This is a genomic window from Anthropogastromicrobium aceti, from assembly GCF_020687335.1.
In the GTDB taxonomy this organism is placed as follows: Bacteria; Bacillota; Clostridia; order Lachnospirales; family Lachnospiraceae; genus Anthropogastromicrobium; species Anthropogastromicrobium aceti.
Genome location: NZ_JAJEQN010000026.1, coordinates 1 through 55201 on the forward strand (window position 1 = coordinate 1; position 55201 = coordinate 55201).

At 42.0% G+C, this 55201-nt stretch carries 49 protein-coding genes; 44 read left to right on the top strand and 5 right to left on the bottom strand.

What is annotated here, in order from left to right; translation table 11 throughout:
• The first annotated feature begins 125 nt into the window (after positions 1 to 125).
• On the top strand, positions 126 to 917 hold the full coding sequence (locus LKD48_RS10395; protein ID WP_308731990.1) for a histidinol-phosphatase: 792 nt from the start codon (positions 126 to 128) through the stop codon (positions 915 to 917).
• A 90-nt stretch (positions 918 to 1007) separates the two neighbouring features.
• Here the strand turns inward: LKD48_RS10395 and LKD48_RS10400 are convergent, their stop codons facing one another.
• The gene (locus tag LKD48_RS10400; RefSeq protein WP_308731991.1) at positions 1008 to 2345 is read right to left on the bottom strand and encodes a C1 family peptidase; all 1338 of its coding nucleotides are present in this window, start codon (positions 2343 to 2345) and stop codon (positions 1008 to 1010) included.
• A 200-nt stretch (positions 2346 to 2545) separates the two neighbouring features.
• Here LKD48_RS10400 and LKD48_RS10405 point away from each other — a divergent pair, with 200 nt between their 5' ends.
• The 7 genes from LKD48_RS10405 to LKD48_RS10435 all read left to right on the top strand — a co-directional run bounded on the left by LKD48_RS10405 (position 2546) and on the right by LKD48_RS10435 (position 8213).
• On the top strand, positions 2546 to 3736 hold the full coding sequence (locus tag LKD48_RS10405) for an ABC transporter substrate-binding protein (protein ID WP_308731992.1): 1191 nt from the start codon (positions 2546 to 2548) through the stop codon (positions 3734 to 3736).
• Positions 3714 to 4745 carry a FecCD family ABC transporter permease gene (locus LKD48_RS10410; RefSeq protein ID WP_308731994.1) on the top strand — a complete coding sequence of 344 codons (1032 nt, stop codon included), beginning with the start codon at positions 3714 to 3716 and terminating at the stop codon, positions 4743 to 4745. Before LKD48_RS10405 ends, LKD48_RS10410 begins: the two co-directional genes overlap by 23 nt.
• Entirely contained in the window at positions 4742 to 5539 is a 798-nt protein-coding gene (locus tag LKD48_RS10415) for an ABC transporter ATP-binding protein (protein ID WP_118612391.1), read from the top strand. Before LKD48_RS10410 ends, LKD48_RS10415 begins: the two co-directional genes overlap by 4 nt.
• Complete coding sequence (locus tag LKD48_RS10420; protein WP_118612392.1) at positions 5509 to 6264, top strand: hypothetical protein; 756 nt, start codon at positions 5509 to 5511, stop codon at positions 6262 to 6264. Before LKD48_RS10415 ends, LKD48_RS10420 begins: the two co-directional genes overlap by 31 nt.
• A complete protein-coding gene (locus LKD48_RS10425; protein ID WP_227100444.1) occupies positions 6257 to 6583 on the top strand; it encodes a hypothetical protein in 327 nt (108 codons plus the stop codon). The genes LKD48_RS10420 and LKD48_RS10425 overlap by 8 nt, the downstream gene beginning before the upstream one ends.
• Positions 6584 to 6689: 106 nt before the next feature.
• Entirely contained in the window at positions 6690 to 7739 is a 1050-nt protein-coding gene (locus tag LKD48_RS10430; RefSeq protein ID WP_308731995.1) for a D-alanine--D-alanine ligase family protein, read from the top strand.
• A gap of 48 nt (positions 7740 to 7787) precedes the next feature.
• Positions 7788 to 8213: a YwiB family protein gene (locus tag LKD48_RS10435; protein ID WP_227100442.1), complete on the top strand. Its 426-nt coding sequence runs from the start codon at positions 7788 to 7790 to the stop codon at positions 8211 to 8213.
• A 62-nt stretch (positions 8214 to 8275) separates the two neighbouring features.
• Here LKD48_RS10435 and LKD48_RS10440 read toward each other — a convergent pair whose 3' ends face one another.
• On the bottom strand, positions 8276 to 8773 hold the full coding sequence (locus LKD48_RS10440; protein ID WP_308731996.1) for a hypothetical protein: 498 nt from the start codon (positions 8771 to 8773) through the stop codon (positions 8276 to 8278).
• Between the two features lie 182 nt (positions 8774 to 8955).
• On the opposite strand from LKD48_RS10440, the gene LKD48_RS10445 reads away from it, so the two are divergent.
• Both LKD48_RS10445 and LKD48_RS10450 read left to right on the top strand, forming a co-directional pair.
• Positions 8956 to 9873, top strand: coding sequence for a SpoIID/LytB domain-containing protein (locus LKD48_RS10445; protein WP_308731997.1), 918 nt, complete (start codon positions 8956 to 8958; stop codon positions 9871 to 9873).
• Between the two features lie 136 nt (positions 9874 to 10009).
• Positions 10010 to 10846: a M23 family metallopeptidase gene (locus LKD48_RS10450; RefSeq protein ID WP_262536545.1), complete on the top strand. Its 837-nt coding sequence runs from the start codon at positions 10010 to 10012 to the stop codon at positions 10844 to 10846.
• A gap of 174 nt (positions 10847 to 11020) precedes the next feature.
• On the opposite strand, the gene LKD48_RS10455 is transcribed toward LKD48_RS10450, so the two are convergent.
• On the bottom strand, positions 11021 to 11473 hold the full coding sequence (locus tag LKD48_RS10455) for a CYTH domain-containing protein (protein ID WP_308731998.1): 453 nt from the start codon (positions 11471 to 11473) through the stop codon (positions 11021 to 11023).
• A gap of 159 nt (positions 11474 to 11632) precedes the next feature.
• Between LKD48_RS10455 and LKD48_RS10460 the strand changes: the two genes are divergently transcribed.
• The 11 genes from LKD48_RS10460 (at position 11633) to yajC (ending at position 24251) form a co-directional block, all read left to right on the top strand.
• The gene (locus LKD48_RS10460) at positions 11633 to 12175 is read left to right on the top strand and encodes a DJ-1 family glyoxalase III (RefSeq protein ID WP_066558532.1); all 543 of its coding nucleotides are present in this window, start codon (positions 11633 to 11635) and stop codon (positions 12173 to 12175) included.
• A gap of 129 nt (positions 12176 to 12304) precedes the next feature.
• Entirely contained in the window at positions 12305 to 13585 is a 1281-nt protein-coding gene (gene tig / locus LKD48_RS10465; RefSeq protein WP_227100437.1) for a trigger factor, read from the top strand.
• A gap of 66 nt (positions 13586 to 13651) precedes the next feature.
• On the top strand, positions 13652 to 14233 hold the full coding sequence (gene clpP, locus LKD48_RS10470) for an ATP-dependent Clp endopeptidase proteolytic subunit ClpP (protein WP_227100436.1): 582 nt from the start codon (positions 13652 to 13654) through the stop codon (positions 14231 to 14233).
• Between the two features lie 19 nt (positions 14234 to 14252).
• Entirely contained in the window at positions 14253 to 15557 is a 1305-nt protein-coding gene (clpX, locus tag LKD48_RS10475) for an ATP-dependent Clp protease ATP-binding subunit ClpX (protein WP_066558511.1), read from the top strand.
• Positions 15558 to 15596: 39 nt separating this feature from the next.
• Positions 15597 to 17990 (top strand): endopeptidase La, encoded by a 2394-nt coding sequence (gene lon / locus LKD48_RS10480; RefSeq protein ID WP_262536547.1) that lies wholly within the window; start codon positions 15597 to 15599, stop codon positions 17988 to 17990.
• Positions 17987 to 18643: a ribosome biogenesis GTP-binding protein YihA/YsxC gene (gene yihA, locus LKD48_RS10485; protein ID WP_118612401.1), complete on the top strand. Its 657-nt coding sequence runs from the start codon at positions 17987 to 17989 to the stop codon at positions 18641 to 18643. Before lon ends, yihA begins: the two co-directional genes overlap by 4 nt.
• Positions 18644 to 18721: 78 nt before the next feature.
• Positions 18722 to 18865: a six-cysteine ranthipeptide SCIFF gene (scfA, locus tag LKD48_RS10490; RefSeq protein ID WP_066558499.1), complete on the top strand. Its 144-nt coding sequence runs from the start codon at positions 18722 to 18724 to the stop codon at positions 18863 to 18865.
• Positions 18866 to 18968: 103 nt separating this feature from the next.
• On the top strand, positions 18969 to 20378 hold the full coding sequence (gene scfB, locus LKD48_RS10495) for a thioether cross-link-forming SCIFF peptide maturase (protein ID WP_066558497.1): 1410 nt from the start codon (positions 18969 to 18971) through the stop codon (positions 20376 to 20378).
• An 81-nt stretch (positions 20379 to 20459) separates the two neighbouring features.
• Positions 20460 to 22631: a protein translocase subunit SecD gene (secD, locus tag LKD48_RS10500; RefSeq protein WP_308731999.1), complete on the top strand. Its 2172-nt coding sequence runs from the start codon at positions 20460 to 20462 to the stop codon at positions 22629 to 22631.
• 11 nt (positions 22632 to 22642) lie between these two features.
• Entirely contained in the window at positions 22643 to 23782 is a 1140-nt protein-coding gene (gene tgt / locus LKD48_RS10505; protein WP_308732000.1) for a tRNA guanosine(34) transglycosylase Tgt, read from the top strand.
• Between the two features lie 205 nt (positions 23783 to 23987).
• Positions 23988 to 24251, top strand: coding sequence for a preprotein translocase subunit YajC (gene yajC / locus LKD48_RS10510; protein ID WP_066558570.1), 264 nt, complete (start codon positions 23988 to 23990; stop codon positions 24249 to 24251).
• A 56-nt stretch (positions 24252 to 24307) separates the two neighbouring features.
• On the opposite strand, the gene LKD48_RS10515 is transcribed toward yajC, so the two are convergent.
• Positions 24308 to 24958, bottom strand: coding sequence for a DUF1836 domain-containing protein (locus LKD48_RS10515; RefSeq protein WP_308732001.1), 651 nt, complete (start codon positions 24956 to 24958; stop codon positions 24308 to 24310).
• 246 nt (positions 24959 to 25204) lie between these two features.
• On the opposite strand from LKD48_RS10515, the gene LKD48_RS10520 reads away from it, so the two are divergent.
• The 20 genes from LKD48_RS10520 to LKD48_RS10615 all read left to right on the top strand — a co-directional run bounded on the left by LKD48_RS10520 (position 25205) and on the right by LKD48_RS10615 (position 50098).
• Positions 25205 to 25888: a PspA/IM30 family protein gene (locus tag LKD48_RS10520; protein WP_262536561.1), complete on the top strand. Its 684-nt coding sequence runs from the start codon at positions 25205 to 25207 to the stop codon at positions 25886 to 25888.
• A gap of 27 nt (positions 25889 to 25915) precedes the next feature.
• Positions 25916 to 26893, top strand: coding sequence for an SPFH domain-containing protein (locus LKD48_RS10525; RefSeq protein WP_308732002.1), 978 nt, complete (start codon positions 25916 to 25918; stop codon positions 26891 to 26893).
• A 74-nt stretch (positions 26894 to 26967) separates the two neighbouring features.
• Positions 26968 to 29265, top strand: coding sequence for a DNA helicase PcrA (gene pcrA, locus LKD48_RS10530; RefSeq protein ID WP_308732003.1), 2298 nt, complete (start codon positions 26968 to 26970; stop codon positions 29263 to 29265).
• A 101-nt stretch (positions 29266 to 29366) separates the two neighbouring features.
• Positions 29367 to 29699, top strand: a complete 333-nt coding sequence (locus tag LKD48_RS10535) for a hypothetical protein (RefSeq protein WP_308732004.1) — start codon at positions 29367 to 29369, stop codon at positions 29697 to 29699.
• Positions 29700 to 29782: 83 nt separating this feature from the next.
• Positions 29783 to 31147, top strand: a complete 1365-nt coding sequence (rlmD, locus tag LKD48_RS10540) for a 23S rRNA (uracil(1939)-C(5))-methyltransferase RlmD (protein WP_227100393.1) — start codon at positions 29783 to 29785, stop codon at positions 31145 to 31147.
• Between the two features lie 93 nt (positions 31148 to 31240).
• Positions 31241 to 32023: a uridine phosphorylase gene (gene udp, locus LKD48_RS10545; protein ID WP_308732005.1), complete on the top strand. Its 783-nt coding sequence runs from the start codon at positions 31241 to 31243 to the stop codon at positions 32021 to 32023.
• Positions 32016 to 32651 carry a uridine kinase gene (gene udk / locus LKD48_RS10550; protein ID WP_066558481.1) on the top strand — a complete coding sequence of 212 codons (636 nt, stop codon included), beginning with the start codon at positions 32016 to 32018 and terminating at the stop codon, positions 32649 to 32651. Before udp ends, udk begins: the two co-directional genes overlap by 8 nt.
• Positions 32652 to 32798: 147 nt before the next feature.
• Positions 32799 to 34403: a BMP family lipoprotein gene (locus tag LKD48_RS16445; protein ID WP_331466839.1), complete on the top strand. Its 1605-nt coding sequence runs from the start codon at positions 32799 to 32801 to the stop codon at positions 34401 to 34403.
• A gap of 193 nt (positions 34404 to 34596) precedes the next feature.
• Entirely contained in the window at positions 34597 to 35643 is a 1047-nt protein-coding gene (locus LKD48_RS10560) for a transporter substrate-binding domain-containing protein (protein ID WP_334303538.1), read from the top strand.
• Between the two features lie 11 nt (positions 35644 to 35654).
• Positions 35655 to 36365: an amino acid ABC transporter permease gene (locus LKD48_RS10565; RefSeq protein WP_066558479.1), complete on the top strand. Its 711-nt coding sequence runs from the start codon at positions 35655 to 35657 to the stop codon at positions 36363 to 36365.
• Complete coding sequence (locus LKD48_RS10570; protein WP_066558478.1) at positions 36349 to 37110, top strand: amino acid ABC transporter ATP-binding protein; 762 nt, start codon at positions 36349 to 36351, stop codon at positions 37108 to 37110. Before LKD48_RS10565 ends, LKD48_RS10570 begins: the two co-directional genes overlap by 17 nt.
• A gap of 213 nt (positions 37111 to 37323) precedes the next feature.
• Positions 37324 to 38868 carry a YjjI family glycine radical enzyme gene (locus tag LKD48_RS10575; RefSeq protein ID WP_066558477.1) on the top strand — a complete coding sequence of 515 codons (1545 nt, stop codon included), beginning with the start codon at positions 37324 to 37326 and terminating at the stop codon, positions 38866 to 38868.
• Entirely contained in the window at positions 38868 to 39710 is an 843-nt protein-coding gene (locus tag LKD48_RS10580; RefSeq protein WP_066558473.1) for a YjjW family glycine radical enzyme activase, read from the top strand. Before LKD48_RS10575 ends, LKD48_RS10580 begins: the two co-directional genes overlap by 1 nt.
• Positions 39711 to 39776: 66 nt before the next feature.
• On the top strand, positions 39777 to 41324 hold the full coding sequence (locus tag LKD48_RS10585) for an ABC transporter ATP-binding protein (protein WP_308732006.1): 1548 nt from the start codon (positions 39777 to 39779) through the stop codon (positions 41322 to 41324).
• The gene (locus LKD48_RS10590; protein ID WP_308732007.1) at positions 41314 to 42378 is read left to right on the top strand and encodes an ABC transporter permease; all 1065 of its coding nucleotides are present in this window, start codon (positions 41314 to 41316) and stop codon (positions 42376 to 42378) included. The genes LKD48_RS10585 and LKD48_RS10590 overlap by 11 nt, the downstream gene beginning before the upstream one ends.
• Before the next feature lies 1 nt (position 42379).
• Complete coding sequence (locus LKD48_RS10595) at positions 42380 to 43321, top strand: ABC transporter permease (RefSeq protein ID WP_308732008.1); 942 nt, start codon at positions 42380 to 42382, stop codon at positions 43319 to 43321.
• 13 nt (positions 43322 to 43334) lie between these two features.
• The gene (locus LKD48_RS10600; RefSeq protein ID WP_066558467.1) at positions 43335 to 43760 is read left to right on the top strand and encodes a cytidine deaminase; all 426 of its coding nucleotides are present in this window, start codon (positions 43335 to 43337) and stop codon (positions 43758 to 43760) included.
• Positions 43761 to 43943: 183 nt separating this feature from the next.
• Positions 43944 to 45431 carry a hypothetical protein gene (locus LKD48_RS10605; protein WP_308732009.1) on the top strand — a complete coding sequence of 496 codons (1488 nt, stop codon included), beginning with the start codon at positions 43944 to 43946 and terminating at the stop codon, positions 45429 to 45431.
• A gap of 231 nt (positions 45432 to 45662) precedes the next feature.
• Positions 45663 to 47669, top strand: coding sequence for a fructose-1,6-bisphosphatase (locus LKD48_RS10610; protein ID WP_308732016.1), 2007 nt, complete (start codon positions 45663 to 45665; stop codon positions 47667 to 47669).
• Between the two features lie 122 nt (positions 47670 to 47791).
• Positions 47792 to 50098, top strand: coding sequence for an alpha amylase C-terminal domain-containing protein (locus tag LKD48_RS10615; protein WP_227100387.1), 2307 nt, complete (start codon positions 47792 to 47794; stop codon positions 50096 to 50098).
• A 62-nt stretch (positions 50099 to 50160) separates the two neighbouring features.
• Here the strand turns inward: LKD48_RS10615 and LKD48_RS10620 are convergent, their stop codons facing one another.
• Positions 50161 to 51102, bottom strand: a complete 942-nt coding sequence (locus LKD48_RS10620) for a helix-turn-helix domain-containing protein (RefSeq protein WP_308732010.1) — start codon at positions 51100 to 51102, stop codon at positions 50161 to 50163.
• A gap of 251 nt (positions 51103 to 51353) precedes the next feature.
• Here LKD48_RS10620 and LKD48_RS10625 point away from each other — a divergent pair, with 251 nt between their 5' ends.
• The 3 genes from LKD48_RS10625 to LKD48_RS10635 all read left to right on the top strand — a co-directional run bounded on the left by LKD48_RS10625 (position 51354) and on the right by LKD48_RS10635 (position 55054).
• A complete protein-coding gene (locus LKD48_RS10625) occupies positions 51354 to 52301 on the top strand; it encodes an ABC transporter permease (protein WP_308732011.1) in 948 nt (315 codons plus the stop codon).
• 15 nt (positions 52302 to 52316) lie between these two features.
• Positions 52317 to 53234, top strand: coding sequence for a carbohydrate ABC transporter permease (locus LKD48_RS10630; protein WP_308732012.1), 918 nt, complete (start codon positions 52317 to 52319; stop codon positions 53232 to 53234).
• A 161-nt stretch (positions 53235 to 53395) separates the two neighbouring features.
• A complete protein-coding gene (locus LKD48_RS10635; protein ID WP_308732013.1) occupies positions 53396 to 55054 on the top strand; it encodes an extracellular solute-binding protein in 1659 nt (552 codons plus the stop codon).
• The last annotated feature ends 147 nt before the right edge of the window (positions 55055 to 55201 follow it).

Below are 55201 nucleotides of genomic sequence, written 5' to 3' on the forward strand. Positions count from 1 at the left end.
AGTACTTTATGAAATGTCAAGTTAACTGAACCGCCGTGTACCGAACGGTATGCACGGTGGTGTGAGAGGTCGGCGGCGAAAGCCGCCTCCTACTCGATCATATGAAAACAGAGGAGATAAATTTCATGGAAAATAAAATTTTGACAACAAATTTTCATACACATACAACTCGCTGTAATCATGCAGTTGGTGAGGATCGCCAGTATGTAGAGGCGGCAATAAAGGGTGGTCTTAAGGTGCTTGGCTTTTCAGACCATTCACCATATTTCTTTTCAGGTGATTATTACTCTACATTCCGTATGAAAAGAGAGCAGGTGCCAGGATATGTAGATTCTATTTTGGCGCTGAAGAAGGAATATAAGGATGATATTGAGATCAAGCTTGGATTCGAGACAGAGTATTATCCGAAGTATTTCGACAAGCTGTTGGAATTTTACAGCCAGTATCCTATTGATTATATCATTATGGGGCAGCATTTTGTCTTAAACGAGGAAGAGCATATATATAGTGGTGAGCTGCATCATGAGGAAGATATGATGATGCGCTATGTGGATCAGGTGATTGAAGGTCTTGAGACAGGCTGCTTTACTTATCTGGCGCATCCTGATCTGCTTAATTTTGGCGGTTCAAAGGAAAACTATGAAAAGGCAGCAGATAAGCTGTGTGCTTATGCAGCAAAGAATAAGGTGCCGCTTGAAATTAACATGCTTGGTATGAGAGAGCATCGCCATTATCCTAATTTTGAATTTTTTAAGATTGCAGCCAGACATAACTGCGATATTATTTTAGGATGTGATGCGCATGAACCAAAGGGTGTGTGTGATCTTGAATCGGCAAAGACTGCGCTTGAGTGGTGCCGCGAGCTTGGTTTAAATAGGATTGAGTATCCTGAGCTAAAGAAGCCATGCAGAAAGTAGAATGATCAAAATAAAAAGAGCCTGTCAGTGAATTGCGCAAAATAGTACGTAATCCACTGATCAGGCTTTTATTTGTTGCCAAATGAAAGATTACAGTGCAAGTGATCCCATTGGATCCCATGGCTCAAGCATGATTGGCTCCGAATCATACTCTGCGATGTAAGAATCAGGCAGGTATTTTTTATTGACAACGATCTGGTACATGTACTCGTCAAACCATTCGTCGCTCATGACATAATAGCCCTTTTTGCCAGGTGCATCGCCCCAGCTATTTTCTACGCGCCAGCGGTTTGGCTTGCCTTCTTCATCAAGGTTCACACCCTGAAATACCATTGCATGTGTCATTAAGCTTTCGCCATACTCGAGGCGCTCTGCCTTATTCATGCCAAATGTAACACCAAGAAGCTTGTCAGTCTGATATGTATTAGTATCAAGAAGTCCCTCATCGCGGGAAGAATCCTTACCGACATCACAGCCAAACCATACAGGAGAACCGTCCTTCATCTGTGCGATTGCTGCTTTTTTGAGCTCCTCAATCGGCAGATTTAAGTAGCGAACCGGGCAGCCTTCCTTTACATTTCCAAGGAATTTTACGCTGTAGCTTCTGTGATAGGGCTTATCGGCAGTAGGAGCATTGATTAAGCTGACATAATCATCAAGATTTAAGCCAACATATTTTTCAAAGAATGCAGTTCCGGTAAGATTAGTGTCACGTATAAATTTATCATCCTTATCAGTAACCTCAAGATCAAAAGTCTTTGGAGGTTCGCCAAGGCAGATGCATAAAACGCGATAAATTTCTTCCATCATAGCTTCCTTCTTTTGGCGAAGCTCGTCTAAAGTGGAACCATCGGCGTAAGCCTTGCGCAGACGGCATGCATCCTCACGAAGCTTTCTTGTCAGGGCAGATGTCATTTCACGTGTAGCAGATGAGGAAACTGTTTCAGGCATAGCTTCCTTTGGAACAACACCATATTTGCGGACAAGATTGCACAGCATATCCCACTGTCCGCCATCACCAAGCGGAGCAGACAAAAGGAAGGAGATAAGACGTCCCTGTGTTGGTTCATCGAGTGTCTCAAGAATGCTTTCAAGGAAATAGTTAGATTTTTCCAGCTTGTCGTAGAAAAGCGTATAGTTTTGAGATAGTTCAAAAGTCTTTAAATTTAAATTTTTCATTACCTCAAAGCGAAACGTGTTAAGTGCTGCAAACATCCAGCAGCGGCCGCTTTGTTTCTGGTTTGTAATTTCACCCTGCTCAAGAGAAATAGAGTAGGAGTGACGGCTTTCACGCTGTGCCATTGGATTTTTAGATGATGCCAGTAATCCAGCAGAGGTAACAGCATTCATAGCAATGCGATTAACTGGATTCGACGAAAATGCAGTGGAAAATTCAGCAAGAACTTCGTTTGTAATATCATGATTCATAATAAAACCCTTCTTTCTGCGTAATGTATACTGCTGTGTTTTGATTGTAGCACCGTCCACGACATTTGTAAAGTGGGGCAAAAAAGAGTAATTTTTTTAACAACATAATTGCATTTTTTTATGATGCACTTTATAATGAAGAGCAAGAAACTATAATAAATATGAATATGCAAGTTTTTTGATTTGGAGGAGAGAAATTGATGAGGAAAACAAAAAGAAATTTGACGGCAGCAGTGTTAGTATTTGCAGCTACACTTTCTGCAACACCTGTGTTTGCAGCGAAGGAAAAAGAGGAGAGTACTTCTAAAGCAAACACAGAGAGCATTTCGAAAGAGGTATCAGCGAAAGACAATGGCGAGCGCACAATCATTGATCATGCAGGCAATGAGGTTACACTTCCAGAGGAAATAAACAGAATTGTTGTTACTGATACGCTTCCGTTGCCATCTGTATTGTCACTATATTTAGACAGCGCAGAAAAGCTTGTTGGAATCAGTCCAGTCAGCATGAGTGCCGCAAAGGCAGGTCTTCTTGGTGAGCTGTACCCAGAAATCCTTGATGCAGATACTTCATTTTTTGAAAATAATGAGCTTAATATTGAGAGCTTATTAACATTAGAGCCAGATCTTGTTTTTTATAATGCGCAGAATAAGGAGCTTGGCGAATCTCTTGCATCAGCAGGTTTGACAGCAGTTGCAGTTTCTGTTACCAAGTGGGATTACAATGCATCAGATACATTTGATGCATGGATGGATCTTTTAGCAGACATTTTCCCGGAGGAAAAAGAAAAAGCAGAAGCTGCCAAGGAATATGGTGAAAAAGTAGAAGAAGAAATTCAGGATAAGACAGATGAGCTTAAAGATGAAGAAAAAAAGAATGTATTTTTCTTATTTAACTATAGTGATACTGCACTTGTGACATCTGGAAAAAATTTCTGGGGACAGTATTGGTGTGATGCAATAAATGCAGTAAATGTAGGCGAGGAAATTGAGGCAGAGCGCTCAAATGCCTCTGTCAATATGGAGCAGGTCTACAGTTGGGATCCTAAAATCATCTTCATCAGCAATTTCACAAAGGCAATGCCGGAAGATCTTTACAATAATACAATCGGTGATAATGACTGGAGCAGTGTTAGTGCTGTAAAAAATGAGCAGGTTTACAAGATGCCGCTTGGTGCCTACAGAAGCTTTACACCAGGTGCAGATACTCCTATGACGCTTATGTGGCTTGCAAAGACAGTTTATCCTGATCTGTTTGAGGACGTTGATATGACTGAGGAAGTCGAGAATTATTATAAGGAAGTGTATAACATTGAGTTGACTGATGATCAGGTCGCACAAATGTATACACCGTCAGCAGATGCGGCAAATGGATATGGAAGCAGCAAATAAAAAAAGAAAATGGAATACAAGGCGCAGTATTGCGGCAGGGGTGATAACCCTTGTCGCATGTGCTGTTTCTTTGGGAATGGGGCGTTATGCAATTGCACCATATGATGTGCTTCGTGCCATTTGTGATTTGTTTACTGGTTCTGATACAGTGAGCGATACTATGCGTCATGTGGTTTGCTTCGTGCGTGTACCACGTATATTTGGTGCTCTTTTGTGCGGAGCAGGTCTTGCGGCAGCAGGAGCAGGGTTTCAGGCAGTATTTGCCAATCCACTTGCTACCCCTGATACGCTTGGCGTTGGAAATGCAGCATCATTTGGTGCGGTGGCAGCCATTTTAATGGGAGCTGGGAGGACAGGAATACAAAGCAGTGCACTTTTTTGCGGACTATTTTCCGTATGTCTTGTTTATTTATTTGCAGGAACTGGCGGTGAGAACAGAACACTTCGTCTTGTGCTTTCTGGTATGATTATTGGTTCATTTTTCTCATCAATGGTATCATTTGCAAAGTATGTGGCAGATCCACAGGATGAGCTTCCGTCAATTACATATTGGCTTTTGGGCAGCTTGAAAAATATGAGCTGGCCATTACTTTTATCTGGTGCAGGCTGGATTTTAGCAGGAATTGTGATTCTTCTGCTTTTCAGGTGGAAGCTGGATGCATTGATGCTAAGCGAGGAAGAGGTGAAAAGCTTTGGAATATCAGTGCACGGTTTTCGCTTTATGATGGTGGCAGCTTCATCAGCAATCACAGCAGCAGTCGTCTCTATGTGCGGACAGATTGGCTGGATTGGTCTTTTGATTCCACATTTTTGCCGAATGATTTATGGCGGAAGCAACAAAGACGTAATTCCGTCTTCGATAGTATATGGTGCATTGTTTTTACTTATTACGGACACGGCATCGCGCTGTATTACAGCATCAGAAATTCCGGCAGCGATCCTTACAAGTTTGATTGGAGCGCCATTTTTTTTAATTCTGCTTGCTAAAAATGGAGGGCTTCGCGGATGAAGTTAGAGGTAAAAGACGCTTCAATTGGCTACAAAAAACAAGTGTTGTCATCAAATATAAATATGGCGAGTGAGCCGGGAATGGTTACAGCGATTCTCGGACAAAATGGCTGCGGTAAAACAACATTTGTAAAGAGTCTGATGAAGCTTATACCATGGTGCGGCGGAGGCGCATTTTTAGATGGTGTTGATATGAGAAATATTAAAGACAGACAGCTGTGGAGAAAAATGGCATATGTGCCTCAAAAATCGACAAGTGTGCCATATTCTGTGTTAGATATGGTGCTTATTGGCCGCAATCCATACAAATCACTTTTTGCGCAGCCAGATAGTAATGATAGAAAAATGGCAGAGGCAGCATTAGAGCGTGTTGGAATGCTTGAATTTTCTGAATACTCGTATGATAAACTTAGTGCAGGACAGCAGCAGCTTGTAAAGCTTGCACGAGCACTTGTCGCATCGCCATCACTTTTAATTATGGATGAGCCTGAGAGTGGACTTGATTTACGTCACACAGCACAGCTGATAAAGCTGATAAAGGAATTATGCAAGACAGACAATAAACAGGTTTTATTTATCACGCACAGACCAGAGCATGCACTTATGATAGCAGATAAGACACTTTTATTTTTGCCAGATAATGAGCTTTTACATACTTCTTTTGTTTTGTGGGGAGATACGAAAAATATATTGTGTCAGGAAAATTTAGAACAAGCTTATGGGATATCGTTTGCTATTGGAGAATACGGTAGAAAGGAGAACATATGCCAAGAAAAAAGACAGCCGTATTTGTGACTGTGATCACAGCACTTCTTGTTGTAATGGTGCTGTCAGTTGCAATGAGCGTGCATCACTATGAGAAAACTGTTTTAATTACGCTGGATGCTGCAGGTGAACAGGCAGCAGAAAATGAGACTGGATTAGCAGAGATTCGACGACAGCTAGAGGCTGATAAGGCAGATGCTTCAACAGGAACCATGTTTTGGAATGGTTCTGTTTGTGTTACAAAGTACCGCGCGTGGGGTGGCAGGACAACAACATATTATGTATGCCCTTATTTAAGTGCAGTATCGACAGAAACAATAGGTGATACACCAAAGGAGTGGACAGTTTCGCTTTCATTTGCCATGTGTGCAACACAGGGAGAGGAACTTGTTAATTTTAATAAAAAATTTGCTGTGCGAGATATCGAATTAAATTGCCGTGCAGGAAAGGATGCAGCAATCTTGTCAGCGGCATATAATGATATGGATATGACAGATATTAATGGAGATCTTCTTTCGTATACATTCCGTGACAAGGAAGAACTGACAACTGATACAAGTGTTTATGCAAAGCTGATGATGGTATCAAAAAAATCGCTGAATCAAATTGAGGCGGAAGCTAAGGAAGGAACAGATGAGAAAGATAGTGTTATGGTAAACTGGGCATTTCGTCTTGAGGAAGATGGCCGCCTAGTCAATAATTTTGATGGCGTTCAGGTGGAAATTCCGTACACAATGGAGGAAACAAATGATTGATCATGGAACATTACTGTCCATTCCGTTTCTGAAAAAGAGCCGTTTTACCGGGTCAGACAGAGGAATGCGCTACAGCATTTATAAAATAGAAGAAGAGAATGAAACATTTCTCGAGGCAGCCGCCTGTCCAGGACCATTTTCCGTAGATTTTACAAAGCCAGAGCTGTTTACAAAAAAGCGTTTTTCATTTGATGATGAAGGTCGTGCAGCCGCAGTTGACTGGCTCAATGAGCTCTACGAAGAAAAGCGCGAGTTCTTTGAGGATGTTTATAATCATCCGGATAAATATTATAAAGAGCATCATAAAACGGACGAATAAAAGGTTTGTATGGCAAGACACTTGCATATTTATCAAAATGTGGTATGATAGCAAAGGCAAACATTGCAGCTTTTGTTGTTAAGAATTGCAAAGAAAGGGAAAAATTATGAGCAAGCAGAATCTGGCGGTTATTTTTGGAGGACAGTCCTCTGAGCATGAGATTTCATGTATGTCCGCATCTAATATTATTCAGTGCATTGATGCACAGCGTTACAATATCGTTTTAGTAGGAATTACAAAGGAAGGTCATTGGGTAGAGGCCGCTGATCTTAATGCAGTTCAGGATGGATCCTGGAGACAGTCAAAGACAAGTATTGTATTGTCACCAGATGCAACTAGAAAAGGCCTTTACCGTATGAGCGAGGACGAAAAGGCACAGTTTGTTCATCTTGATGTGATTTTCCCGGTATTGCATGGTTTATACGGAGAGGACGGAACTGTTCAGGGCTTATTTAAGCTTGCAGGTATTCCGTTTGTTGGATGTGGTCTCTTTGCATCAGCTGCTGGTATGGATAAGCTTTACACAAAGATTATAGTCGATACCCTTGGCATACGTCAGGCAAAGTATGTTCCTGTTTACAAGGAAGAGCTACTTAAAATGGATGAGGTAGTTGCAAGAGTAGAGAGTGCACTGGAATACCCTGTATTTGTAAAGCCATCAAGAGCAGGATCTTCTAAGGGTGTAAATAAGGCAGCAAACAGAGAGCAGCTTAAGAATGCATTGGTTGAAGCAGCAGATAATGACAGAAAAATTCTGGTAGAAGAGACTATTATCGGCCGTGAGGTTGAGTGTGCAGTTCTCGGAAATCTTGATGTAAAGGCATCTGGTGTTGGTGAGATTCTTTCAGCAGATGAGTTCTACGATTTTGATGCAAAGTATTACAATTCTGAGTCCAAGACATTGGTTGATCCGCCGATGCCAGAAAATATGCGTGAGCAGATTCGTGAGGATGCTGTAAAAATCTTTATGGCACTTGATGGAAGAGGACTTTCAAGAGTTGATTTCTTCTTAACTGAGAGCGGTGTTGTGTTTAACGAAATCAATACCCTTCCTGGATTTACAGCAATTAGTATGTATCCGATGCTTTGGGAAGCACAGGGCATCCCGAAGAAAGAACTTGTTCAGAAGCTGATTGATCTTGCATTCGAGCGCTGATTATAGTTGTGCAGGCAGGGGCTATATATAGAAAGGCAAGTGAAAAACATGACAAAGGACGTACTTGTAACGGTGCGCGGACTTCAGATGACACCGGACGGAGACGATACTATCGAAGTGACAACGACTGGAAAGTATTATGAAAAGGATGGAAAACGCTATCTTTTCTATGATGAGATTGGCGATGATACCAACCTAATTGTAAAAAATTCGATCCAGATTACAGAAGAACATGTATCTGTCAGCAAAAAAGGGGTGATCAATGCGCAGATGAATTTCGAGAAGGAAAACAAGCTTGTCAGTGTATATGAGACGCCTTATGGACAGATGGAGATGGGAATTTACACCACGGGGATCTGTCTGGATGAACAGGATGATTTTTTGGAACTGAAGCTTGAATACTTGTTGGAGATAAACAATCAGCATGTCAGCGATAGTGAAATTTTGCTTCAGATTCGCCCACAGCAAAACTGATCAGAAGATAGTAAAATAAAAAGCCATGTATCAATGCGATACACGGCTTTTTGTTTGCTGCTTTATTTATTTTTCTTTCCCTTAGACTCTGTTTTCTCAGCAGTTGTATTCTTTGCGCTCTTATCTTTTTTGAAGCGTGCAAAGAAACCTTTCTTCTTCGGCGGTGCCGGGATTGCTCCGCCGCGTACACTCTTAATTTCGGTGATGTAAATACCGCTGACAACGGCCTTGACTTCTTTCTTTACCGGAAGGATTTCATACACCTTCGGGTCGGCAATAAGAGTCATGATTCTAGGACCAACCTTTGCTTTTACAAAAGGCATCTTCATGCGGCGCATGTACTTTGGAGTCTGCTGCAAAACCATATCCGGAAGATTTGCATCCTTAAGTTTCATTTTCTTTTTGTCGATAATCAACATGGATAGCGTTTGTTTCATCGCATCCATCTGCTCTTGAGAAGCGGCCTGTTTTCTCTGCATTTTGGAGCCTACAAAGTAAAGCACAACCAAAAGCACAAGAATTACGGCAAGAATAATTAGCAAAATTTGCCACCAAGTCATTTGGCTTCCTCCTATCTGTCGTTCTGCCTTCTGCAGAACATTATCAGAAATATTATAACATCTTAACAAATAGGTTGCAACACAAATTTATCTTGAATTTGTCTTGAAATAAGTCATATTGAAAGAAAACGCAGAATAAAATAGATGGGGAAATAGATTTGCTTAGGAAAGGCGGTGCTATAATGAAGGGAAAGATCGTGACATTAGTATTATTATTTTTGGCATCGCTTTTGTTTCCGTATACTATGACGATTCTTTGTTTTGATACTGGTCTTATGTCTTATCAACCAGAAGATTTGTATAGCGTGGTTTTTGAAAATGAAAAAACAGTTTCAGCAGAACAGTATCTTGTTGGCATTTTAGCGCAGGAGATAGATCCTTCAATGGAGCAGGAAACATTGAAGGCACAGGCTATTTTAGCAAGAACGTGGCTGTATCGTGCTATGGGAACAAAAACTTCTGTCTCAGAGAGTGAGCTTGCCATCCATGCGATGACGCTTTCACAGATGAAAGCTGTATGGGGCGATGATGAATATCTATATTATGAAAAATTATATGCGGCAGTGATTGAAACTGCCGGGCAGTGCCTTTATTATGGTGATGGGCTTGCAGCACCGCTTTTTCATAAGATCAGCGCCGGGATGACGCGCTATGACCAGACAGGAGATTGTCCGTATCTTGTTGGTGTCGATTGTGTGTATGATGCTGAATCACCGGGATATCAGACGGTAAAACAATTTACAAAAGAAGAATTTGCAGGTAAGCTTAATCAGATTGATGATACGAGACAGCTTTCGGCACCGGTGAATGCAGCGGATGTGGCGCTGACACTTGATGCACAGGGTTATGTTATGAATTTACAGGTGTCAGAGATTAGTTTTTCAGCAGAGGAAGCAGCGTTGGCACTAGGTATTCCGTCACTTTGGTTTCGACTTGAAGATTACGCAGATACGATTAGGGTAATCGCAAAGGGTATTGGACATGGATATGGAATGAGTCAGTATGGAGCAGACAGGTATGCAGGGGAGGGACGAGATTATAAATGGATTTTACAGCATTATTTTCAGGGATGTGAGGTAAAGGACAGTTTCGGCAGATAAAAGCTTTAAATATTTCTTTGTTTCTTCGTATAACCGCACAAATATTGGCAAGAATAGGACTAAAGGGAGCAGGAGAAAGTTCCTGATCGCCTAATATACATTGTGCAGTTGTAATCGCACAGAAATGGAGATCATTATGAGAAAGTGGTATGCGTTTTTATCGGGGAAGAAGATGCTTGGCATTGGACTTGGCGCAGTCGTAGCACTTACTGCACTTTTGGCAGTCAATTTTTATCGTGAGCAAAATGACAGGTATGTGACAACAAATGGGAGTGAAGCGCTGACACAAGCAGAACAGGCTAATAAAACACAATCAGATGGGATGCCGTCTGAGGCAAATCAGGTGGCAGAGGAGATGAACCATGAGCTTCCAGTTGGAAGTGAAGTTGGCGAGCAGCAGCTCGCAGAGCAGTCAGGGGAAAGTGAGGAGCTTGCCGCAAATGATGCGTCTGGACAGAATGCAAATCAGGACAGTATCCAGAATACAGAACAGGCAGCATCAGATGAAGTGGCAGAGGTTGCAGGTCAGACAAGCCTTGTATCCATGAATTTAAATTTTGACTCATCAAAAAAGCTTCAGTGGCCAGTTGCAGGAAGAGAGCTTATCAAGTCTTTCTCAATGGATGGACTTGTATATTATCCAACATTAGAGGAATATAAGGTGTGCCCGGCAATTATGGTACAGGCAAAACCAGGTGATGCCGTTTTAGCGCCGGCAGATGGCGTTATCTCAAAAATCGCAGCAAATGAGGAGATTGGAACATATCTTTGCGTAACGCTTGGCGATGAATATCAGGCGATTATCGGAAATATGGACAATGTTTCAGTGGCAGAAGGTGATTATGTATTAAAGGGAACTGTGCTTGGCGGACTGGCAGAGCCGACTAAATATTATGTCACAGAAGGACCTAATTTATATTTTGAACTGCAAAAAAATGGAGAGCCGGTTGATCCACTTGATTATCTTGAGTGACAGAACTTTGATACCAGATTGCAGGCAAGCTTGTACCGATTTTGGCTTTATGCCATTTTGCCCCAGGTATCTTCAAAAATAAATCATGAAAAAACGCGCAGGACCTAAATTCTGCGCGTTAAAATTATGGCAGCAATATAAAGCCGCATCTCGATGTTAGATTGTTTCATGTAATTATGGCCGAATGCCCTTTGACATGTTGCTGTTGTGGTAGCGCGGATCAAGAGTTACATCCTCGCCAAACCACTTTGGAGGAATAAAGCTTCTGGCAGCAGATTCATCAGGAAACTCAACCTCAACGAGCAGTATACCGTTTAAAGCACCGTCAAAAATATCTAGTTCGGCAGTCAGATCGTTACCAATCGGGATGCGGTAGCGTGTCTTTGAAATTACAGTGCCGTCAGCTTTTACAATAAGATGCTCATAGGCTTCTTTTGTAAGCGGCAGGTTATATTCCTCACGAACCATCATGCCAGCGCCTTTGTATGTCATATAATAAGAATCACCGTCTCTTCGCACGCGCACGACAGGGGCAGTACACAGATATCCCTGTTCGATGCGTGTGTGTGGATATGATTCCAAATTGTCAGGAAGCTTAACTGGGACAAATTTACGTTCAATTTCCATAATAAATACCAGACCTTTCAATTGTTTATTGAAGTTCACGAGAAAAGTTTGCGAACCGTGAACGCCTATAATGATTTTCAGAAATCAGTATATCCCATGTTGACATATTCATCAAGATTTTTTATACTGAGGTCAAAAAAAGAAAGGCAGGAAAAAAATATGGTTTACGCATTTATGGCAGATGGCTGTGAAGAGGTTGAGGCATTAGCAGTGATTGATCTTCTTAGAAGAGCAGGAGAAGAGGTAGAGCTTGTTTCTATACATAATAAAGATATGACACAGGGCTCTCATGGAATTGGAATTAAAAATGATGTCATGCTAAAAGATATTTTTGTTGATGCAGCAGATACTTTATTTTTGCCGGGCGGCGGTGTTGGAACTAAGAACTTAAAAGCGTGCGAAGAGCTTTCTAAGCTGCTTGTTTCACACAATGCAAAGGGCGGACGTATTGCAGCAATCTGTGCAGCACCGAGTGCACTTGGCATTTTAGGCATTTTGGAAGGAAAGAATGCAACATGTTATCCAGGCTTTGAAGACCAGTTAAAGGGAGCTAAGTTTAAGGCCGTTCCAGTTGTTACCGATGGAAATATTACAACAAGCCGCGGCATGGGTACATCTATATTGCTCGGACTTGAGTTAGTAAAGCTGCTAAAAGATGAGGAAACATCAAAGAAGCTCGCAGAAGCAATTATGATGCCGTAATTATCGCTTGCAATTTTGAGGCTTGTGTTGTATAATCGTATATTGCAGACATATGACTAAAATAGATAGTAGTTAGATGTGGCAAGCGTCATATGATAAGGACGAAAGTTTTTTTAGGAGGAACCAGTAATGAGTGTACAGGTAGAAAATCTGGAAAAGAGCATGGCAAAGTTGACAATTGAAGTCAGCGCTGAGCAGTTTGAGGCAGCCATGCAGAAAGCATATATCAAGAACAAGGGCAGAATTCAGCTGCCTGGTTTCCGCAAGGGCAAGGCACCTCGTGCTATGATCGAAAAGATGTACGGCGCAGGTATCTTCTATGAGGACGCGGCAAATGAGATTATTCCGGAAGCTTACGAAGAGGCAGCAAAGGAGAGTGGTTTAGTAATCACTTCTCAGCCAGAGATCGACGTAACACAGATCGAGAAGGGCAAGTCCTTCATCTTTACTGCAACTGTAGCAGTTAAGCCGGAAGTAACTCTTGGCGAGTATAAGGGTCTTGAGTATGAGGCACAGCCGGTAGAAGTTACCGATGAAGAGGTTGAGGAAGAACTGAAGAAGGTTCAGAATCAGCAGGCAAGAACTGTAACTGTAGAGGATCGTCCGGTAGCTGACGGTGACATCGTTACCATCGACTATGAGGGATTTGTTGACGGAACTGCATTTGCAGGCGGCAAGGGTACAGATTATGATCTGACCATCGGTTCTCACAGCTTCATCGATACTTTCGAGGAGCAGTTAGTTGGCAAGAATGCTGGCGAGGAGACTGAGGTTAACGTTACCTTCCCAGAGCAGTATCATGAGGCTAGCCTGGCAGGAAAGCCGGCTACATTTAAGGTAACTGTTAAGGCAATCAAGGCTAAGGAACTGCCAGAGCTTGATGATGAGTTCGCAAGCGAGGTTTCCGATTTTGAGACTCTTGATGAGTACAAGGCTGATTTAAAGGCTAAGGCTTTAGAGCGCAAGGAGAAGGAAGCTAAGACTGCAAAGCAGAACGCTTTAGTAGACAAGGCTGTTGAGAATGCATCCATGGAGATCGCAGACGCTATGATCACTTCTCAGGCACGCAACATGGCAAATGATTTCGCACAGAGACTGCAGATGCAGGGCATGACTGTTGATCAGTATCTTCAGTACACTGGTCTGACAAGAGAGGCTCTTGTTGATCAGATGAAGCCGCAGGCTGAGACTCGTATTAAGAATCGTCTTGTTCTTGAGGCAATTGCTAAGGCTGAGAACATCGAAGTTTCTGACGAAGAGGTTGAGGCTGAGATGCAGAAGATGGCAGACGCATACAAGATGGAACTTGACAAGGTTAAGGAGTATCTTGGTGAGGCTGGCAAGGATAGCTTAAAGGATGATCTGGCTGTACAGAAGGCAGTTGATCTGATCGTAGACAGCGCAAAATAATTTGTAACTATAAACAGAGGCAGCGGCAGAAAGCCGCTGTCTTTTGGAAAGGATATGGTGACATATATGGCATTAGTACCTTATGTGGTGGAGCAGACAAACCGCGGAGAGCGTTCTTATGACATTTATTCCCGTCTTCTCAAAGAGAGAATTATTTTCTTGGGCGAGGAAGTGAATAATGTAACAGCAAACCTGATCGTGGCACAGCTGCTGTTTTTGGAGTCTGAAGATCCAAACAAGGATATCAGCTTTTACATCAACAGCCCGGGTGGTTCCATCAGCGATGGTATGGCAATTTACGATACGATGAAGTACATCAAGTGTGATGTATCTACAATCTGCATCGGTATGGCAGCCAGCATGGGCGCATTCCTTTTATCAGGAGGAACCAAAGGCAAGCGTTATGCGCTTCCAAATGCGGAGATCATGATTCATCAGCCGTCTGGTGGTTCCCAGGGTCAGGCAACTGATATGAAGATCGTTGCTGAACATATTCTGAAAACAAAGGCACGCATGAACAGACTTATGGCAGAGCATACAGGCCAGCCAGTTGAGAAGGTTGAGGCAGATACCGAGAGAGATAACTGGATGACAGCTGAAGAAGCAAAAGCATATGGCTTGATTGATGAGATTATCACGAATCATTGATGATTAAAGGGGATTGACTATGGCAACAAGATCAGAGGATTTACGCTGCTCTTTCTGTGGAAAGTCGCAGAGACAGGTGCGCAAGCTGATTGCGGGATTAAACGGAAGTTACATCTGCGATGAGTGTACTGAGATTTGCTACGAAATTCTTCAGGAAGAAGAAAATGGCGAGGAAGAAGCAGGCGGATATAATCCAGGAGACATTAACCTGTTAAAACCAAAGCAGATCATGGAGCATCTCAACCAATACGTAATTGGACAGGATGAGGCAAAAAAAGCACTGGCAGTAGCTGTGTACAACCATTATAAGCGCATTACCCACATTGAAGAGAGCAGTGACGTTGAGATTCAAAAGAGTAATATTCTCATGCTTGGTCCGACTGGTTCAGGAAAGACTTACATGGCACAGTCGTTGGCGAAGTTACTCAATGTTCCGTTTGCAATTGCAGATGCAACTTCTCTGACAGAGGCCGGTTATGTGGGTGAAGATGTTGAAAACATCCTGTTAAAGCTGATTCAGGCAGCCGATTATAACATCGAGCGTGCAGAATACGGTATCATTTATATTGACGAGATTGATAAGATCACGAAGAAGTCTGAGAATGTATCTATTACCAGAGACGTTTCCGGTGAAGGTGTTCAGCAGGCATTATTAAAGATTTTAGAGGGAACCGTAGCAAGCGTTCCGCCGCAGGGTGGAAGAAAGCATCCGCATCAGGAGCTTTTACAGATTGATACCACCAACATTTTATTTATCTGCGGAGGTGCATTTGACGGTCTTGAAAAGATTGTAGAGAGCCGTCTTGGAAGTGGATCAATTGGATTTGGCGCTGAGATTATTGGAAAGGATGAGCGCAGCATCAGTGAATTGTTTGCGCAGGTGCTTCCAGAAGATTTGGTAAAGTTTGGACTTATACCAGAGTTTATCGGACGTCTTCCTGTTATGGTATCGCTTGAGCAGCTTGACGAGGCAGCTCTTGTAAAGATTCTTACAGAGCCGAAGAATGCGATTACAAAGCAGTACACGAAGCTGTTTGATATTGACGGTGTAAAGCTCACCTTTACAGAAGATGCAGTCAAAGCAGTTGCGAAGAAGGCACAGGAAAGAAAGACCGGTGCAAGAGGCTTACGAGCAATTCTAGAGTCCGTCATGATGGATACCATGTACGAGCTGCCTTCTGATGATACAGTAGGAGAATGTATCATTACTGAGCAGACAGTAGAGGGAACAGAAAAGCCGCAGATCGTGCGCCGCGATATTGAGGTTGTAAAGCGGGAAGAAAGAGCCCGCAGATTCCTGAATAAATCCGGGGAGACTGCATGACAGTCTCCCCCCTTTCTATTTTTATAAGGGAGAAAAACAGTGCAAAATACATTAATTACAATCGCTCTGCGTGGAATCACCGTATTGCCGCGTATGAGGATTTATCTGGATATGAACAGGCCGATGTCGATTGCAGCGGCGACCAATGCACAGAAGACAAATCAGAATGTATTTCTGGTTGCACAGAAGGATCCGAGTGTGGAAAATCCGGGGCAGGAGCAGCTAGAGCAATTTGGTGTTATTGCGCAGGTAAAACAAATTATTAAGGGGCCCGAAGACAGCTTCCGTGTGCTGGTCACAGGTCTGCAGTCGGCAAAGCTAGAATCAATTGAGGAATATGTGCCAAATTTGATTGCAAGGGTGACTGTTTTTGAGTCAGAAAAAAGCGATGAACAAGAAATACTGGCAGATGATTTAGACAAAGAGGATCAGGAAAAAGAAATTGAGGAAGAGGCTAAAATTCGTGTACTCAAGGATCTGATTGAACAATACTGCCGTGTTCAGCCAAAGGCCAGCAGGGAACTGGCCAATTTGCTGCTGCAGCACATGGATATCGGAGGTTTTTGTGCACTTATCGCATGCAATTTGCCTATGAAGCAGCAGGAACGTCAGAAATATTTGGCCGCATATCCGGATGAGGAAAAACGCTACGAATTTATTTTGGAGTGGCTAAGCAACGAAACGCTTGTAGAGCGATTTCGCGCAGAATACCAGAGCAAGGTGAAAAATGCGCTTGATAAGCAGCAGCGTGACTATATTTTGCGTGAACAAATGCGCCTTATTCGAAAGGAACTTGGTGAGGGAGCAGAATCTGCGGCAGATCGCTACGAAAAACAGCTAAAAGAGCTTAAAGCACCAGAAGAAGTAAAAAAACAGCTTGAAAAAGAAATTAAGCGTCTGCGCAGCAATCCGATGGATGGTCCAGAAAGCAAGGTTAGTCAGAATTATATTGAGACATTGCTTGAGATGCCATGGGAGGAGCGCACCAAAGAGCATATCTCGATACGTGCAGCAAGAGAGGAACTTGATAAGGATCATTATGGTCTTGAAAAGGTAAAGGAGCAGGTGTTAGAATTTCTTGCTGTCAGACAGCTGCAAATGAATGCGCAGGAAGCTGATAAAGAGCAGGAAAAAACACAGCCGCGAAAAGGCGGTCGTATTCTTTGCCTTGTAGGACCGCCTGGAACTGGAAAAACATCAATTGCCCGCTCCATTGCTTCTGCATTAAATCGTAAGTATGTGCGCATCAGCCTTGGCGGTGTGCATGATGAGGCTGAGATTCGCGGTCATAGACGAACATACGTCGCAGCGATGCCGGGGCGTATTGCGCAGGCCATCAAAAAGGCAGGTGTTATAAATCCTCTAATGCTTCTTGATGAGCTTGATAAAATGGGAAGCGACAGTTTGCATGGAGATGTATCATCTGCTATGTTAGAGGTACTTGACCCAGAACAGAACGCAACATTTACAGATCACTATCTTGAGGTACCGCTTGATCTTTCCGATGTATTATTTGTCGCAACAGCAAATAATTTACAGACAGTTCCGCAGCCATTACTTGATCGTATGGAGATCATAGAGGTCAGCAGCTATACTGAAAAAGAAAAATATCAGATTGCCAGTCGTTTTCTGCTTCCAAAGCAGATTGAAGAGGCAGCGCTGCCAGAAGGTCTATTAAGAGTGGATCAGAGTGCACTTGAAAAGGTGATAAGCGGATATACAAAAGAGGCGGGTGTTCGTGGACTTGAAAGACAGCTTGCTATTATTTGCCGCAAGGCTGCTCTAAAATATCTTGAGGAAAACTGCGAACAAATTGAAGTCACACCAGACAATTTATCAGATTATTTAGGCAGAGAGCGCTTCCGCAAAGAAGAAATAGCAGCAAAGGGCGAGCCAGGAATTGTCAGAGGTTTGGCATGGACAAGTGTAGGTGGTGTAACTCTTGAAGTTGAAGTAAATGTAACACCGGGTAAGGGTCAGATGAAGCTGACAGGAAAGCTTGGTGATGTCATGAAGGAGTCAGCGCAGGCAGCACTTAGCTGTGTACAGAGTGTGGCAGGTGAGTATGGTATTGAAAGTGATTGGTTTGAAACACATGATATACATATTCATATTCCAGAGGGTGCAGTGCCAAAGGATGGTCCGAGTGCCGGAATTACGATGGCAACGGCAATTCTTTCTGCAGTAACAAATCGTGCAGTGCGGCCGGATGTAGCAATGACTGGTGAGATTACGCTTCGTGGTCGTGTACTTGCGATTGGTGGCTTAAAGGAAAAACTTCTCGCGGCGAAGGCAGCAGGTGCAACGCTTGTATTTGTGCCAGCTGATAACCGTGCAGATTATGAGGAGTTGACAGATGAAGTAACAACAGGGCTGTGTGTGCGCTTTGTAACGCATATGCGCGAAGTTATAAAGGAGGTTTTTGAGGCATGATTATCAAATCAGTCAATCTGGAGACAGTCTGCGGTATAACGAGCAAGCTTCCAGAAAATGAATTTTCAGAATTTGCATTTGCGGGAAAATCAAATGTAGGAAAGTCTTCTTTGATTAACGGTCTGATCAGCCGTAAGGCATATGCGCGTACATCAGCAGAGCCGGGAAAGACACAGACGATTAATTATTATAAGGTCGAGTATCGCGAGAAGTCTCAAAAAGAGATAGAAGCACAAGGCCTTGACGCTTCCTATGCGCAGGAAAAAAGTGTTTATTTTGTTGACCTGCCAGGATACGGCTTTGCAAAGGTTTCAATGGAAACAAAGGAAAAGTGGGGAAAAATGATAGAGAGCTATCTGCACACCTCAAAGCCGTTAAAGGGAGTATTTTTGCTCGTAGATATTCGTCACAAGCCGTCCGCAAACGACTGCCAGATGTTTGACTGGATGGTTAACTCAGGCTTTTCACCAGTTGTCATTGCAACAAAGCTCGATAAGATTAAGAGAAGTCAGCTTTCAGCAAGAGTAAAAGAGATACGAAGTACACTTGGAATGAAATCAAGTGAGGTATTAATCCCGTTTTCTGCTGAGACTAAGCAGGGACGCGAGGAGATCTGGGCGTATATAGATAGTAAGAATAAGGAAGAAGAATAGTTTTTACTTGCAGTTTCTCCACATTTATGTTATACTTCACTGTGAATTATCAGATATTCGAGATAGGAGGATGAAGATATGAAGGAAACTAAGACCTTAACAAGCAAGACTTTGCAGAACACCATGGCAAAGGGTGGCTGTGGCGAGTGCCAGACTTCTTGCCAGTCCGCATGTAAGACTTCCTGTACAGTAGGAAATCAGAGCTGCGAAAACAACAAGTAATTTTTCTGGACTTGGTTGATGGAAAGCCGGGGAGGAAACTCCTCGGTTTTCCATTGTATGCATTTTTATGAAGAAGGATAAAGATAAGAAAGGTTGAATAGTAGTGATACATCAATATAAGAGCCATGGCTACAACATTGTTATGGACGTAAACTCCAGCGCTGTACATGTAGTAGATGACGTGGTATATGATATGATTCCTGTATATGAGAAGCAGGAAGATAAGGAAGCCATTTTTGCTTCTCTTGACAGTTACCCAAGAGAAGAGCTTGAGGCGGCCTACGAAGAGATCACCCGTTTAAAGAATGAGGGAATGCTGTATACAGAAGATATTTATCAGAAGTATATGACAGACTTCAAAAAGAGAAAAACGGTAGTGAAGGCACTTTGCCTGCATATTGCCCATGATTGTAATCTTGCCTGCAAGTATTGTTTTGCTGAGGAAGGTGAGTATCACGGACGTCGTGCACTTATGAGCCTTGAGGTCGGCAAGAAGGCACTCGACTTTTTAGTTGCAAACTCTGGAAACCGCAGAAATCTTGAGGTCGATTTCTTTGGTGGTGAGCCTCTTATGAACTGGGATGTCGTAAAAGAGCTTGTAAAATATGGAAGATCTCTTGAAAAAGAGCATAATAAGCTGTTTCGTTTTACACTGACCACAAATGGTGTGCTTTTAAACGATGAAGTAATGGAATTTTGTAATAAAGAGATGAGCAATGTAGTGCTTAGTCTTGATGGAAGAAAAGAAGTAAATGATAAAATGCGTCCTTTTAGAAACGGAAAGGGAAGCTATGATTTAATCGTTCCAAAATTCCAGAAGTTTGCAGAAAGCCGCAATCAGACAAATTATTATGTCAGAGGGACATTTACAAGAAATAATCTTGATTTTTCAAAGGATGTGCTTCATTATGCTGATCTTGGTTTTAAGCAGATGTCTATGGAGCCGGTTGTTGCATCACCAGAGGATGATTATGCAATCCGCGAAGAAGATCTGCCGCGTATCCTTGAAGAATATGATAAGCTTGCTGATGCTTATTTGGAATATCGTAAAGCTGGAAAGGGATTTAATTTCTTCCACTTTAATATTGATTTGACACAGAGTCCATGCGTGGCAAAGCGTTTGTCAGGCTGTGGTTCTGGAACAGAATATCTGGCTGTCACCCCGTGGGGTGATTTCTATCCGTGCCATCAGTTTGTTGGACAGGAAGAGTTTTTACTTGGAAATGTTTATGATGGTATTGTAAAGCAGGATATATGCGATGAATTTAAACAGTGCAATGTATATGCAAAGCCAGCCTGTCAGAATTGCTTCGCGAAGTATTATTGCAGCGGCGGCTGTAATGCAAATGCATACAACTTCACAGGTTCTATCACAGGTTCCTATGATGTTGGATGTAAGATGCAGCAGAAGCGTATCGAGTGTGCCATCATGATTAAGGCAGCGCTTGCTGACATGGAAGAAGAGACAGGGGCATCTGCTGATGTTGCCGGTGAAATCTCCCACGTGTGTTAACATGAATTAGTACGGATCTTAGATCTGTATGAAAAAGGAGACTATCTTAGACAGCCTCCGAATAGAGAAGGAGATAGAAAGATGAGCAAGAAAAAAGGGATTATCCGTCTGGTTGTGCTTTTGGCAGTCATCGCATTTGTCGTATACACAGCCGTCAGCGGCCTTGGAAGTGATCGTTCAGGAAGTTTAAACGACATCAGCCTTGGTCTTGACCTTAGAGGCGGTGTCAGCATCACCTATGAGGCAGTAGGCGATGTAAACAGCCAGGATATGTCCGACACGAAGGCAAAGCTTGAAAAACGTGTGCAGGATTATTCAACTGAAGCACAGGTTTATTTTGAGGGATCTGACCGTATTACGGTAGACATTCCAGGTGCAACAGATGCAAATGCAGTTTTGCAGGAGCTTGGAAAACCAGGTACCTTGATTTTCTGTACGGATTCAAGTGATCCAGAGGGAACCAAGGTCATGGACGGAAATCAGATTAAGGACGCACAGGCCGGTGCAAGAAGCAATGCAACAACAAATGCAAGAGAGTATGTTGTAAATCTGACGCTGACATCTGATGGTGTCGAGGCATTCTCAAAGGCAACAGAGGAGTTAGCACCTACAAAGGGCAGAATTTACATTATGTATAACGGCGAAGTGTTAAGTGCCCCGACTGTAAATGAGCATATTGCGTCTGATACATGCTCCATTACTGGTATGGGTGATCTTGAGGCAGCACAGACACTTGCTTCCAATATTCGTATCGGAGCACTGCCTGTTCAATTGCAGGAGATGCGTTCTCAGGTAGTTGGTGCAAAATTAGGACAGGATGCAGTTCGTACAAGCCTTATGGCAGGTGTGATCGGTCTGATCTTAGTATTTGCTTTCATGATTATCTACTATCGTATTCCAGGTTTGGCAGCATCTATCGCGCTTGTTATGTATACTGCGTTTGTAATTGTTCTGTTAAGTGCGTTTAACGAGGAAATTACACTGACACTTCCAGGTATTGCCGGTATTATTCTTGGTATTGGTATGGCTGTAGATGCAAACTGTATTATTTTCGCACGTATCCGTGAGGAGATCGGAGCTGGAAAGAGTGTTCGTACAGCAATTGATGCAGGATTTGCTAAGGCATTTTCCGCAATCATCGATGGAAATGTTACTACATTGATCGCAGCAGGTGTTTTGTATTTTATCGGTTCTGGTACAGTAAAGGGCTTTGCTCAGACATTGGCTCTTGGTATCGTTGTATCCATGTTTACAGCACTTGTAATTACAAAGAATATCTTGAAGAGCTTCTATGCAGTTGGTCTGCAGGATGAAAAGCTGTATGGAAAGACTGTTTACACAAAAACATTTAACTTTATTGGAAAAAGAAAGCTGTTCTACAGCGCATCAGGTATTGTTATTGCAATCGGTATTGTTGCGATGGTAGTCAGTGGTGTAAATGGTCATATCTTCAACTACAGTCTTGATTTTATTGGCGGTGCTTCCACTAGCGTAACCTTTAATGAGAATTACAGTGTTGAGAAGCTCGAAAGTGATGTACAGCCAGTTGTAAGCGAGGTAACAGGTGACAATGATATCCAGATGACACCTGTTACAGGAAGCAACGAGGTTATTATTAAGACAAGAACACTTACTGTAGATGAAAGAGATGCACTTTACAGTAAGCTGTCAGAGACCTTTGGAGTAGATGAGAGTACCATTCAGACTGAAAATATCAGTGCTGCAGTCAGCGGTGAGATGAAGCGTTCTGCAATTTTGTCTGTCATTATTGCAGCAATCTTTATGTTAATTTACGTATGGATTCGTTTCAAGGAGTTTAGCTTTGGTGCAAGCTCTGTTCTTCCGCTTCTTCACGATGTCTTTGTTTTACTGGCATTTTATGCAGTGCTTCGCTGGACTGTAGGAAATACGTTTATTGCTTGTATGCTGACTCTCGTTGGATATTCTATCAATGCGACAATCGTTGTATTTGACCGTATCCGTGAGAATTTGCACACTAACAAGAATTTGGCAGAAGTTGTCAATGTTTCTGTTACACAGACATTGTCACGAAGCATCAATACCTCTTTGACAACTCTTATCATGGTAGTAGTTCTTTATATTCTTGGTGTAACATCCATCAAGGAGTTTGCACTGCCACTTATCGTAGGTGTTGTCTGCGGATGCTATTCTTCTGTATGCATCGCAGGCTGCCTGTGGTATGATTTAAAGAACGCTCTTGACAAACGTAAGGCAAAGAAGACTTCTAAATAAGGTAAGTAATAATGGAATATGAAATTTTAAAAACAGAGGGACGGGCAAAAAGAGCCCGTGTCTCTACCGTTCATGGAGAAATTCAGACACCTGTATTTATGAATGTTGGTACAGTTGCCGCAATTAAAGGTGCTGTATCAACAATGGATTTAAAGGAAATCCATACACAGGTAGAGCTGTCCAATACGTATCATCTTCATGTAAGAACGGGAGATAAGCTGATCAAGCAGTTTGGCGGTCTGCATAAATTTATGAATTGGGACCGCCCGATTCTAACAGATTCCGGCGGTTTTCAGGTATTTTCTCTTGCCGGAATGAGAAAGATTAAGGAAGAAGGAGTTTACTTCCAGTCTCATATCGATGGCCATCGTATTTTTATGGGGCCAGAGGAGAGTATGCAGATTCAGTCTAATCTTGGTTCTACTATTGCAATGGCATTTGATGAGTGTCCGTCTTCTGTGGCAGACCGCAGCTATATCATAAACAGCGTAGAGCGTACCACAAGATGGCTTGCACGCTGTAAGACAGAGATGGCACGTTTAAATTCACTTGAGGATACAATAAATCCGCATCAGCTGTTGTTTGGAATTAACCAAGGCGGTGTTTATGAGGATATCCGTATTGAGCATGCAAAACGCATAAGCGAGATGGATCTTGATGGTTATGCAGTCGGCGGACTTGCAGTTGGAGAAAGCCATGAGGAAATGTATCGCATTTTAGATGCAGTGGTACCATATTTGCCAAAGAATAAGCCAACTTATTTAATGGGTGTTGGAACTCCGGCAAATATACTTGAGGGTGTTGACCGCGGAATTGATTTCTTCGACTGTGTATATCCAAGCAGAAACGGCCGTCATGGTCATGTTTATACAAAGCATGGCAAGCTTAATCTGTTTAATGCCCGCTATGAGCTTGATTCAAGACCAATCGAGGAAGGCTGTCAGTGTCCGGCATGCCGTGCTTATAGCAGAGCGTATATTCGTCATCTGCTAAAAGCAAAGGAAATGCTTGGCATGCGTCTGTGCGTTCTTCACAATCTGTATTTTTATAATAATTTAATGACTGAAATTCGTGAAAGCATTGACAACGGATGCTTTGCGGAGTATAAAAAGAATATGCTCGAATCTATGGCTGCCGGTCCACAGGACTAAGTCATATTCACCTCGGGGCATTGCCTTAGAATTTTAGATTCGAATACGAAATTACAAGCTGCATATGCAGCGGAAATGAGAGGAAACTATGAAGAAGAAGTTAGCAGCTGCAGCGGCAGTTATGACCGCACTGTTTTCTATGACAGGATGTGCGACAACAGCAGACGGTGCCGCAACTGGCGCAAATGGAGCAACCAGCCTGATTATGATCGTTGGCTATATGGTAATCATCATCGGTGTTATGTATTTTGTTGCAATTCGTCCTCAGAAGAAGGAGCAGAAGAAGCAGTCTCAGATGTTATCTGCACTTGAAGTTGGTGATATCGTTTTGACAACTTCCGGTTTTTACGGAACTGTTATCGACATTACAGATGATACAGTAATCGTAGAGTTTGGAAACAATAAAAACTGCCGTATCCCGATGCAGAAGAGTGCAATCGTAGAGGCTGAAAAGCCAGACGCTGAATAATCAAGATATAATAAAAGAGCTACTGACATACTAGAATGTATGCCGGTAGCTCTTTTTTATTTGCGCTTTCGTTCTTCACGTTTTTCTTTTTCAGCAGCTTTTGCTCGTTCATCAGAGGCATCCTGACGTCTTTTTAATTCATCAATGACACCTGTTACAACCTGTTTTTTCATGTATATATCATAAATCGTCATGCACAGAAACGTAAATAGCTGCAGGTAAGAATCTTGCTCATCATCATCGCAGGAAAAAGTTTCCTTTGAAGTCTCAAATTTATGGCGAAGATCGTCTGCAAGCGGTTTGATGCCATTATCTGCGTATGAAAAAATCTTACTATAAATTTCTGCAAAATTAGGAGAACTGTTTTCATCCCAGAAATGCTGTGTCAATGGCTTTAGCATAGTTTCAATATCGCTGATTGACAGAAAACTTTTCATATAGTAAATAAGAATCAACTGTAGGATATGATTTTCTGTGTATTTTTTTCTGACCGGAGAAGGAAGCAGGTTGTTTTTGGCGTAATTATTGATCATAGTTTTTGTTAAAACCTTATCCTCATCATAGCGCCTTGTAGCACCAAGGTGTGTATCCATAAAGGTTGTCACCTGATCCATGTAAAGGTCAATGTTCGGAATCTGATTAGCGTGTATATAGTCAAAAGAGCTGATTTTATCAAGCAGCTGTGAAAAAAGCTCATCGTTAGTCATTTAAAGCCTCCTAAATATTGTGTAGCAATGTTGACGTTCACGGGACGCCCATTCACAAAACCGCACGTTCCGTGCGTCGTTGCAAAACGTCTAACTGGATGCGTGAACTGTAATAACTACATTATATCGTTTTCAAAACCAGATAGCAAGAGAAATTTTCAAAATCCTAGTGACAAACACATAAAGATACGATATAATAAAGTTAACAGGTTAACAAACATAGGTTTTTTTAAGGAGGAAATGACTATGGGAGTAATTCAGAGATTTAAAGATATTATGTCAGCTAACATCAATGCTATGCTTGATAAGGCTGAGAATCCGGAAAAAATGATTGATCAGTACATGAGAAACCTTGAGGACGATTTAGGCAAGGTAAAGGCAGAAACAGCGTCAGTAATGGCTGAAGAAGCACGTGCAAAGAGAGCTTATGACGAGGCACTTGCAGAAGTTGAAAAGTATCAGAAATATGCAGAAAAGGCTGTTGCAGCAGGAAACGATAATGATGCAAGAGTATTTTTACAGTCAAAGAAGACAGCACAGTCTAAGCTTGAGGGCTTAAAGCTCACATATGACACGGCAGCAGCAAACGCACAGAAGATGCGTCAGATGCATGATAAGCTTGTAAATGATATTTCAGATTTAAGAGCACGCAAGGAAACGATCAAGGCGAAGGTAGCTGTTGCAAAGGCTCAGGAGCGTGTAAATCAGGTTGGATCATCATTAAGGGGTGTATCAAACAATATGTCAGCATTTGATCGTATGGAGGAAAAGGCAAATAAGATGCTTGATACTGCAAATGCTATGGCACAGTTAAATGCGTCTGCAGATACAAATGTAGATGATCTGGCACGTAAGTATGATCTTGATGATGTGGCAGGTACATCTGATATTGATGATGAATTAGCGGCACTGAAGGCAAAACTTAACTAACTACAAAAATAAGGAAGGTTGACGAGTATGGGATTATTTGGTGGACAATTCTCCAGTGTTGTAGAGTGGAAAGAATACTCGGATGATATTATTTTCTGGAAGTTTCCAAGTAGCGAGATCAAGAAGGGGAGCCGTCTGATTATTCGTCCGGGACAGGACGCGATCTTTATGTATAATGGAAGAATCGAGGGTATTTTCCGTGAAGAGGGAAACTTTGATATTTCTTCCGATATTATTCCATTTTTATCTACACTGAAAAGTTTTACATTTGGATTTAACACACCGCTGCGTGCAGAGGTGCTGTTTATCAATACAAAGGAATTTACAGTAAAATGGGGCACAAAAAATGCGATTAATCTGCCGGTTCAGGGCTTGCCTGGCGGTATGCCAATCCGTGCATTTGGTACATTTAGCTTCAAGGTTTCTGATGAGCAGGTTTTAATCGACAAAATTGCCGGCATTAAGTCAGAGTTTAACGTAGAGGATATCAAGGAACGTGTAATGTCTATGCTTGATATGCTGATGATGAAGTGGATTTCAAAAGAAGGAAAGGATATGTTTAACCTTCAGGCAAATGCATACGACATCGGCAAGGGTATTGCATCAGATCTTGATATGGAGATGGTAAAGATCGGAATTGCTATTACAAGCTTTACGATTCAGAGCGTTTCCTATCCGGAGGAGGTTGCTAAGATGCAGCAGAAGGCAGCAGCTCAGTCCATGATCGGAAATGTAAATACATATACACAGATGCAGATGGCAGATGCGCTTACACAGCCAAACACAGCAGCCGGCAGCATGGCAGGCAATATGGCTGGTATGCAGATGGGTATGGCAATGGGTCAGATGATGGGCCAGATGATGAACGGCAATATGCAGAATAATGCACAGCAGAATCAGGCAGCTCCAGCTTCAAATGGTACTGTGCCGAAGTTCTGTCCGAACTGTGGAACACCGACAAATGGTGCAAGATTCTGCTCAAACTGCGGTACAAAGCTTGCATAATTACAAAAATATAAAAAAGATAATGGAGGGAGACTGTGCGTACAGTCTTTCTTCCATTTTTATGGAGGAAAAACGTGTCCGATATTTTACAGTCATTAAATCCAGTTCAAAAAGAGGCGGCCAGCTGCACTGAGGGGCCGCTTTTGATACTTGCAGGAGCAGGCTCAGGAAAAACGCGTGTGCTGACGCATCGTATTGCATATTTGATTGAGGAAAAGGGAGTAAATCCATGGAATATCATGGCAATTACCTTTACAAATAAGGCAGCACAGGAGATGCGGGATCGTGTCGACCGCCTGGTTGAGTTCGGGGCAGAGAGCATATGGGTAGCGACATTCCACAGCTCTTGTGTGCGCATTCTGCGAAGATATATAGACCGTCTTGGCTATGATAATCACTTTACGATTTACGATACAGATGATCAAAAGAGTGTAATCCGAAAGGCAGTTAAAGAGCTTGACCTTGATCCTAAGCAATATAGGGAAGGACCGCTGCTTGGTGTAATTTCAGCGGCCAAAAATGAAATGATTGAGCCACAGGATTTTGAAACACAGGCTGGCGGAGATTTTCGAATTTGCCAGGAGGCAAAAATCTATAAAGCATACCAGAAAACATTAATTGATAATAACGCAGTTGATTTTGATGATTTGCTTCTTTTGACAGTTCGTCTGCTGCGCGAAAATAGAGATATTTTAGAAGCTTATCAGGAACGTCTGCGCTACATTATGGTTGACGAGTATCAGGACACTAATTCAGTTCAATTTGAGCTTATTCGCCTGCTTTCTGGAAAATATCATAATTTATGTGTGGTTGGAGATGACGATCAGTCTATCTATAAATTTAGAGGTGCAGACATTACAAATATTTTAAGCTTTGAGGAGACTTTTCCAGGTGCAAAGGTTGTCAAGCTTGAGCAAAATTATCGTTCCACAAATAATATTCTCGAAGCCGCAAACTCAGTAATTGCAAATAATGCACATCGAAAGGAAAAACATCTTTGGAGTGAAAATGGAGAAGGAAAAGAGGTTTCCTTTATTCACTACGAGACTGCTTATGGTGAGGCAGAAGATGTAATTGACAAGATTCAGACATCAGTTCATATGGGAAAGTATCAGTATCAGGACTGTGCAATTCTTTACCGTACAAATGCACAGTCACGCGCATTTGAAGAGAAATGCATTAAAAAGAGTGTACCGTATCGTCTTGTCGGTGGTGTGAATTTCTACCAGAGACAGGAAATCAAGGATATTTTAGCCTACTTAAAGACAATTGACAGCGGACGTGATGATCTGTCTGTTACGAGAATTGTAAATGTGCCAAAGCGTGGAATTGGGCAAGTGACGTTAAATAAGCTGGCTGTCTATGCTTCTGAGCATGGAATGCGGCTATTTCAGGCAATGGAGCAGGCAGAACAGATTCCAGGAATTGGAAAGGCAGCTGATAAGATAAAAGGCTTTGTCAATCAGATCATGGTATTTCGTGCGCTTGCAAAGGAGCTAGATGCAGCAGAGCTGATTGAAAGCATCTTAGAGCAGACTGGCTACTTAGAAGAGTTAGAAAAGCTTGAGGAAGATAAGGCACAGGCAAAGCAGGAAAATCTTGATGAATTTCAGAATAAAGCAGCTGACTATTATGCAAATCATGATGAAGCAGCGCTTACTGACTTTTTGGAGGAGGTAGCGCTTGTGGCAGATATTGACAACATGGACAGTGAGGCAGACAGTTTAACATTAATGACACTGCATAGTGCAAAGGGACTCGAGTTTCCAGTTGTCTATATGACAGGTATGGAAGAAGGACTTTTCCCAAGCTACATGTCAATGAACAGCGGTGATCCGGGAGATATCGAGGAAGAACGAAGACTTTGCTATGTGGGTATTACAAGAGCAATGCAGCAGCTGACGCTGACAGCAGCAAAGCAGCGTATGGTTCATGGAAATATTCAATACAGTGCAATTTCGCGTTTTGTTAAAGAACTGCCGCAGGAAAAGCTTGACTGGAAGGAAGAGACATTCGGAGGTCTTTTTAAGAAAGGACCATCTATGACTGCAAACTCACTGTCAGGCAGTTTGTTTGGCGGTTCATCTTCTATGTCATCAGGCAGCTCATTTAGTGCATCACAGGGAAGTCAAACGGCAAAAAAGACAAACTATGATAATGTCTTTGATTTAAAGTATGCAAAAGCATTCTCAAGTCCAAAGCCAGATAGCCTTGACTACAAAGAAGGCGATAGAGTTTCCCATATCAAATTTGGAAAGGGAACAGTGCTTGCAGTCGAAGATATGAAAAAAGATTATCAGGTAACAGTTGAGTTTGATACAGCAGGCGTAAAAAAGTTGTTTGCAGGATTTGCAAAACTTAAAAAGATTTAATAAAATTTATCTAAAACGACAAAGATAAAGCTAGTAATTTTACAGATCATATGGTATACTATTCTAAGATTGATCTTTAGAAAAAAGAAAGGATGGGTTTTATGGCAAAGTTTGATGATCTGCTGCAGGCAGTAAAGGTTCATGAGGTTCTCAAGTCTAATGAAGAGAATGAGAAAAAGTGCAAATTTTGTTATGTGATTGCAGCAATCGCTGTAATTGCAGCAATTGCAGGTGCAGCATATGCACTGTACCGTTATCTGAAGCCGGATTATTTAGATGATCTGGATGATGATTTTGATGATGACTTTGACGACGATTTCTTCGATGATGATGACGAAGAAGAGGAGAAAGAAGACGAGGCTAAAGAAGAGGAATCTGATGAGGCTGAGGAAAAATCTGAGGATGAAGAGTCTGATGATGAGGATGAAGACTGATCTGACATCAATAGGTAAGTAAATAAAAATGATATCCCCGCCGCAAAACGGCGGGGATTTTAGTTCAAGAAAAGGAGATGTGTATGAAAAAAGGCGAGATTTATGAGGGCCGCGTGCAGGAGGTCCTTTTTCCAGACAAAGCGATTGTCGTGACAGATGAAGGGGAAACTGCACAGGTAAAATATGGCATCCCAGGTCAAAAATTACGTTTTCGTGTAAAGAAAAAGAGAAAAGAAAAAATAGAAGGCATTTTGCTTGAGATATTAGAAAAGTCAGCTGATGAGACTGCCTGTCTTTGTGAGTGGGCAGGAAAATGCGGTGGATGTCTGTATCAGACGCTTCCATACGAAAAGCAGCTGGCAATTAAAGAAGCACAGATTAAGAAAATGCTTGATAATGGCGGCACCGATTATACATTTGAAGGAATAGTGTCTAGTCCTGTTGTAAGCGGATATCGCAATAAGGTAGAGCTGACATTTGGTGATTCTTATATGGGCGGTCCTCTTGCACTTGGTATGCATCAAAGAGGCAGCTTTTATGATATTGCGGGTATTGAAACATGTCAGATTATGACACCTGATATGCGTATGGCTGCAATGGCAGTGCTTGACCATTTTTCAAAGTTGAATATTCCATTTTATCATAGAATGCGCCATGAAGGTGTTCTTCGTCATTTGCTGCTTCGCTCCAGCGCTGCAACGGGAGAACTTTTAGTCGCCGTAGTTGCTTCTTCACAGGCAGATGCGTCTACTATGCAGCTTGCAGAATTGACAGAAAAATTAAAGGCGCTGCCATTAGAAGGCAGCCTTGCAGGTGTTTTACATATTACTAATGATTCACTTGCAGATGTAGTGCAAAGCGATAATACAGAAGTTTTATACGGCAAAGATTGGATTACTGAAAAGTTACTGGGACTTTCATTTTGTGTTACATTGTTTTCATTTTTTCAGACAAATTCAAGAGGTGCCGAGCTTTTATATCAGACAGTAAGAGATTATATTGGAGAAACAAATCAGAAGGTAATCTTTGATCTCTACAGCGGAACTGGCACAATTGCCCAGATTTTAGCACCTGTGGCAAAACATGTGACTGGCGTGGAGATTGTTGAGGAAGCAGTAGAGGCAGCGCGTGTCAATGCCAAATTAAATGGACTTGATAACTGCAGCTTTATAGCAGGTGATGTGTTAAAGGTTGTTGATGATTTGACTGAGAAGCCAGATCTGATAGTGCTTGATCCGCCAAGAGATGGTATTCATCCAAAGGCGCTTCCTAAGATTATCGCATTTGATGTACCAACAATTGTTTATGTTTCCTGCAAGCCCACAAGTCTTGTGCGTGACAGAGAAGTATTAGAAGCAGCGGGCTATCGTATGGTAAAAGCAAGAGCCGTTGATATGTTCCCGGCTACTGGAGGAATTGAGACAGTCGCATTATTTCTTAAAAAGTAATAAGGAATCGTACTTGTTTTCAGACGCTTTAGATGATATACTATCAACAAGATCAAAAATATAAGAATAAATATAAGGCGAAAGGGGAAAAGTATGGTAAATTATTCAGAAAGACCAGAATTGCAGTATCATATTCAGCTAGGTAAAGGTGATGTAGGCCGCTATGTGCTTCTTCCAGGAGATCCGAAGCGTTGTGAAAAGATTGCAGCTCATTTTGACAATCCAGTGAAGATGGCGGATAGCCGTGAATATGTGACATACACAGGATATCTTGAAGGAGAGAAAGTTAGTGTAACGTCAACTGGTATCGGCGGTGCTTCTGCATCAATTGCAATGGAGGAGCTTGTAAAGATTGGTGCCGATACATTTATTCGTGTCGGAACATGTGGAGGTATGCAGATTCCTGTAAAAAGCGGTGATTTAGTGATTGCAACAGGTGCAATTCGTATGGAAGGGACAAGCCGTGAATATGCACCAATTGAATATCCGGCAGTTGCTGACTTTCATATGGTTCAGGCGCTTGTGCAGGCAGCAGAAAAGGGAAAATATCCGTATCATGTTGGTGTTGTTCAGTGTAAGGATGCATTTTATGGACAGCATGAGCCAGAGACAAAGCCTGTCAGCTATGAACTTTTAAATAAGTGGGAAGCATGGAAACGCTTAGGATGCCTTGCATCAGAGATGGAGTCAGCGGCATTATTTGTTGTTGGAAATTATCTTCGTGTGCGCGTTGGATCTATCTTTTTGGTTGTGGCAAATCAGGAGCGCGCAAAACTGAACATGGAAAATCCAGTTGTTCACGACACGGAGCTTGCAATTACAACAGCAGTGGAGGCACTAAGAGACATAATAAGAAAGGATAAAGCAAATGAGTAATAACAATATCCTGGTAATCGGAATTGCGGGAGGAACAGGAAGCGGAAAGTCGACACTTACAAAACAGCTTGTAAATCACTTTGGCGATCAGATTACTGTGCTTAAGCATGATGATTATTATAAGGCGCACGATGAAATGACGTATGAGGAAAGAACACATTTAAATTATGATCATCCGAATGCATTTGACACTGATCTTATGCTGCAGCATTTGCGTCAGTTAAAAAAAGGTGAGCCAATCAACTGTCCGATTTATGATTACACAGTTCACAACAGAAGCCGTAATTTTCAGGTGATTTACCCGACAAATGTGATTATTGTTGAGGGAATCCTGATTTTTGAAAACAAAGAGCTGTGCAAAGAAATGGATATTAAAATTTTCGTTGATACAGATGCTGATATTCGTATTATCAGAAGAATCCAGCGTGATGTAATTGAGCGTGCGCGTTCATTAGAGTCTGTGATTTCACAGTATATGAATACGGTAAAGCCAATGCACGAGGAATTTGTAGAGCCGAGTAAGAAGAATGCAGATATTATTGTGCTAGAGGGTGGTATGAATCTGGTAGCAATGGATATGATTAAGAATCGCATTCGCCAGCATCTGTCTGCACAAACACAAGTTTAATATTTTTGCTTTCAAATGTAAAATAAAAGAAGAAATTTTGAGAAAAACACGTAAGGTGACTGTTGACGACACAAAAGCAACGTGTTACAATGGACAAGAATCGGAGCGTTATCAAAAAACGCAGCATCTAATAAGGAGGAGTCGACGATGAGAAGGAAACAACTTTTTGCCGTTTTGATGGCAGGTTCTATGGCAGCATCTCTTGCTGCTTGTGGCAAGACTGACACAAAGAAAACTACAGCAGCAACTGAGAAGAAGACAGAGGCAGCTACTGAGAAAAAAACAGAGGTAGCTACTACTGAGGCTAAGACTGAGAAGGCTACTGAGAAGGAAACCGAAGCGGCAACTGAGAAAGAAACAGAGGCAGCAACTGAGGCAAAGACTGAGGAAGCATCCAGCGAGGAAGCAACCGAGGCAAAGACCGAGGAAGCATCCAGTGAAGAGGCATCTTCCGAAGAGGCAAGCAGTGAGGACGTTTCCGCACAGGCAGAGACTGAGGAAGAGTCTAGCGAAGTAGCAACCGAGGCTAAGACCGAGGAAGCATCCAGCGAGGAAGCAACTGAGGCAGAGACAGAAGAAGCATCCAGCGAAGAGGTATCTTCAGAGGAAGCATCTAGTGAGGAAGCATCTTCAGAGAAAGTATCTAGTGAAGAGGCATCTTCAGAGGAAGCATCCAGCGAAGAGGCAACTGAGGCAGATACTGAGGAAGCATCCAGTGAGGAAGCATCTTCAGAGGAAGTATCTGAGGCAGAGTCAGAGGAAGCATCTTCAGAAGAAGATACAGAGGCAGAGACAGAAGAGGATATCGATGGAACAGGATTTAAGATCGGTATGGTTACTGATGTCGGCGGTGTGAATGATGGTTCCTTCAACCAGTCCGCATGGGAAGGCTTACAGAGAGCCGCTGAGAACTTTGGTTGTGAGGTTAAGTACATCGAGTCTAAGGGTGATGCAGACTTCGTTCCAAATATCGAGAGCTTCTTAGACGAAGATTATGATTTGATTATCTGTACTGGTTATGTAATGGCAGATGCTGTTCGTGATGCAGCAGAGCTGAATCCAGATCAGAAGTTTGCAATTGTTGATGATGCTTCTAATGCAGATCTGGATAATGTAACATGTATGATGTTTGAGCAGGAGCAGGCTTCCTACTTAGTAGGTTTAGCAGCTGGCTACACAACTGAGAGCAATGTTGTAGGTTTTGTCGTAGGACAGGCAAATGAGACAATGAACTCCTTCGGTTATGGTTACTGTGCAGGTGTTCTTGATGCAAATCCAGATGCAACCATTCTTCAGTACAATGCAAATTCCTTTGGCGATGCAAGTGCCGGAAAGACTGCAGTAAACACCATGGTAACAAAGGGCGCAGATGTTGTATTCCATGCAGCTGGTGGTACAGGTCTTGGTGTAATTGATGGTTGTAAGGAGAACGGTATCTGGGCAATCGGTGTTGACTCTGACCAGAGCCCACTGGCACCTGAGACTATCCTGACTTCCGCTTTAAAGAGAGTTGATAATGCTTGCTACGATGCAACAAAGAAGGCCATTCTTGGAACGCTTGAGGGTGGTGTTGCAACATATGACCTGGCAGCAGGCGGTGTTGATATCGCTCCGACCACAGACAACCTGTCTAAGGATGTTCTTGAGAAGATCGAGGATGCAAAGAAGGATATCATTGCTGGTGATTTGGTAGTTCCAAAGAATCAGGAAGAGTTCGAGGAGAAGTACGGCGACGTATACGAGCTGGACTAATTGGTGGATAATGCCATGACGAGGTGGCAGTGACGTGGTCACTGCCATCTTTTTTACACAGTAACTTATAAGTTACTGTGTGCAATTACGGCTGGGTGGTATCGTGATTAACGATAAACAGCCAAAAAGAGGAGAATAGATTATGAGAAAAGTATTTGCATCAATGACAGCAGTTTCAATGGCAGCAGCAGTAATGCTTGCAGGATGTGGCTCAAACAGCAGTGATAAGAAGACTACTACAGCAGCTTCAACAAAGGCAACTGAGGCAGCAACCGAGAAGAAGACTGAGGCAGCAACTGAGAAGAAGACTGAGGCAGCAACTGAGAAGAAGACCGAGGCTGCGACTGAGAAAGAGACAGAAAAGGTATCTTCAGAAGAGGCTTCTTCTGAGGAAGTTTCTTCAGAAAAGGCTTCTTCTGAGGAAGCATCTAGTGAGGCAGCTTCTAAGGAAACAGAAGCAAAGGCAGATGAAAATGCAAAAGTTCGTGTTATTGATATTGAACTGACAAGTGAGCAGTATGCATTTGGTGTAGATAAGGAGCAGCCTGAGCTGTTAGAGAAGACAAATGAGTTCATCGCAAAGATCATGGAGGATGGCACATTTGATGAGATCTGCAATCATTACTTTGGCGATGGAGAGCCGGTTATGGTAAAGTCTGCAGAATATGATGAGTCTAAGGATCAGTTAGTCGTAGCAACTAATGCAGGTTTTGAGCCATTTGAGTATATGAAGGGCGAAGATTACTGTGGTATCGATATGGAGATGGCAGCACTTCTTGCTGATTATTTAGGCAAAGAGCTTGTAATTCAGAACATGGATTTTGATGCTGTATGTCTGGCTGTTGGACAGCAAAAGTGTGATATCGCAATGGCAGGACTTACTATTACTGAGAGCAGAAAAGATCAGGTAACATTTACTGATTCTTATTATAATGCATCACAGAAGCTGATCGTTGCAGCAGATGATACGACGTTTGACGCATGCAAGACAAAGGAAGATGTAGAAGCTATCTTTAAGACCTTTGATAGCAAGACAAAGGTTGGTGCACAGAATGGAACAACAGCTCAGTTTTATGTTGAGGGAAGCGAAGACCTTGATTTTGCAGGATTTGATATGACTCTGGTTGGATATAAGAATGGTTCATTAGCTGTACAGGATCTTCTGAATGGAAATCTGGATTATGTTATCATTGACGCAGCACCGGCAGAAAGCATCACTGCAGCAATTAATTCACTGTAAGGAGTAACAGGATGGGAGATTTTGGTCGTAAAATAGACCGTTTTATTGAGATTTTCGTGGAGCAGCGTGGATATGTCCGTGTGCTTGAGGGCCTTCAGAATACTGTTATGATTGCGGTAGTAGGTCTATTAGTTGGTGTTCTGATTGGAACATTGATTGCTTCGGTAAGAGTAATGCCAAAGTATAAGCTTCTTCCGCGTGTATTGAATGGCTTTTGTAGCTTTTATGTGGGGCTGTTTCGCGGAACGCCAATGGTTGTGCAGCTTCTGGTGTGCTACTATGTACTGCTTCCTCTTTTGGGAGCGCATATGACAGGTGTGCAGGTATCCATGCTTGTCTTTGGCTTAAACAGCGGAGCTTATATTTCAGAGATGATGCGTGCGGGCATTGAGTCCGTCGATCCAGGACAAATGGAGGCAGGAAGAGCAGTCGGACTTAGTTTTTCGGTCACGATGATCAAAATCGTCATCCCACAGGCTGTAAAAAATATTTTGCCGACACTTGGAAATGAGTTTATCGCACTTGTCAAGGAGACATCAGTTGTAAGCTTTGTTGGAGCTGCCGATCTTTATGTTGCATTCAACTATATCGGAACAAACAGCTACGAGTTTATGGTACCATATCTTGTAATGGCACTTATTTACATTGTGATTGTACTTTTGATCAGCCTTGGTATTAAATTAATGGAAAGGAGCCTGAAGAAGAGTGATAGACGTAATTGATTTGAAGAAAAACTTTCATGATCTTGAGGTTCTCAAGGGAATTAACTTTAAAGTAGAGAAGGGTGATATTGTTGCAGTTATTGGTCCTTCTGGTTCTGGAAAAAGTACATTCTTACGATGCCTGAATTGTATGGAAGATCCAACATCAGGAAAGATCATTTTTAATGGTGTTGATATTGCAGATATGAAGGTAGATATTAATGTTCATCGCCGTCATATGGGTATGGTATTTCAGCATTTTAATCTGTTTAACAATAAGACAGTGTTGGAAAATATTATGCTGGCACCAGAATATGTACGCTGTAAAGAAGCAAAAAAGCTAAAAACAGGAAAGAGCAAAAAGCAGATCCACGAGGAAGTAAAAAATGAGGCAATGGAGCTTTTAAAGCGCATTGGTCTTGAATCCAAGGCAGATGTGTATCCATCAACACTTTCTGGTGGTCAAAAACAGCGTGTCGCAATTGTGCGTGCACTTGCTATGAATCCGGATGTAATTTTATTTGACGAGCCAACAAGTGCGCTTGATCCAGAGATGGTAGGAGAGGTACTTGATCTTATGAAGAGCGTTGCTGCAGAAGGTATGACAATGATCGTTGTCACTCATGAGATGGGCTTTGCAAGAGAAGTTGCAAATCGTGTTATCTTTATGGATGATGGCCGTATTCTAGAGAGTGGTGATCCTAAGGAGTTTTTTGCAAATCCGAAAACGCAGCGTGCACGTGAATTTTTATCTAAGGTGCTGTAATATAAGGCAAAGAATCGTCACATGACATAGTGACGGTTCTTTTTTTCTTGAAAAACTCTTTACTAAAAGCAAAAAACAGTATAGAATATAAATGAGAAAGTAGCGTTTAATACTAAACTCTGAAATATAACAACACTTTAATGCGGCAACAAAAGCAGGCTGTATTAAAGTGTTGTACCAATTTAAGTAAGCTTAAGAAAGGATGGTGCCATTTTGAGACCAATATCAATGGAACGTGTGGAAAACACGAGACAGGAAATATTAAATATTATTACAAGCCGTAAACTGACACATGAGCAGAAGCTGACTAACCTTGCAGGACAGGCAGACTCTTTGCTTGAGGTACTGGATCTTCCAGACGGACTCGAGGATCTTCTTGAGCCGGTTGAGGGAAAGCAGTGCATCTGTGATCTGTTTGAGGGTCATGCACCGGTAAGACCGAGATACATTGTCCCGGACTATGCAAAGTTTATGAGAGAAGGAAGCAAGTTCTTACAGCTTGACCCGCCGAAGGATATCTACGAGGCAATCAACTCTCTTTTGATTTTCTATAAGAATGTTCCAAGTGTCACCAATTACCCGGTTTATTTAGGAAACATTGATGAGCTGCTTGAGCCATTTATGGATGATGTGGACGAGGCACAGGCAAAGAAGCTGTTTAAGCTGTTCTTTACCCATATCGACCGCACCGTTCTTGATTCCTTCTCCCATGCGGACATCGGACCAAAGGCTACCAGAGCAGGACGTTTGATCTTAGAGGTAGAGCGTGAACTTTTAGATGCAGTACCAAATATTACGATGAAATATGATACTGATATCACACCAGATGATTTTGGTATTGAGTGTGTGAAAACAGCACTTAAGACGGCTAAGCCGAGCTTTGCAAATCATAAGATGTTCAAAAAAGAACTCGGTGAAAATTATGTCATCGCTAGCTGCTACAATGGTCTTTTATTAGGCGGCGGTTCCTATACGCTGTGCCGTCTGATTCTTGGTAATATCGCAAAGCGTGCAAAAGATAAGAAGGACTTCTTCGAAAATCAGCTTCCATATGTAATGGAGCGCATGGCACTTTATATGGATGAACGCATTCGTTTTGAGGTGGAGGAGAGCGGCTTTTTCGAGAGCAACTTCCTTGCAAAAGAAGGCTTTATCCACAGAGATCGTTTCACCGCAATGTTTGGTATGGTAGGCATGGCAGAGTGTGTCAATATTCTGATGGAGCTTGAGGGCAAAAAGGGCCGCTTTGGTCACGACAAGGAGGCAGATGACCTCGGTGTTGAGATTATGGAGGCAATCAATGCATTTAATAACGCACATGTAAATCCATACTGTGAGGCAACAGGCGGTCATTTTCTCTTACATGCACAGGTCGGCATCGCACAGGATAAGAACATCACTCCTGGAACGAGAATTCCGATTGGTGAGGAGCCGAAGGAGCTGATTGATCAACTGCGCCATTGCAGCCGCTTCCACAAGTACTTCCCATCTGGTACCGGCGATATTTTCCCAGTAGACGTGACAGTACACAAGAATCCACAGTTTGTTCTTGACATCGTAAAGGGGGCATTCCAGGCTGATCTTCGTTACCTGTCCTTCTATGAGAGCGACGGCGATGTAATTCGCGTCACCGGATACTTAGCAAAGCGTTCCGAGATTGAAAAGTATCAAAAGGGTGAGAGTGTGCTGCAAAATACAACGCAGCTTGCAACAGGTGCAACTGAAAATGGTCATGTTCAGGAAAGAAGGATTCGGTAATGATCACTGCACCGGTCAATAAAATTATTCCATTTAGCAGCGTAGATGGTCCGGGAAATCGCACGGCCGTATTTTTTCAGGGCTGTAACTGGGATTGCTGTTATTGCCATAACCCAGAGACAAGAAATATGTGCACAGGCTGTATGGCCTGTGTGCAGGTCTGTCCTGTGGGGGCACTTCAAAATGAAAATGGCAAGGTGCATTTCTTCCCAGAGCGCTGTGTAGGATGCGACACCTGCATCAAAACATGTCGTTTTGGAAGCAGTCCACGTATCTGTAATTTGACGCCAGAAGAAACTTTTGAACAGATCAAAAAGCAGATTCCATTTATCAGCGGCGTCACTGTTTCTGGAGGCGAGTGCAGTCTATATTGTGAGTTTGTCGAATCATTATTTAAGCTTTGCAAAGAAGCTGGTTTAAATACGATGATGGACAGCAACGGCAGCACACCGTTTGATGGAAAAGACGATCTGTTAGCGGTTACAGATGGTGTTATGCTTGACATTAAGGCATTTGGCGAAGAGGATCATTTAAAAGTTACTGCGATGCCAAACAAGAACACGCTTGAGAATGCAGTATTTTTAGCAAAAATGGGAAAACTTTTTGAAATTCGTACCGTCATTGTACCAGGTCTGTTTGACATTGAAAATACAATTATTAAAGCTGGAGAATTGTTAAGGCCATATCAGAGTATTCATCCAGTGCGCTACAAACTCATCTCATACCGTCCTTTTGGCGTCAGGGAAGAGTACAGGACTTATCAGAGTCCGTCAAAGGAGTATATGGAACAGCTAGAAGAGCTTGCTTATAAGAGTGGCTTTGATGATGTTGTTACCACATAAAGAAAAAACATAGTCGAAATAGACAATTGTTTTGAATGCTTATAACAGACGAAGGAGGAGGAAGAGATGGAGAGAATCAGTCATATGGACATGACGAAGCCAGCCATCGAAATGCGTGAAATTGTCAAGAAATTTGGCGATTTTACAGCGAATGACCATGTTAATCTGCTCGTTCACAAGGGTGAGGTTCATGCAATCCTTGGTGAGAATGGAGCTGGAAAGAGTACACTTATGAATGTGCTCTATGGCCTGTATCAGCCAACATCCGGACAGATTTTTGTTGGCGGAAAAGAGGAAGTGATTCACAGTCCAAGCCGTGCTATTGAACTTGGAATTGGTATGGTTCACCAGCATTTTATGCTTGTACAACCATTTTCTGTCACAGAAAACATTATCCTTGGAATGGAGCCGATGAAAGGTCTTACGGTAGATCTAAAGACAGCGCGCAAGAGGGTAGAGGAGATTTCAAAGCGCTACAATATGCAGGTAGATCCGGATGCCAAGATTGAAGATATTTCTGTTGGTATGCAGCAGCGTGTGGAGATTTTAAAGGTTCTCTATCGTGGTGCAGACATCCTGATTTTGGATGAGCCGACTGCATCGTTGACGCCGCAGGAGATCACAGAGCTTATGGAGATTATTTCCAATCTGACAGCCGACGGAAAATCCGTTATTTTGATTACTCATAAGCTAAAAGAGATTACAAGCTGTGCTGATTATTGTACGATTATCCGTCAGGGAAAATATATTGATACAGTCAAAGTCAGTGATGTTAATGAAAATGATCTTGCAGCCATGATGGTAGGCCGTAAGGTTGAGTTTAAGGTAGAAAAGAAGGATATCAAGCCGGGAGAGGTTGTTCTTGAAGTGAAGGATATTCATGGAAAGGACTACCGCGGTGTTGAGATTTTAAAGGGACTTAATCTGTCAGTTAGAAGAGGTGAGATTGTAGGTCTTGCCGGTGTCGATGGAAATGGACAGACAGAGCTTGTTGAAATTTTGACAGGATTGAAAAAGGGCGATTCAGGTGAAGTCCTCATTAACGGCAAGAATGTTTTCAACAAAAAACCAAAGGAAATCTTTGAGAGCGGCATCACAAGTATTCCAGCTGACCGCCAAAAGCATGGTCTGGTGCTGGAGTTTTCTGTTGCTGAAAATCTGATTTTGCAAAATTACATGAAGGAGCCGTACTCAAAGAAAGGTGTCTTGAAAAAGGATGCCATTATGGCTCATGCAAAGGATCTTGTAGAGAGGTTTGATATTCGTCCGGCAGGAAGTGAGTCTCGTCCGGCGGGAACGCTTTCAGGCGGAAATCAGCAAAAAGTTATTATTGCAAGAGAGATCACAAATGATAAGGATCTGTTGATTGCTGTTAACCCGACTCGTGGTCTTGACGTTGGTGCTATTGAGTTTGTACATCGCTACTTAGTCGAGCAGCGAAATAAAAATAAGGCTGTGCTTCTCGTTTCTTTTGAGCTGGATGAGATTATGAGTGTATCTGATCGTATCGAGGTTATCTTTGACGGACAGATTACAGGAAGTATGCCGGCGGCAGGTGCAGATGAGAAGACCCTTGGAATTATGATGGCAGGAGGAAAGCAGCATGAAGCATAAGAAGAGCATATTAGAAGGAAATATTATCTACACGCTGTTTGCAATTTTAATGGGATTTTTGACAGGTGCCATTATTCTTGCGATTGCAGGAATGAATCCAGGAGTCATCTATGCAAAATTGATCTCTGGTATTTTCAGCAAGCCGAAATTTTTGGCATGGTCCGTTGTGTATGCGACACCTTTAATTTTTACAGGTCTTAGTGTGGCTTTCTCTTTCCGTACTGGTGTATTTAACATTGGTGCAGAGGGTCAGTTTGTAGTGGGAAGCCTTGCCGCAACATTAATCGGAATTGTTTGCCCATTTCCAGCAATAATTACAGTTCCGCTTTGTCTGATTGCAGCAGCGGCAGCAGGTGCTGTGTGGTCTGCATTTTGTGGTTTGTTAAAGGTAAAAAAGGGAATCAATGAGGTTCTTTCCTTTATCATGATGAACTGGATTGCGTATTATTTGTCGAACTATATTGTAAACCTTCCGGGCATCAAAGCAAACGCGAAAGAGACAACTGTTGATATTTTAGAAAATGCTCAGATGTTGATGCCATTGTCTGTGCGTCAGATGACTGGCTGCAATACTACCAACTATGGAATTATTCTGGCACTGATTGCTGCGGTGATTATCTGGTATCTGATCAATAAGACAACGCTTGGTTATGAGCTTCGAAGTGTTGGATTTAACAGTCATGCAGCCGAGTATGGTGGTATTAATTCAGGTGCTTCTGTTATGAAGGCACTGGCAATCTCAGGTGCACTAGCGGGTCTTGGCGGTGCGATCCAGATTCTTGGAAATGCAATGCATATCGCACAGTTTGCCGGACAGGAAGGCTTTGGTTTCCAGGGAATTACAGTTGCGTTAATCGCAAGTTCCAACCCGATAGGCTGTATCTTTGCTGGACTTTTCTACGGTGCAATGAAGTACGGTGGTTCTAAGTTAAACCTTGTTGGTGCACCAAAGGAGGTTCTTGATATTATCATGGGTGCGATCGTTTTAATTATTGCGATCACACATGTATTCAAGGCATTTGCTCAGAAGAAGATGCAGAAGGGAGGAAAGTAAGATGAATGAATTTATAAAAGATTTCGGACTTTTAATTAATGCAATGCTGATCGCAACGCCTCCGCTTCTGTATGCGGCGCTTGGTTCTTGTATTTCAGAGCGAAGCGGTGTTGTCAACATCGGTATTGAGGGAATGATGACAGTAGGTGCATTTACAGGTGCAGCGCTTTGCTATTTTATTCCAGGTTCACCATGGCTAGCTTTTGTACTTGCTGGAGTAGCCGGTGCGCTTGTTGCAGTGATTCATGCATTTGCCTGCATCACCTGCAACGCAGATCAGACAATTTCTGGTACTGCCATTAACTTTTTGGCACCTGGTATTGCAATTTTTATCTGTCGTGTATTATTCGCAGACAGTACTGATACACCGGCAATTACTGATGACGCAAGCCGTCTTCCGAAGCTTCTTGACGGTGTATTTCCGTCAGGTTCCTTCTGGAATAATGTATTAAATATCCATGTGGCAGGCTACATTTGTTTTATCTGTGTGGCGATTGTCTGGTTCTTGTTCTACAAGACAAAGTTTGGTCTTCGCCTTCGCGCAGTAGGTGAGCATCCACAGGCTTGTGATACCCTTGGAATCAACGTAACAAAGACACGCTATATTGCCGTTATCTTATCGGGCTTTTTCTCAGGTCTTGGCGGTGCCTATATAACTATGGCAACTACAAACCAGTTTAAGCCAGCCGTTATCGTAGGTCAGGGCTTTATGGCAATTTCTGCTGTTATTTTTGGTAAATTTACACCTCACGGCGCCATGCTTGCATGTATGCTGTTTGGTCTTTGCAGCGGTGTAAAGGTTCTGGCAGGAACAAGCAATATTATTTCCCCGAACTTAATTTCCATGATTCCGTATATTGTAACAATTCTGGCACTTGTATTGTTTGTCGGAAAGGCAAGAGTTCCGGCTGCAAACGGAAAGCCATATATCAAATCTAAGTAATAGGAATATGTATATGAATATTGATGCAGAAGTTTTAATTAAGGAAGCAATTGAGGCTAGAAAAATGGCCTACACGCCGTATTCTCATTTTAAGGTAGGCGCTGCGCTTCTTACAGCTGATGGAAAAATTTATCGTGGCTGCAATATTGAAAATGCAGGCTATACGCCGAGCAATTGTGCGGAGCGTACTGCATTCTTTAAAGCTGTCAGTGAGGGAGAACGCTCTTTTGCGGCAATAGCAATTGTAGCAGGTCCAGAAAATGGCGATCTTGTGCTGACTGCACCATGTGGTGTATGCCGTCAGGTTATGATGGAATTTTGTGATTATGAGACCTTCCCAATTATTCTGGGAACCTCACCGAAAGATTATAAAATCATGACCTTAAAAGAAATTCTTCCGCTTGGTTTTGGACCGAAGAATTTAAACATTGAGCTTTGACAAATAAAAAAAATTGAAAAATGCTGACCTAGGGGAAAGACTTTAGGTTGGCATTTTTTATTGATTTTTATAACTTATTCAATGAAATTGGTAAAATTGAATTGAATTGTTTGAAATTTTGTGCTATGATAGGTGCAGAAATCACATAGAAAAAGCTGCATGGCAGCGAAAGAGAGGTAACAAATGGCAGAAGAAAAGATGCAGGCAGCAAAGGTTCTGCTTAAAAATCCATACAGACAGGTAATACTTCAGGATTATAATAAGACATTAGAAAGTCATAAATTCCGTAAAAAGGCAGAAGAAATTGAAAATGAGCTTTCATGGTTTACAGGAAAAAGCAGCCAGTACAGAGTAGAGGATCGTCAGGGCTTCTTTAAACATTTTCAGGAGCATTATGCAGGCAAAAAGCATGCACCATTAGCACCTATGTATCGCCCGCTTAGCTCCTACAAGTTTGGCGAGGAACCGCAGATTGTTTATTTCATGATGCTTTTTGTAAAGAAGGATGAGGATTTAAAGCAGTTCCAGAATGATCATCCGAATCGTCAGGAGGTGCTTTCTAGTGATGTGCTTCGTATTCGCTATCTGAAGCTTCGCAATGAATATCGTCTGCTTGGAGCTTTGCTTGACAGCTTAGATAAGGGTGTTGGCGCAATTGAGGTAACTATTGCAGAGCATTTTGTAACTGATTATACTCAGAATATGGATAAGTTAAGCATATCCCAGTTAAACAGCCGTTTCTTCCGCTCATTACGTGCACAAAAGACTGATCAGAGTTTTGCACTGTTAGAGCTTTTAAAGGAGAAGGATGCACCGGATACAGATTATATGGAGCTGCTTGCAACATATAATGCAAGAGATTTTGAAAAGTTAGTTGAGCTCGCAGATAAGTTCACGAAGGAAAACAGAAACTATCAGCCAGTTATGGTACTTCGCACAGAGGCACAGGCTCGTCTTGGAAATATTCAGGGATTTATTGACAGCTTTAAGGCAGTTGATGATGAGGTAGTTGATACAGTTCATTTCCTGTTCTTATTGCAGGAGCTGATCACTCATGCAGATTATAAGGAACTGGATAATGATGAATTTGATCTTTCTATTCAGGAGCTGTTAAAGAGCAAATTTAAGCAGGTAGAATCCTCCACATTTGCAGGTCCGGTTAGCAGAAACTTTGTAAACTTCCTGCTTGAAGGTCTTCCGATTGCAGAGGAGCTTGCAGCAATTAAGAAGGAAAAGGGTGAGGATGCAATTCCACAGGATCGCTTAGATCGTCTGTATCAGCTGCAGATGGCGCTAGATCTTTATCCAAATGAGGATGTGAGCAGCTTAATTGATATTGAAACTATTGAGGAAAATGGATCTGCAAAGAGCAGAGAGAAGATTGGCCGTCTGGCACTGAGTCTGCTTCTTGAGAAGAGCCAGGATAAGAGCTTTGATAATATTTATCTTGCATTCCAGGCACTGGCACGCATGGGACTTCAGAAGGCATTTGTAAGCAATGTTGAGAACAATTTGCCAGCGCTTGTTCAGTTTGGAAGAAGTGGACAAAGAAGAGCATTTGATCTTATTAAGGCCGCTTATATCGCAAAGAAAGGTGCAGGTCTTGATACAGCAGAGCTTGAGAAGATTCTGACAGAAAATAATATTAGTCTTGAGACTGAAGAGAAATAAATCCGCAGCTATGCTGCCGGAATGCAAAAAGGGGCAGCTGCTTTTTGAGCAGCCGCTCTTTTTGTTACCATGATCTATGGATAAACGCCTTTTGATTCGTTCCCGGGCACGGCAAAAGACGATATGAAGACAGTATGTACAGAATATCTTGTTTTATTCTGTTCGACACGAGATTTTTCACCGGCATTTGTGCCTGAAATAAAAGGCACAGGAAGATATGAGGATTTAAGAATGGAAGAACGATATTTGCAGCTTTTGGCAAGAGAATACCCAAACCGTCAGGCAGCGCTGTGCGAAATCGCAAATTTGACAGCAATGAGCAGCCTGCCAAAAGGAACAGAATATTTTTTTAGTGATCTACATGGGGAGCATAAGGGCTTTTCAGAGCTGATGAACGGGGCATCAGGAGTAATTCGTGAGAAGATTCGTATTCAATTTCAGGATGTACTGACTAATCCACAGCAAAATCAGCTTGCCAATTTGATTTATGATCCAGTTAAGGTACTTAGTTTAATGCATGAATATGGCAGGGACACAAATGAATGGCTGAAGAATACTATTTTTTATCTGACGCAGCTGTGCCGCAGTGTCAGTGCTAAATATTCACGTGTGCATGTGAGAAGCAAAATTCCGCATGAGTATGATTATCTTATGGAAGAGCTTTTATATCCAGGCCAGGACGAGGGTCGTTTAGAATATGGAAGCAGCATTATTGAGGCAGTTGTGTCAAGTGGGCTTGCAGATACATTTATTCCCCAGTTTTGCAAGTTAATCCGCAGTCTGACAATGGATTGGATTCATATAATCGGTGATATTTTTGACAGAGGACCACGCCCAGACAGGATCATGGAAGAGTTAATTGAATATGGTGATGTTGATATTCAGTGGGGAAATCATGATATTTCATGGATGGGTGCTGCATGCGGAAACCGCGTATTAATTGCAAATGTTGTGCGCATGGGAATTAGCTATAACAATTTCGACTGCCTTGAAGATGGTTATGGAATTAATTTGCGTCCTTTATCAGATTTTGCATCAGAGGTTTACCATGATGATTTATGCGAGTGCTTTTTGCCAAAGGTATTAGATGAAAATGTCTATGATAAGGTGGCAAAGAGTCTGTCAGCTAAGATGCATAAAGCGATGGCTGTTATTCAGCTAAAACTTATTGGCCAGATGGTGCACCGTCATCCAGAATATCATATGGAAGATAGAAATTTGCTTGAACATATTGATTACGAGAAGGGATTATATAAGTATAATGGAATCACGTGTCCGTTAACTGATACGAATTTTCCAACGGTTGATCCCAAAAATCCGCTTGAGCTTACACAAAAGGAAGCACAGCTTATGGATGTGTTAGCTGCATCATTTGCACACAGCGAAGCTTTGCAGCGTCATGTGCGTTTTCTTTACAGCAGCGGAAGCATGTATTTATGTATGAATGGAAATCTGTTATTTCATGGCTGTATTCCGATGAATGAAGATGGAAGCTTTGAAAGAGTCGAGGTGGATGGAGAAAAATATGCCGGCAGGGCGCTGCTTGATCGTCTTGAGCGAGCAGCAAGAGAAGCCTATTTTCTCCCTAAGGATCATCCGGATAAGCAAAAGAATGTTGACAAAATGTGGCTTTTATGGTGCAGTGCACAGTCACCTTTATTTGGTAAGAGCCGAATGTCTGCATTTGAACGATATTTTACAAAAGAGAAAGCACTGCATGAGGAGGTATATAATAGCTATTACCGTCTGAGTGCAGATCCACATGTGTGCGATCAGATTTTAAAGGAATTTGGCGTAGATCCTGTACATGGTCATATCATAAATGGTCATGTTCCAGTTCGTCAAAAAGACGGTGAAAATCCTGTTAAGGCAGATGGAAAGCTATATGTAATTGATGGAGGACTGTCAAAAGCTTATCAGGCAAAAACTGGTATTGCTGGTTATACGCTGATTTTTAATTCACATTATCTTGCGCTGGCGCAGCATCATGATTATATTTCACATCCATTGTCCAAACCAGAATCAGATGAAATGCCAACTCTTCAGATTACACAGAAAATGGACAAAAGAATACTTGTGTCAGACACAGACGCGGGTAAGAAGCTCTCTCAAAGAATGGATGAACTGCGCCTTCTTGTAAAGGCATATGAAAATGGCAGTATAGTAGAACGAGCCATTGGTTCATATCCTAAAACGATTCAGAGCCTTCATATGGAAACTATGGAAATTGTACGATAACGTTAAAACAAACACGAATATTCATAGAGATATTGACGAAAAACATAAAAAGGTGTATGATATATCTGTCTATTCGTAATTTCAGAAAAGGTTTTGTAGGAACCGGAAAGGTAAGGAAAGTTATGAAGTACAAGATTATGGAATACGATGATGTGCTGAAGCTTTATGAGGCTGACCTAGATCTGCGCGTCAATGATTATCATAAAAAAAGGGAGGAACTTATTGGCGCAAATGGATCAATTGTGGATTTTGCCAATGGACATGAATACTTTGGTATACACAGAACATCAGAGGGCTGGGTTTACCGTGAGTGGGCACCTGGCGCTTCCAAGATGTATTTGGCAGGTGAGTTCAATGGCTGGAATCACAGAAAGCATCCGATGGAGCGTTTAGAAAACGGCGTTTTCGAGATAAAGCTTTCTAAGGATACGCTGTGGAATGGATGTAAGGTCTTAGCAATTGTAGAGCATGATGGTCAGGAGCTTGAGAGAATCCCGCTGTATGCACGCAGAGTTGTTCAGGATCCTACAACCTATCTTTGGAGTGCAGAGGTTTATGATCCGGAGACACCATTTGCATGGACGGATCAGGATTTCCACAGTGAACTTCCGCCGTATATTTATGAGTGTCATGTTGGTATGGCTCAGGAGGAGAGAAAAGTTGGTTCTTATCTTGAATTTGCAGATAAGATACTTCCGCGTATTCAAAACCTTGGATATAATACTATTCAGATTATGGCCATTATGGAACATCCTTACTACGGTTCATTTGGTTATCAGATCGGCAGCTTTTTCGCACCAGCTTCCAGAAGCGGTATGCCTGAAGATTTGAAATATCTTGTAAATAAAGCACACAGCATGGGTATTCGTGTGCTGCTTGATGTTGTGCATTCTCATGCGGCAAAGAATACACGTGAGGGAATCAACGAGTTCGATGGAACAGATTACCAGTTCTTCCACAGTGGCGCAAGAGGCTATCATCAGGCTTGGGATACCAGATTGTTTAATTATGGAAAGAATGAAGTTATTCATTTCCTGCTTTCAAATTTAAAGTACTGGATGAAGGAATTCCATTTTGATGGTTTCCGTTTTGATGGTGTTACAAGTATGCTTTATCTTGATCATGGTCTTGGAACAAGCTTTGACAATTATGACAAGTATTTTTCCATGAACACAGATATTGAAGCAATTACTTATCTTACATTGGCAAATGAGCTTATTCATGAGGTAAATCCGAATGCAATGAGTATCGCAGAGGATATGTCAGGTATGCCAGGCATGTGTATTCCAATTGAAGAGGGCGGTATTGGTTTTGATTATCGTCTTGCAATGGGTATTCCAGATATGTGGATCAAGTTCTTAAAGGAATACAAGGATGAAGATTGGGATATGTGGAAGCTTTGGCATGAGCTTACCAGCCACAGACCACATGAGAAGGTAATTGCTTATGCAGAGTCTCATGACCAGGCACTTGTTGGTGATAAGACAATTATGTTCCGTTTATGTGATAAGGAAATGTATTGGTCTATGGAGAAGAATACCCAGAACTACATCATTGACAGAGGTGTGGCACTGCACAAGATGATTCGCTTTATTACGATGACACTTGGCGGCGAGGGCTATTTAAACTTCATGGGCAATGAATTTGGTCATCCAGAGTGGATTGATTTCCCGAGAGAGGGCAATGGCTGGAGCTATCATTATTGCAGACGTCAGTGGAGCTTAGTTGACAATCCAAACTTAAAGTACTGCTGGTTGAATGATTTTGATAAGGCAATGATTTCCTTCACAAAAGAGCATCATATCTTAGAAGATGAGAACCCATACAATATGTGGGTACATCAGCAGGATGATATGATGATTTATGAGAAGGGAAATGTTGTATTTGCATTTAACTTCCATCCAAATCGTTCTTTTGAGGGCTATTTTGTTCCAGTATCTAAGGCTGGAAAGTATCATGCTGTATTGACATCAGATGAGAGCAGATTTGGTGGACAGGATCGTATTGCGAAGGACGTTGTCTATAATACGGTTGAACTTCCAGATGGAAGAACAGGCTTCTTTGCTTATCTGCCAAGCCGTACAGCAGCAGCATTTTGCAGAATCGAGGATGCAGTATCAAAAAAAGAGACTGCCGCAGCTAAGGATGCGGTAGAAAAACCAAAGAGAGGCCGTCCGAGAAAAGCAAAGACAGAAGAACTCACAGAGGCAGCAAAGACAACAGAAAAGCCAACTAGATCAAGAAGAGTAAAAAAGGAAGCTGCAGAAGAAGTACCGGCAGAGAAGCCAAAGAGAGGTCGTCCGAGAAAGGTAAAGGAACAAGAACCAGAAGAGACGCCAAAAAAAGAGGCAGCAGAGGTACCAACAGAAAAACCAAAGAGAGGCCGTCCGAGAAAAAAGCCAGTTGAGGCAGCGGCACCTGAAAAATAATTATTATATGAATATATGAAAAAGAGGAACTGTTTTTTTGCAGTTCCTCTTTTTTAGATGACTTATCGTTCTGCTTCCATCCAGCCATTAAATTTCATGATCTTAGCTTTTTGCAGTCGTTCATCCTGACTGTCACAGCAGCGATATTCTCGTGGTGACATGCCGATCATACGGCTGAAATAACGGTTAAAGCTGGAAATTGAGTGGAAACCAACATCTTCCGATATATTTAATATAGAGTTTTCAGTTGAGCGAAGCAGGTAGCACGCCTTGTTGATACGTACTGTATTTAAATATTCGAGTGGGCTGCGGCCCATCGCAAGATTAAAGATACGTCTGAAATGTGTTGGACTTAATCCGCATAGCTCTGCTAAGTAATCCATAGAAAAGCTTATCATATAATTTTGCTTGATATACTCTAGGGCCGGGACGATCGAGAGCGTAGAGGCACTGTCTAACATTTCAGGTGCAGTTTCCTGCTTAGGAAGAAAATTAACAGCGTCAATCAGCAGTGAAAGAAAATCAGAACGAACCTTTAAGTGGTGGTTTGATGGCTTTTCCTGCATTGAATAGCATATCTGATTAAAATAAAAGGAAACAGAAGGGCTTTGACCTGCTGGAATTAAAAAAGCAGAATTTATTTTTCGAAGCAATTCTGATGTTTGCTTAGCATATCCGCCAGTCAATGGGTCAAGAAGCTCCTGCGGATCGACAAACAGGTATGTCCATAGACTTTGTGTACCAGGTGCACTATATGTTGTGTGAGGAATGTTTCGTGCAATTATGGTAATATCGCCAGCCGAAAAATGGCGGCTTTCTTTTTGGATAATTAGTGTACCTTCTCCTTCGTGACAAAGACCAATTTCAAGACAGTTATGAAAGTGAAGATTGGCACTTGGAACATCAGAAATCCACCACTGGTTTCCTGTCAGCAACAGAATAGGAAATTCAACACGAAGCGGGTAATTACGAAATTCAGTAATAATATTTTTTTGTTTAGCCATAGTATACTCCATTAATGATAATGATTTTGTATAAAATCATCTGTTAGTGTTACTTCTATTCTAAAGTAACATGTCATCTTTGTCAAATTAAAAAGCAGAGGGCGGCTATGAATACACAAAATATATGAAAAGGGTTGAAATTGCATAGTATATGGAAAGGTTTGATTAGAAAAAATGATAGAGTGTGCTACAATGAAGACAATCAAGGGCAACATATTGCACTATAAAAAAGAGAAAGGAGGAGACAAACTATGGCAAAAGCTACAATTAGCAAGGGCGTAAAGACAAAAACGACCTGGGCAAATGCTTTGAAACGGGACTGGCAGTTATATCTGCTTTTGATGATTCCGGTTGCTTTAGTTGTGATCTTCAATTATGCATCATATGGCGGCATTCGTATGGTATTTATGGACTATAAACCTGCAAAGGGTTATGCCGGCAGTAAATGGGTAGGTTGGGCAACGTTCCAGAAGGTATTTAAGGATAAGGATTTTATCCGTGCGTTAAAGAGTTCTATCGTATTTAACCTTTTGGATCTGGCAGTTGGTTTTCCAATGCCAATCATTCTGGCATTGATTTTAAATGAACTTCGTTTTCCGCGCTTTAAGAAGGTTACGCAGACTATTCTTTATCTGCCTCATTTCCTTTCTTGGGTTATCGTCGGAAGCGTTGCTTATCAGATGTTCCGTCCAACCACTGGTATGGTAAACGTATTCTTAATGAATGCAGGTATTATCCAGAATGGTATTCCATTTTTGACCGAGAAATGGCACTGGGCAGTAACCTACCTGTTAATCGGTGTATGGCAGGGAATGGGCTGGGGTACCATTATTTATCTGGCAGCAATCACTGGTATCAGCGGTGAGCTTTACGAGGCAGCCATGATTGATGGTGCAAACCGTTGGCAGCGTATGTGGAACATTACACTTCCTGGCATTAGAGGAACTGTTGTCACTCTGCTTATCATGAATCTTGGTAAGGTTATGGGAAGTAACTACGAGCGTCTGGATCAGTTCGGAAATACGCAGGTTAAGGATTTCTCTTATCAGCTTGCTATCTATATTTACGATAAAGGTCTTGCAAGTGCAAAGTTTAGTATGGCAACTGCAGTTGGTATTTTCCAGTCTCTGGTAGGACTTGTACTTGTTTTATTATCTGACCGCATTGCAAAGATGCTTGGTGAGGAAGGATTATTATAAGGAGGGTGAATTGTCATGGCAAAGAAAAAGAAAGAAAATGACATTGTTACCGATGGTAGCAGAGCCATAACTAAATTTCATGTCAGCGACGTCGTGATGGTGGTCATCCTTGTGATCCTGTGTGCGACTTGTGTAGTTCCATTTATTCACTTGCTGGCAAAGTCTGTTTCAAGTAATACAGCAGTTTTGGCAAAAAGAGTCAGCTTTTGGCCGATTGGTTTTAACTTAGATGCATATACATCCATTTTTGAGGATGGTTCTATGGTTAGTTCATTCCTGTACAGTGTAATAGTTACATTAGTGTTTACCTTAATGGGTATGATCGCTTGTACATGTGCAGCTTATCCACTGTCAAGAAAGAGATTAAAGGGAAGAACATTCTTTACCTTTATCCTGATGTTTCCTATGTATTTTAGTGCAGGTTTGATTCCTACATATCTGCTGTATTCTGATTTACATATGCTTGATACTGTGTGGGTATTGATCTTACCATTAATTTATGCACCATACAACATGTTAATTATGAAAACCTACTTCCAGTCCAATATTCCGGACAGCTTGGAGGAGGCAGCATTTCTTGACGGTGCAACAAACTTCCAGATCATCTGGAAAATTGTACTTCCGCTGTCAAAGCCAATTTTGGCAACTTTGTCACTGTTCTATGCAGTAGGACGTTGGAACGCTTATGCAGATAATAAATACTATATTCGTTCTGAGGGTTTAAAGATGGTTCAGTATAAGCTGTCACAGCTTGTATCTTCTGCATCAGAGGCACAGACAGCACAGCTTTCTGGTGAGGTTGTTGTTACAAGTACACCAGAAGTACTTCAGGCAGCATGTATTATGTTCGTAACTATTCCGATCATTTGTGTATATCCGTTCTTACAGAAATATTTTGTAAAGGGTGTTATGATCGGAGCTGTAAAGGGCTGATTGGGATTCAAAAAGATTTTATTACAAATCGTTACGTGAATTATAGAAATGACATAAAAGGAATTTGACAACAAGGGGCAATAAGATACGATATAACGTCGTTGCCTGCTGAAGGCGGCGGCAAAATATATAACGATCTTTATATAAGGAGGAATTTTACTATGAAAAAGAATCTTCGCAAGGTATTCGCCGTATCAATGGCAGGTGCTATGGTAGCAGGATGCATTCCGGCTATGGCAGACGAGGCAGCTTCTACCACAAATTGGGAGCCATTTGCAGAAACCGTGACTCTGAGAGTTCCAGTTTATGACAGAGGTGCAGAAGGTGTTCCGGATGTTTCCAACAACTATTGGACCGGCTGGATTCAGGAGAATTTTGGAGATCAGTACAACATTAAGGTTGAGTACGTTCCGATTACAAGAAGTGATGTTATGACATCATACGCACTGCTTGCAGCAGATCAGAACCTGCCGACAATCTTGATGGAGTATGATTATCCGAAGGTAGCTCAGTGGGCAGATGATGGTTATCTGGCAACCTTTAGCATGGATGATTTCAAAGAGGTAGCTCCTACCTATTATGCATCCATGGAAGAGGGCGGACGTCTGATGTACAGCACACTTGGCGGTGAGACATACTTTGCACTTGCTGAGAGACCATATTATGATACCGTTTATTCATTCCAGACATTTGTTCGTATGGACTGGTTAGAGCAGGTAGGATATGATCATGTACCGACTAAGCGTTCAGAGTATCTTGATGCTATGAACAAGATCATGGAGGCAGGTCTTTGTGAGCATCCAGGCGGCGGTGCAATGCTGACTGGTGTTGGATCTGACCAGAATCAGGCATACAGAACTTATCCTTGCAACGAGGAAGAGTGGGCTATGTACGGCGATTACAACATTCCAGCACTTGGATGGGAGCCAAACTACAACTTGTTAAAGAGAGCAAATGAGGATTACAATTCTGGTATTACTGATCCAGAGTATTACATCATCGACTCTGAGACAGCAAAGGCAAACTTCGTAAATGGCAAGAGCTACAGCTACAGCGGATATGTAAGTGCAAGCACAGATTTCCTGAATGCATTCTATGATCAGAATCCAGATGGAAAGTTAGCAATCACTCCAATTAGCAGTGAAGTAGATGAGTCTGGTGAGGATGGAATCGTAACAGTTCCAGCATGGAGAGCAGAGAACCCATTTGGTATGATCGTTGGATTCTCCAACACAGCAACTGATGATGAGTTAAAGGCTGCATGGATGTACATGGAGTGGTTAAGCCAGCCAGAAAACCTGTACACCTTCCAGTGGGGTATCGAGGGCGAGAACTACAACTTAGACGAAGAAGGCAACCCAGTTACCGTTAGTGATTATAATGGTGATTACAAGCAGGGCTTCAACAACAGCAAGGACTACTGGTGTATCGTAAAGGAAAAGAGAACATTTGATACTGTTGAAGAGAACATCAAGGCTGATACTCCGCAGGATCTGCCGCAGAACTTCACAGATGATATCATTAAGTACTACTATGATCGTCTTGCAATCGCTGATCAGTATGGTTTAAGTGACTGCCAGTTCTCAGTAGTAATCGCTACACAGTCCGAGTATCAGAACACCTTAGGTGAGCTGTACAAGGAGTTCAGAGATGCGCTGACCATGTGCAAGCCAGAAGAATTTGATGCAATGTATGAGGATTATGCACAGCAGTATGCAGATCAGGGATATCAGGAAGTTGTTGATGAGAGACTTGAAGCATTCCAGGCAGGAAACAGCACAAGACTTCCAGAGAACCAGAAGGCAGCTGACGCTGAATAATTCTGAAAAGTTATTCAAAAATGAATTAAAAGTGAAATAAAAAAGAATCACCCGCTACTGATTTTATGATTGATATGCTACCCTCATATAGGACAATGAAATATAAAAGTCCTATATGGGGGTATTTTCATGTTCAGAAAGAGTAAG

Excerpts from the sequence above, each read along its gene's own strand:
- LKD48_RS10395 (WP_308731990.1), top strand. The coding sequence starts at position 126 with ATGGAAAATAAAATTTTGACAACAAATTTTCATACACATACAACTCGC.
- LKD48_RS10400 (WP_308731991.1), bottom strand. The coding sequence starts at position 2,345 with ATGAATCATGATATTACAAACGAAGTTCTTGCTGAATTTTCCACTGCA.
- LKD48_RS10405 (WP_308731992.1), top strand. The coding sequence starts at position 2,546 with ATGAGGAAAACAAAAAGAAATTTGACGGCAGCAGTGTTAGTATTTGCA.
- LKD48_RS10410 (WP_308731994.1), top strand. The coding sequence starts at position 3,714 with ATGGATATGGAAGCAGCAAATAAAAAAAGAAAATGGAATACAAGGCGC.
- LKD48_RS10415 (WP_118612391.1), top strand. The coding sequence starts at position 4,742 with ATGAAGTTAGAGGTAAAAGACGCTTCAATTGGCTACAAAAAACAAGTG.
- LKD48_RS10420 (WP_118612392.1), top strand. The coding sequence starts at position 5,509 with ATGCCAAGAAAAAAGACAGCCGTATTTGTGACTGTGATCACAGCACTT.
- LKD48_RS10425 (WP_227100444.1), top strand. The coding sequence starts at position 6,257 with ATGATTGATCATGGAACATTACTGTCCATTCCGTTTCTGAAAAAGAGC.
- LKD48_RS10430 (WP_308731995.1), top strand. The coding sequence starts at position 6,690 with ATGAGCAAGCAGAATCTGGCGGTTATTTTTGGAGGACAGTCCTCTGAG.
- LKD48_RS10435 (WP_227100442.1), top strand. The coding sequence starts at position 7,788 with ATGACAAAGGACGTACTTGTAACGGTGCGCGGACTTCAGATGACACCG.
- LKD48_RS10440 (WP_308731996.1), bottom strand. The coding sequence starts at position 8,773 with ATGACTTGGTGGCAAATTTTGCTAATTATTCTTGCCGTAATTCTTGTG.
- LKD48_RS10445 (WP_308731997.1), top strand. The coding sequence starts at position 8,956 with ATGAAGGGAAAGATCGTGACATTAGTATTATTATTTTTGGCATCGCTT.
- LKD48_RS10450 (WP_262536545.1), top strand. The coding sequence starts at position 10,010 with ATGAGAAAGTGGTATGCGTTTTTATCGGGGAAGAAGATGCTTGGCATT.
- LKD48_RS10455 (WP_308731998.1), bottom strand. The coding sequence starts at position 11,473 with ATGGAAATTGAACGTAAATTTGTCCCAGTTAAGCTTCCTGACAATTTG.
- LKD48_RS10460 (WP_066558532.1), top strand. The coding sequence starts at position 11,633 with ATGGTTTACGCATTTATGGCAGATGGCTGTGAAGAGGTTGAGGCATTA.
- tig (WP_227100437.1), top strand. The coding sequence starts at position 12,305 with ATGAGTGTACAGGTAGAAAATCTGGAAAAGAGCATGGCAAAGTTGACA.
- clpP (WP_227100436.1), top strand. The coding sequence starts at position 13,652 with ATGGCATTAGTACCTTATGTGGTGGAGCAGACAAACCGCGGAGAGCGT.
- clpX (WP_066558511.1), top strand. The coding sequence starts at position 14,253 with ATGGCAACAAGATCAGAGGATTTACGCTGCTCTTTCTGTGGAAAGTCG.
- yihA (WP_118612401.1), top strand. The coding sequence starts at position 17,987 with ATGATTATCAAATCAGTCAATCTGGAGACAGTCTGCGGTATAACGAGC.
- scfA (WP_066558499.1), top strand. The coding sequence starts at position 18,722 with ATGAAGGAAACTAAGACCTTAACAAGCAAGACTTTGCAGAACACCATG.
- secD (WP_308731999.1), top strand. The coding sequence starts at position 20,460 with ATGAGCAAGAAAAAAGGGATTATCCGTCTGGTTGTGCTTTTGGCAGTC.
- tgt (WP_308732000.1), top strand. The coding sequence starts at position 22,643 with ATGGAATATGAAATTTTAAAAACAGAGGGACGGGCAAAAAGAGCCCGT.
- yajC (WP_066558570.1), top strand. The coding sequence starts at position 23,988 with ATGATCGTTGGCTATATGGTAATCATCATCGGTGTTATGTATTTTGTT.
- LKD48_RS10515 (WP_308732001.1), bottom strand. The coding sequence starts at position 24,958 with ATGACTAACGATGAGCTTTTTTCACAGCTGCTTGATAAAATCAGCTCT.
- LKD48_RS10520 (WP_262536561.1), top strand. The coding sequence starts at position 25,205 with ATGGGAGTAATTCAGAGATTTAAAGATATTATGTCAGCTAACATCAAT.
- LKD48_RS10525 (WP_308732002.1), top strand. The coding sequence starts at position 25,916 with ATGGGATTATTTGGTGGACAATTCTCCAGTGTTGTAGAGTGGAAAGAA.
- LKD48_RS10535 (WP_308732004.1), top strand. The coding sequence starts at position 29,367 with ATGGCAAAGTTTGATGATCTGCTGCAGGCAGTAAAGGTTCATGAGGTT.
- rlmD (WP_227100393.1), top strand. The coding sequence starts at position 29,783 with ATGAAAAAAGGCGAGATTTATGAGGGCCGCGTGCAGGAGGTCCTTTTT.
- udp (WP_308732005.1), top strand. The coding sequence starts at position 31,241 with ATGGTAAATTATTCAGAAAGACCAGAATTGCAGTATCATATTCAGCTA.
- udk (WP_066558481.1), top strand. The coding sequence starts at position 32,016 with ATGAGTAATAACAATATCCTGGTAATCGGAATTGCGGGAGGAACAGGA.
- LKD48_RS16445 (WP_331466839.1), top strand. The coding sequence starts at position 32,799 with ATGAGAAGGAAACAACTTTTTGCCGTTTTGATGGCAGGTTCTATGGCA.
- LKD48_RS10560 (WP_334303538.1), top strand. The coding sequence starts at position 34,597 with ATGCTTGCAGGATGTGGCTCAAACAGCAGTGATAAGAAGACTACTACA.
- LKD48_RS10565 (WP_066558479.1), top strand. The coding sequence starts at position 35,655 with ATGGGAGATTTTGGTCGTAAAATAGACCGTTTTATTGAGATTTTCGTG.
- LKD48_RS10580 (WP_066558473.1), top strand. The coding sequence starts at position 38,868 with ATGATCACTGCACCGGTCAATAAAATTATTCCATTTAGCAGCGTAGAT.
- LKD48_RS10585 (WP_308732006.1), top strand. The coding sequence starts at position 39,777 with ATGGAGAGAATCAGTCATATGGACATGACGAAGCCAGCCATCGAAATG.
- LKD48_RS10590 (WP_308732007.1), top strand. The coding sequence starts at position 41,314 with ATGAAGCATAAGAAGAGCATATTAGAAGGAAATATTATCTACACGCTG.
- LKD48_RS10595 (WP_308732008.1), top strand. The coding sequence starts at position 42,380 with ATGAATGAATTTATAAAAGATTTCGGACTTTTAATTAATGCAATGCTG.
- LKD48_RS10600 (WP_066558467.1), top strand. The coding sequence starts at position 43,335 with ATGAATATTGATGCAGAAGTTTTAATTAAGGAAGCAATTGAGGCTAGA.
- LKD48_RS10605 (WP_308732009.1), top strand. The coding sequence starts at position 43,944 with ATGGCAGAAGAAAAGATGCAGGCAGCAAAGGTTCTGCTTAAAAATCCA.
- LKD48_RS10610 (WP_308732016.1), top strand. The coding sequence starts at position 45,663 with ATGGAAGAACGATATTTGCAGCTTTTGGCAAGAGAATACCCAAACCGT.
- LKD48_RS10615 (WP_227100387.1), top strand. The coding sequence starts at position 47,792 with ATGAAGTACAAGATTATGGAATACGATGATGTGCTGAAGCTTTATGAG.
- LKD48_RS10620 (WP_308732010.1), bottom strand. The coding sequence starts at position 51,102 with ATGGCTAAACAAAAAAATATTATTACTGAATTTCGTAATTACCCGCTT.
- LKD48_RS10625 (WP_308732011.1), top strand. The coding sequence starts at position 51,354 with ATGGCAAAAGCTACAATTAGCAAGGGCGTAAAGACAAAAACGACCTGG.
- LKD48_RS10630 (WP_308732012.1), top strand. The coding sequence starts at position 52,317 with ATGGCAAAGAAAAAGAAAGAAAATGACATTGTTACCGATGGTAGCAGA.
- LKD48_RS10635 (WP_308732013.1), top strand. The coding sequence starts at position 53,396 with ATGAAAAAGAATCTTCGCAAGGTATTCGCCGTATCAATGGCAGGTGCT.